The organism is Halorubrum sp. CGM5_25_10-8B (assembly GCF_005435095.1).
GTDB lineage: Archaea > Halobacteriota > Halobacteria > Halobacteriales > Haloferacaceae > Halorubrum > Halorubrum ezzemoulense.
The window spans coordinates 1-53,775 of the sequence record NZ_SGTY01000016.1 but is presented as its reverse complement, the minus strand read 5'-3'; the positions used below and the strand labels follow the sequence as shown (position 1 = coordinate 53,775).

Genomic DNA, 53,775 nt, shown 5'->3' with positions numbered 1-53,775 from the left:
GAGCTTCGCGTACAGCGCCGCGGTGATCCCGAGGCCGACGAGGAAGGCGACCGCCGCGATCCAGTACGCGGCGCTGACCGCGCCCGTCATCGCGCACCTCCGTCGGTCGTCGCTCGCGAGCGCGCCGTTCCGCCCCCGGTGGCCGGCCCGTCGGCGCCGGACGTCTCATCGACGGTGAACGCCGCGACCCGGTCTTGGAGCGTCGTCACGGCGTCGGTCTGGAACTCGCGCAGGGAGTCGGACACGTCCTCGACGACCGACTGGCCCTCCTGTATCTCCGTCGCCGTCTGCTCCGCCGTCTCCGCGGTCTCGGTACTGAGCTCCGTGATCTCGTCGACGGAGCCGGCCGTGTCCTGTACCGTGTCGGCCTGGTCGGCGGTCGTCCGACGGATCTCCCCGAGCGAGCCGCTGATCTCGTCGACGGAGTCGGCGATCGTCTCGATGTCGGAGAGCGTCGACTCGACGGTGTCGGTCCCGGTCTGGACGCGCTCCTGTGTCGACCGGATCGACACCGTCACTTCCTCGGTCTGGTCGGCGATGTCGTCTATCATCGTATCAATCTCGTTCGCGCGCGACTGCGTCTCCTCGGCGAGCTCCTTCACCTCCTCGGCGACGACGCTGAAGCCGTCGCCGGAGCCGTCCGCCCGGGCCGCCTCGATCGAGGCGTTGAGCGCGAGCATGTTGGTCTGTTCCGCTATCTCGCCGATGATGTCGACGATCTCGGTGATCTCGTCCATCCCGTCCTGAAGCTGTTCGACCCGGTCGACGGCCTGCTCCGCCTCCTCCTCGACCTCGGCCATCTCGGCCAGCGCGCTCTGGGAGGAGCTGCGGGCGTCGTCGCTCGTCGCCGCGACCGCCTCGCTCCGGTCCGACAGGTCGTCGACGGTCGCCGCGATCTCCTCGGCGGACGCGCTGATGGTCTCGATGTCGGTCGCGATGGACTCGAGCTCCGCGCGCTGGTCGCCCGCCTGTCCCCGGATCGTCGTCGCGCTCTCGGTCGCGCCGGCGACGCGCCGCTCGACCTCGTTGCTCATCTCCGCCATCTCGCCGGCGTCGGCCTCGATCCGGTCGGCCATCTCGCGGACCGTCTCCACCGTCCCCTGGAGGTCGTCCATCATCCGGTTGAACGACTCGCCCACGGTCGCGAGGCTCTCGTCGCTCTCGTCGACGTCGACGCGCCGCGTGAGGTCGCCGGTCGCCGCCTCCTCCATCACCTCGGCGTACCGGTCGGCCGTCCGCCGGTAGCGGTCGGCCATCTCGGTCGCTTCCGCCCGCGCGCTCTCCAGTTCGTCTTGTGTCCGTTCCATCTCCGTCAGTCGGTCCTTCAGCGAGACCCGCATCTGCTCGATGGATCCCGCGAGCTCCCCGAACTCGTCGGTCCGGGTGGACTGTACTTCCCTGTCGATGTCCCCGTTGGCGACGCGCCGCGTCTGCGCGCCGATCTCGGTGACGCTGGCGATCGTCTCGGCCGCGTTGATCGACCCGAGCGTCAGGAGACCGGCGACGGCCGCGACGACCGTCGCGTTCGCGTCGTCGGTGGCCAGCCCGACGGCGACGATGAACGCCCCCGTCGCCACGTATCCGACGCCAAGTTTCACCCCGTAGCTGTCTTTCACCGATGCGATCGGCATGTGATCCATCAGGGAAACCGACGTGTTAAACGGCGCCCCGATACTATCAGTTCTGATATCCGGGCGCCTCGCCGAGCCTCGATCCAGGTCCTCGCGCCGCCGGGCTCACTCCGCGCGCCGGCCGCCGTGTCCCGGGTAGTCGCGTTCGAACCGGGACCCGATCTCCTCGCGGTCGATCCGGATCACGACCGGACGCCCGTGCGGGCAGGCGTAGGGGTTGTCGCAGGCGTCGAGCCGGTCGAGGAGGTCGACGACCCGGCCCTCGGTCAGTGAGGTGTTCCCCGTCACCGAGGGGTAACAGGCGAGGTCGGCGAGCAGCTCGTCGACGGCGTCGACGACCGGTTCGTCGCCCTCGGCAGCGTCGTCGACCAGCGCGGACAGGGCGTCTCGCAGGAGGTCCGGGTCGAGCGCGGCGTCGAAGACGGCCGGGACCGCCGTCACCGCGACCTCGCGCTCGTCGGCGCGCTCCGCACGGAATCCGATCTCGGTGAGTTCGTCGACGAACTCCTCGAACAGCGCCGCCTCGCGGGCGGTCAACCCGACGCGGACCGGCTCCGCGAGGGCCTGCGCCTCCGCGCCGTCCGCGACGGTCGCCTTCAGCCGCTCGTAGTTCACGCGCTCGTCGGCCGCGTGCTGGTCGATCAGCACGAGCCCGTCCGGCGCCTCGGCGACGACGTACGTCTCATGAAGCTGACCGAGCACCCGCAGCGGAGGCAGCGAGTCGAACTCGCGCTCGGCCTCGGTCGCCTCGCCGTCCAGCGTCCGCTGCCGGGTCCGTGCCCGTGTTCGGGGTACCGACCGAGCCGCGTCCGCCCGGGCTCCCCTCCGGTCGCCCCCCGCCGCTCCGCTGCCATTCGCTGTCTCGTCGCCAGCCGTCGTTTCGTCTCCGACCGTCGTTCCGTCGCCGACCGTCGTTCCGTCGCCGACCGTCGTTCCGTCGCCGACCGTCGTTCCGTCCCCGACTTTCGTTTGGTCGCCGACTGCCGTCTCGTCGCTGGTTGCCGCTTCGCCTCGGCTCGGCTCGCACTCCGCGCCGTCGCTCTGCCGGCTCTGTGGACTGGGTCGATCGTCGCCGCTCGCGTTGTGATTCGCGTCGCCGTCCCGGGGCTCGCCCGCGGGCTCTGCCGTTGGTTCGGCCCGGGTCCTCTCCCCCTCGCCGAGGTCGTCGACGGCCCACGCCGCGTCGTCGGACGGGTCCAGTTCGGTCAGCGTCGCGGGGTCGTCGTCGCCCTGACCCGGGTCGGCGTCGGTCACCGAGTCCGGGGTTCGGCCGGGATCTTCAGTGTTCGCCGACGTTCCGGGGTCGCCTGGCGTCCCGGAGTCGGAGACTGCCGCGGACTCGCGCCCCTCGCGGGCGGCGCGCTCGTGGTCGGTGTCCGCGCCGCCCACGGCCTCGGTGTCGGGCGTCTCGGGGGCGACCGCCGTCTCGTCGGGCGCCGACTGGCCCCGGGGCGCCGTCGACCGGATCAGGCCGTGGTCGAGCAGCGCTCCCTCGACGGCCGCCTCGACCGCTTCCCGGACCGCAGGCTCCTCGTCGAAGCGGACCTCCAGCTTGCGGGGGTGGACGTTCACGTCCACGTCGCCGGCCGGGACCTCGACGAAGAGGACCGCGAACGGGTAGCGGTCGGGGGCCAACTGACCGCCGTACGCCTCCAACGTCGCCTCGCGCAGCGTGCTCGCGGTGACGTACCGCCCGTTGACGTACGTCGAAAGGTAGTCGCGTGTCGAGCGCGTCGTCTCCGGGTGCGAGACGAGCCCCGTCACCCGCCGGACCGGTGCGTCGGCGGAGTCGTCGCCCGCGTCGGTTCCCTCCGGCGTCCATTCCACGTCGATCATCGACTCGGCGACCTCGCGGCCGTAGACGGCGAGGACGGCCGAGCGGAGGTCGCCGTTCCCCTCGGTCGCGAACGTCTCGCGGCCGTCGTGTTCGAGCGACACTGCCACGTCGGGGTTCGCCAGCGCGTACCCGGTCACCACGGTGTTGACGTGATCGAACTCGGTCGCGGTCCGCTTGAGGAACTTCTCGCGCGCGGGAGTGTTATAAAACAGGTCGTCGACCTCGACGGTTGTTCCCGCGGGACAGCCCGCCGGGCGGGCCTCGCCCACGTCGCCGCCCGCGACGGTGATCTCCGCGCCGGCCTCGGCCTCCGGGGGGCGCGAACGGACGGTGAGCCGCGAGACCGCGCCGACCGTGTACAGCGCCTCGCCGCGGAAGCCGAGCGTGGCGACGCCGCGGTCGAGGTCCTCGATGTCGCCGATCTTCGAGGTGGCGTGCTCCGCGACGGCCGCCTCCAGTTGGTCCTCGGGGATTCCGACGCCGTCGTCGCGGACGCGGATCCCCTCCGTCCCGCCCGCCTCGACCGAGACGGCGACGCGGCTCGCGCCCGCGTCGAGGCTGTTCTCGACCAGCTCCTTCACGACGCTCGCGGGCCGCTCGACGACCTCGCCCGCCGCGATCCGCTGGACGGTCCGCTCGTCCAATCGCTCGATGTCTGGCGGCTCCATTCGTACGCTCCGTCGGACGAGCGCGCACTTCAAGCCGTTGTCGGCGGTGACGGCGTGAGGGGAGGCGCTCGCGTGGTACCGCTGTGTATACATGAACTGCGGCGGCGCGTGCCTGCGAGCGGCCGCCCTCGGCGGCCGCGAGACGGCACGCGCGAGGGAGTCGCCGGCTCCCGGAGCGAAGCGGAGGGTGCCAGCGACGAGGTTGGGGAGGGGTGAGGTGCGGTTGCGGTGCGGGGTGAGTCAAAGGGTCAGTCGCGAGGGCGAAGGCGCGCGACGCAAGCACCGCAAGGAGCGAGCAGCGCGACCGACTGAGAAGCGCAGCGAGCGTGCGCCCGCCACGCGACTGGGGCTTTACCGGTGTCTGTCGGGGTTCCACTGGCCTCAAATCACAGCGCGCAGGGAAAGTACGAACGAACGGTTCACAGGTCCGGACTGTCTCCGAAAATCGACCTTATTCAAGCGACCGCGGCCGCGATCTCCTCGTCGGTGAGGAACACATCCTCGCCGGTCTCGGGGTCGAACAGGTGGATGTGTTCCTCCGCGAAGGAGACACCGACCTCGTCGCCGGCCTCCGGCTTCACGTCGGCGGGCGAGCGGGCGAGGAAGTCCTCGGTCACGGTGAGGTGGACGTAGTTGTCGGAGCCGATCGGCTCGACGACCTCGACGGTCGAGCGCAGGTTCTCGTCGCCGCTCGGTGACTCGTCCAAGACGATGTTCTCCGGGCGGATGCCCAGCGTGTACCGGCCGTTCCGAAGGTCGTGGCCCCGGACGTACTCCGCAGAAAGATCGAGGTCCAGCCCCGCCTCCTCGTTCCGGATCGTCGCGCCGGCGCCGTCCGTCTCCACGTCGACGTCGACGAAGTTCATCGACGGCGAGCCGATGAAGCCGGCGACGAACTCGTTGACCGGGTTCTGGTACACCTCGGTGGGCTCGCCGACCTGCTGGAGTTCGCCGTCGTTCAGGATGGCGAGCCGGTCGCCCATCGTCATCGCCTCCTCCTGGTCATGAGTGACGTACATCGCGGTGACGCCGAACTCCTTCTGGAGCTTCTGGATCTCCGCGCGCATTTCCGTGCGGAGCTTCGCGTCGAGGTTCGAGAGCGGCTCGTCGAAAAGGAACACCTCGGGCTCGCGCGCGATGGCGCGGCCGAGCGCGACGCGCTGCTTCTGCCCGCCCGAGAGCTCGTCGGGCTTGTCGTCGAGGAGGTCCTCGATGCCCATCATCTCCGCCATCTCGCGGACGCGCTCGTGGCGCTCTTCCGTGGTCATCTCCGTGCTCATCTTGAGCCCGAACGCCATGTTCTCGCGGACCGTCTTGTGGGGGTACAGCGCGTAGTTCTGGAACACCATCGCGACCGGGCGCTCCTTCGCGTGGATGTCGGTCACGTCTTCGTCGTCGAAGTGGACGGTTCCGGACGTCGGCTCTTCGAGGCCCGCCACCATTCGCAGTGTGGTGGTCTTCCCACAGCCCGACGGTCCGACAACGGTCACGAACTCCCCGTCGTCGATCTCCAGATCGAGGTCGTCGACGGCGACGATGGTTCCCCGGTCGAACTCCTTTCGGAGCGTATCGAGCGTGACGCGTGCCATTTCCCTGATGGCGGGTCCGCTGGCATATGAGTTCTTTGCTGTTTTCTTGATATATGGTGAAGGATCTCTTCTCAAATATCGGCTTTTCGCGTCGGTCCAGTCGATCGTCGAGTCCTGAACTCGACGCAGATCGATCCGGATCGATCGGGACGTACCCCAAACACTAAATGTATGAAAATATAATTCATCATTTGTTCTAGTCACATGAACGAGAAACGTAGAACGCTGCTCAAGGCGGTGGGGGGATCGACTGCGCTCGCGGCGCTCGCGGGCTGTATCAGCACCGGCGGCGACGGCGGGGACGGCTCCGACGGCGGGGACGGATCGGACGGCAGCGACGGCTCCGACGGCGGCACCACCGGCTCCGCGCGGCTGTGGGCCGACCTGGCCGACGCGGAGGACGAGGCGCTGACCGACTACATCGACCAGTACGAGTCGGATACGGGCAACACCATCAACAAGGAGGCGCCCGGCGGCGAGCTCGACCAGCAGCTCGAAACCGCGATCCCGGCCGGCGACGGTCCCGACTCGTGGATCTGGGCTCACGACTGGGTCGGCCGGTTCGCGGTCCGCGAGGACCCCCCGTTCCTCTACGACGCGAGCGACGACGTCGACGTCTCGCTCGACAGCTACACGCAGGCGGCGCGGGAGGCGGCGCAGTTCAACGACGGCCTCTACGGGCTCCCGTTCGCCTCCGAGACCGTCGCGCTGTTCTACAACGAGGACATGGTCGACGAGCCGCCGGAGACCATGGAGGAGATGGTCTCGATCATGGAGGAGTACCACGACCCGGAGAACGGGGAGTACGGCCTCTCGTACCCCGTGACGAACCCCTACTTCGTCAGCGGGTTCATCCAGGCGTACGGCGGGAACATCTTCGACGAGGGGAACCTCGAAGTCGGCGTCGACAGCGACGCGTGTAAGCGGGGCATGGACGCCCTCGAAACGCTGTCCGACTACGTGCCGGCCGACCCCGGCTACGAGTCGCAGATCGTCGCGTTCGCCGACGGACTCGCGCCGTTCGCGATCAACGGACCGTGGGAGCTCGGCAACCTCAGCGGCGAGGTCGAGAACCTCGGCGTTACGACGCTGCCGACCGTCGACGGGAACCACCCGCGCTCGTACTCGGGCATCCAGCTGTTCTACTTCAGCTCGATGCTTGCCGACGCCGACCAGTCCACGGTCGACGCGGCGACCGGACTCGCCGAGTGGTACACCACGAACGAGGATATCATCCAGACCAACGCCGAAGAGCAGGGGTACATCCCCGTGCTGGCCGACGTCGTGGGCAACGACGACCTCTCCAGCGAGGTCCAGGCGTTCGCCCAGCAGGTCGACCACGGCGTCCCCATCCCGACGCACCCGGACATGGACAGCGTCTGGACGCCCGTGACGGAGGCGTTAGAGCGCGTCTTCAACGACGAGCAGGACAGCGACGCCGCGCTCGACCAGGCCGCCTCCGAGATCCGGGAGGCGCTGTAGGCACCCCTCGGAGCGATGGCCTCTTCGCAACCTGGAACCGGCGTGAGCGGGCTGGCGCGTCTCCGATCGGCGCTGCCGTTCTCCAGTCGCGACTGGGGGCTGCTCCTCGTCGCGCCCGGCGTGCTGCTCTTCTCGAGTTTCATGCTGTACCCGATCTTCTACCTCTTCTACATCTCGCTGACCGACGCGACGTTCGCGGGGTCCGTGATCGGCGGGGGCGCCGACCTGATCGGGCTGGCGAACTACGCCCAGCTGATCGGCGACTCGCAGTTCTGGACCTCGATGACGACGACGTGGCTGTTCGTCGCCGTCTCGCTCGTGATCAAGGTGTTCCTCGCCGTGGGGATCGCGCTGCTGCTCAACCACGTGCGCGTCGCCGGGAAGCGCTACATGCGCGCGGCGGTGATCGTCCCGCTGGGGTTCCCCGGCATCTTCACGATCACCGTCTGGCGCGGAATGTTCAGCGACGCGCGATACGGCGTGTTCAACACGATACTGGGGCGATACAACGAGCTCATGTCGTCGCTGTCGGCGCCACAGGCCCTGCTGTTCGACGTGCCGATCGGCTTCCTGAGCGGCCGCTGGGAGGCGTTCTTCGCGTACGTCACCACGGAGGTGTGGCTGGCGTACCCGTTCATGGTGATCATCATCGTGAGCGCCTTACAGGACGTGCCCCGGTCGCTCCACGAGGCCGCGATGGTCGACGGCGCGGGGGCGCTCCAGCGGTTCCGCACCGTGACGCTGCCCGCGATCAAGGGACCGGTGCTGTTCGCGTCGATCCTCACGGCCGCGACCTCGTTCCAGCAGTTCCTGATCCCGTGGGTGTTCAATCAGGGCGGGCCGTCGAGACAGAACGAGCTGATCATCGTGTACGGCTACCGCGAGGCGATCACGTTCAACCAGTTCGGCCTGTCGGCGGCCATCCTGATCGTCGGGATCGCGTTCGTCGGCATGTTCATGTACGTGGCCGTGCGCTACGGCGGCCTCGCCGAGGGGGTGGGTGACGAATGAGCCCCCTCGAGTCCGCGGTCGCGCTTGTCGGTTCCGCGGTCGCGCTGGTCCGCTCGAAGCTGGTCGCGTTTGCGACCGCACCGAAGCGGTTCTCCGTGATGATCCGGCGCGCGATCTACGACGTCCGCACGGGGAAGCGCAGCTCGTGGGACGTGACGAAGAGCGTCCTGATGACGTTGTTCGGGCTCGCGATGGTGCTCGTGCTGCTGTTCCCGCTGTTCTGGATCACGACCGCGTCGCTCGCGGAGGGCTCGCGGCTGTTCAACACGAGCGGCATCTTCCCGGACCCGTCGACGTACAACCTCGGCGCGTACCGGTGGGTGATCTTCGAGTCCGACTTCTTCTTCGTCGACGGCGACTGGGGGTACCCCCAGCTCGTCCTCGGCGGGAGCGGCGGGCTGGTCAGCTTCCGGTGGGCCGGGACCGACACCGGTCCGGGCGCGGTGTTCAACAGCCTCTACATCGTCAGCGTAACGCTCGCGGCCGGGTTCGGCATGATCGTCCCGGCGGCGTACGCGTTCTCGCGCCGACAGTTCGTGGGGCGCAAGCGCATCCTCTACGGCTACGTGCTGTTCACGCAGATCGGCGCCGGGCTGTCGATCGCGACGCTCGTGGCGCTGTACTCGCTGTTCAGCTCCTACGGGCTCACGAACAACCTGTTCATCCTCGGGTTGTTCTACGCGGCGTCCGCGATCCCGTTCAACACGTGGCTGCTGAAGACGTATATGGACAACATCCCCGTCTCCTACGAGGAGGCGGCGATGGTCGACGGCGCGAGCTTCTTGGAGACGATCCGGGAGGTGATCCTCCCGCTGACGAAGCCGGGACTCGCGGTCGTGCTCATCTTCGTCTGGCTCGCCGGGTGGAACGAGTTCATCATCGCGCAGACCCTGCTGCGCCCGGAGAACTACCCGCTCTCGGTCGAACTGTACAACATCGCGACCGAGGGCCGGTTCTCGACGCCGTGGACTCGGTTCGCGGCGTTCGCGAACCTGTTCGCGCTGCCGGTCGCGATCGTCTACTTCGCGGCGCAGCGCTCCGTCGAAGACGGCCTGTCGTTCGGCGGCATGGAAGGGTAGCCCGGCCTCCACGCGGACCGTTCTCGGTTCTCCCTTCGTTCTCGTCGTCTCCTCATTCTCGGCCGCCCCGTTGACCGACGGCGTCGCTCCGGGGCGAGTCGTCTGGTAACGGGGCCGGATTCACCCGGTCAAAGAACCAGATGTATCCGGTAACAGGCGGAGCCGCCCGGAACCGCTCTCGCTCAGTCGTCCGCCGTCGGCGCCGGCGGCGCGCCCGTGAGCCGGTCGCGGTCGTGGTCGGCCTCGAAGTCGAGGTCAGGGCCGCGCGCGATGATGCGCGTCGGGGTCACGTCGGGGTGGGTGGTGTAGTAGTGCTCCTTGATGTGGTCCATGTTCACCGTTTCGGCGACGCCCGGCGTCTGGTAGAGGTCGCGCAGGTACGGCCAGAGGTTGTCGTACTGGTGGATGAACTGCTGGTTACACATGAAGTGGGTGTGGTACACCTGATCGAAGCGGACCAACGTGGTGAACATACAGATGTCCGCCTCGGTGAGCGAATCGCCGACGAGGTAGCGCCGGTCCACGAGCCGGTCGTCGTAGCGGTCGAGCGCGCCGAACAGGTCGTCGATCGCGTCGTCGTAGGCCGCCTGCGAGGTGGCGAAGCCCGCGCGGTAGACGCCGTTGTTGATCGGCTCGTAGATGTCCGTGATCACCTCGTCGACCTCGGCGACGGTCGCGTCGTCGTCTTCGTCGGGGAGCAGCGAAACGTCGTTTCCGAGGTCCGCGAACGCGGTCGAGAGCATCCGGAGGATCTCCCGCGACTCGTTGTTGACGACGGTCTCCTCCTCGGTGTCCCACAGCACGGGCACGGTCACCCGACACGTGGCGTCCGGGTCGGCCGCGACGTACAGCTCGCGCAGGTAGTCGCTGTCGTGGAGACGGTCGGGCGTACAGCCGTCCTTCTCGGGGGTGAACTGCCAGCCGTCCTCGTCGCGGTACGGGTCGACGACCGAGACGCCGATCGCGTCTTCGAGCCCCAACAGCGACCGCGCGAGTAGCGTGCGGTGCGCCCACGGGCACGCGTACGACACGTACAGGTGATAGCGACCGGCCTCCGGCTGGAAGCGCTCGTCCGGCTCCGCGTCGACGTGGTCCGGCACGTCGCTGCCCGCGATCCAGTTCCGGAACGTCGTCTCGCCGCGCTGGAACGCGCCCTCCTCGTCGGTCGTCTCGTAGGTGTCTGTGCGCCACTCGCCGTTCACGAGCTGGTTCATACTACACGCGTGGGCTTCGACGCCTATAACGTGGCCGGGGACACGCGTGTCACCCGCTGTATGTGGTGTGTAGATTCATATCACGATCTTCCCATTCACGACCGAGAGGCGGTGGATCGACGGCGAACTCCTCCGAAGCCCCAGCCGCGAGGCGAACGCACGCCCGCTGCGCTCCTCGCTCGGTCGCTCACTCCGTTCGCTCTCTCGTTGCGGTGCTTACGTCGCCCGCGTTCGCCTCGCGACTGCCACTTCGAGTCCCACCTACCGCAACCGCACCGCAACCGCATCGCAGCCTCACCCCTCCCCAGCCTCGCGGTTCGCGCTCTCCGAGCGCTCACCGCTCCCTCGCGCGTGCCCCTCGCGGCCGCCGCTTCGCTCCGGCCGCTCGCAGGCACGCGCCGCCGCAGTCGATCTGTCCTCTCGCCGTCCCGGTGGCTTTTCCTCGTCGTTCGCGTGTCCTGACGCATGACCGACCCAGACGAGGTAGCGCCGACGGTCGCCGTCGTCGGCGGCGGCGCGGTCGGTGTCACGACCGCGCACGACCTCGCGGCGCGCGGCGCCGACGTGACCCTCTACGAGCGCGGGGAGCTCGCGGCCGAGAGCTCCGGGCGCGCGGCTGGCCTCCTCTACGACGCCTACGCCGAGGACGTCGACGCCGCGGTCGGCGCCCGGTCGATCGAGCGCTTCCGAGTACTCGACCGGTCGCTGCCCGGCTTCTCGTTTTCGCCCTGCCCGTACGTGATCGCCGTGCGCGAGGGCGACCCCGACGCCGACGCCGTTCCCGGGATGGTCGATCGCATGCGCGGCCACGGCCGCGACGTCTCGCTCGTCGACCCCGACGCGCTCGGCGAACGGTTCCCGCCGCTCCGCACCGACGACCTCACCGTCGCGGCGGTCGCCGAGGGGGCCGGCTGGACCGACCCGTCGAGCTACGTCCGCGCGCTCGGCGACCGGGCCGGTCGCGAGGGGGTCGCGATCGAGACGAACACCGCCGTCGCGCTCGGGCCGCGGCCCGGCGCGAAACGACATATCCGAGTCGGTGACGACGGAGCCGACGGCGATCCGGCGGCCGAGACGCGCGCCTTCGATGCCGTCGTCGTCACCGCCGGGGCACACGCTCGGTCGCTCCTCGCGGACGCGGGCGTCTCCGTCCCGGTCGTCCCCTACCGGGTCCAGGCGCTCGTGACCCAAACTGACTACGACGGGCCGATGGTCTACGACGCCACCGCGGACGCGTACCTCCGCCCGCACCCCGACGGCCTGCTTGCGGGCGACGGGACTGAGCCGGTCCCGGCCGACCCCGACGACTACCGCCGCGAGGCCGACGACTGGTTCCGCGAGGACCTCGCCGGCGCCCTCGACGAGCGCCTCGCCCGCGGGGACCGCCTCGACGGGGGCGAGGGATCCGACCGCGGCGAACGGGTCGACCGCGGGATCGACGACGCCCGGGCATGGGCCGGACTCTGTACCGCGACGCCGGACGGCGACCCGCTCGTCGGCCCGGTCGACTCGGAGGCGGGCGATCCGACGCTCTTCGTCGCCGCCGGCTGGCAGGGCCACGGGTTCATGCGCGCGCCGGCCGTCGGCGAAGTGGTGGCCGAGGGCGTGCTCGCGTCGCTCGCGGGCGCCGCCTTCGACGGGCCGGAATCGCCGTGGATCGGCGCGTTCGACCCGACGCGGTTCGGTTCGGATCGGTTCGACGGCGACGAGGCGTTCGAGATCGTCGAGGGCATGTCGCTGTCGAACCGGACGGAGGAGGAATAGCAGCGGCCGCAGAGCCGAAGCCGGGAGTCAGTCGTCTTCTTCGACGACGTCGACGTCGCTCGATCCGCCGCGTTTGGGGATCTCGACGTGGAGCGTCCCGTTGCGCGTGAGCGTCGCGTTCGCGCCCTCGGGCGTCACGTCGGCGTCGCGGGGGAGGTCGACGCTGCCGGACAGCGAGACGCCGCGGCCCGGAAACACGAGGTCGTAGCCGTCATAGAAGTCGCGGAAGCGTTCGAGCGAGACCTCGACGGTGCGGTCGAGGAAGGTGACGTCGACGTCCTCGCCGCGCACGCCGGGGGCGTCGAAGACCACGAGGTACGCGTCGTCGCTCTCGAGGAGGTCGTGCGAGAGCGGGCGGCGCTCCTGGACACGACCCCAGCCGCGGCCGACGCGTTCGAGGGCGTTACGGAGCGCGGAGCGACCGCTTTCGACGAGTCCGTCCACCGCTCACACCTCGATTTCGACGAGGTCGCTCCCGCCGCAGTACGGACACGAGAGGTCCTCGACCGCGTGGTCGTCGGGCACGTCGTACGTGTAGTGGTTCTCGAACATGTCGAGCTCGCAGTCGTCGCTGACGCACTTGACCTCCATCGTCGATGGCATACGCAGACGTAGTATCGGCGGCGGCTTAAACGGCGTGGCGGCGGCGAGCCGGGGGTGCGAACCGCGCGATGCGGCGCTCAGACCCCCGCACCGCGCATCCGGTCCGGCACGACGGTTCGCTCGGCGACAGCGACGACTGCGATACCCAACGCCGTGCCGGCGAGGAAGCCGGGACCGTACGGGCGAAACGGGATTTCGAACGCAAGCGCGACTCCCAGCCCGACGGAGATCGCGAGGATCGCGGCGCCGAAGGCGACGTAGGTCAGCATCTCGTAGCGATCCGGCGAGAGGTGGTCGCGGGCGAGCCACGCGATCGGGCCGACGGCGACTGCGGTCGCCGCGGCCCAGCCGGCGGCGAGTCCCCACGGTCTGGGATTGGTGCCGAGAAACTGCATCGCGGCGAGCGCGCAGAGCGCGGCGAACGAGACGTAGTTTCCGACTCGCTGCCAGCGAGCGGACCCGTCGGCGCGCGCTGGCGCGCCGTCGCCGGAGGTCGTCTCACCGTTCGGGGGCGTTTCAGAGGGCATGGTCGGGGTTTCCGCGCGTTCCGTCATAAGTAATCCGGCGCGGCTCGGGCGTTCCGCACGCTTTTCCCGTCTCGGTCGAGTACGGACGGTAACATGACCGATTCGCCCGCGTCGGCTCGGGGGTCGCTCCCGGCCGACCCGAACGACCTCTCCGTCACCATCGTCGACGGGTACGTCGACGAGCCGGCCCACTTCGGCGTCCCGCCGTACCTCTCGACGTACCCCCGATACACCGCCGGGGCGCTCGTCGACGCCGGCGTCCCCGAGTCGGCGATCACCTATCACACGATCGACGAGCTCCGCGAGGACCGGAGCAAGCACGCCGACGTCGCCGACGCCGACCTCATGATCTACGTCGGCGGGATGACGGTGCCCGGGAAGTACGTCGGCGGCACCCCCGCGGAGCCGGACGAGGTGCGAGAGCTCGGCTGGACCGCCGACGGCGTGACGCTGCTCGGCGGCCCGGTGCGCTTCGGCGTCGGCGAGGAGAACGCCGGCGCGCAGGAGACCCGACGCGACGACCTCGACTACGACTTCGTCGCGATGGGCGACGTGGAGGCCGCGGCCCACGACCTCGTCCGCGAGGGGCTGGAAGGGTACGGCAACCGGATGCGCACGAACGAGGAGGTCGACCGCTGGGCCCGGCAGGGGGCGTTCGTCGTCGAGCAGCACCCGAACCACCCCGACTACCTCATCTGCGAGATGGAGACCTCCCGCGGGTGCGCCTACCGCTGCTCGTTCTGTACGGAGCCGCTGTACGGCGACCCGGCGTTCCGCGCGGCGCGGTCGGTTGTCGACGAGGTCGACGCGCTCTCGGACCGCGGCGTGCGACACTTCCGGCTCGGACGGCAGGCCGACATCCTCGCGTTCGGCGGCGACGGCGAGGCGCCGAACCCCGACGCGCTCCGGGAGCTGTACGGCGGGATCCGCGAGGTCGCGCCCGACCTCCGGACGCTCCACCTCGACAACATGAACCCCGTGACGATCACGGACTACCCGGAGGCGTCCCGCGAGGCGATCCGCGTCATCGCCGAGCACAACACGCCCGGCGACACGGCCGCATTCGGGCTCGAATCGGCCGACCCGGTCGTTCAGGAAGAGAACAACCTCCTCGTCACCGCCGAGGAGTGCTTGGAGGCCGTCCGCGTCGTCAACGAGGAGGGCGGCTGGCGCCCGGGCGACGCCCCCGAGACGACGCCCGGCGACCCGGCCCGCGTCACCGGTCCCTCAACCGGACCGGACGCCTCGCCGCGGCTGCCGAAGCTCCTCCCCGGGATCAACCTCGTCCACGGGCTGACCGGCGAGCGCCCGGAGACGTACGAGCACAACAAGCGCTTCCTCCAGACGGTGTACGACGAGGGGCTGATGCTCCGCCGGATCAACATCCGGCAGGTGATGGCGTTCGCGGGCACAGAGATGGCCGAGACGGGGGCCGAGGTCGCACAGGAGCACAAAGACCAGTTCCAGGCGTACAAGCGCGAGGTGCGCGAGACCATCGACAACCCGATGCTCGACCGCGTTGTGCCGCCGGGAACCGTCCTCCCGGACGTGTACCTGGAGTACCACCAGGACGGCAAGACGTTCGGGCGCCAGCTCGGCACGTACGCGCTCCTCGTCGCGGTGCCGGGCGAGCGCGAGCTCGGAACGAGCATCGACGTGGCGATCACGGACCACGGCTACCGCTCCGTCACCGGCGTCCCGTACCCGCTCGATGTCAACGTGGCCTCGATGGACGAGCTCACCGCGATCCCCGGGATCAACCGGAGCACGGCTGGTGACATCGTCGTCGGCCGCCACTACGACTCGGTCGAAGCGGTCGACGCCGGGGTCGCCGACCTCGGGGCGTACGCGGTCGCCGGCGACACCGATGTGCCGATCCCCGGTCGCGAGCGTCCCGGCTCCGGCCCCGGTCCGGCCGCGCGGTCGTCGCTCGGTCGCGGGGACTGAGCGATGTCGGTCGACGATCCCGAAGACCCCGACCGCCTCGAAGGTCCCGCGGTTACCCGGGTCGAAGTCCCCGTCGACACGCGCGCGCCGGGCGGGACCACGAACGCGTACCTGTTGGACGGCCTCCTCGCCGACCCCGCCGCCCGGACCGACGCGCTCGACGCGGCGCTCGCGGAGCGCGGATCGGTAGACGCGGACGCCCCGTCCGTCGAAGCGATCGCCGTCACCCACGCCCACCCGGACCACGTCGGCGCGGTCGCTGACTACGCCGCCCTGACGGACGCGACGGTCGTCGCCCGCGATGACCACGCGGACCGGTTCGCCGCGGCCGCCGGGGTCGAGCCGGACGAGACGGTCGCGCCGGGCGAGACGGTCGCCGACACCGCGGTCCGCGCGGTCGACACGCCGGGACACGCGCCGGACCACCTCGCGTTCGCGGCCGGCGGTCCGGGGACCGAGTCGGGGCGGTCGGTGCTGTGTTGCGGCGACCTCGCCGTCGCCGAGGGGAGCGTCGCGGTCGCCGCGCCCGAGGGCGACCTCGCTGCCTACCTCGCGAGCCTCGAACGCGTGCGCGACGCCGGCTACGACCGACTCCTCCCCGGACACGGCCCGCCGATAGACGACCCGCCGGCGGCCTGCGAGCGGCTGATAGATCACAGGCTGGACCGCGAGCGAGACGTGATCGCCGCGCTCGACGGCGGCGCGTCGGACCTCGACGCGGTCGTCGACGGCGCCTACGAGAAGGACCTCTCCGGCGTGCGGGACCTCGCGCTGGCGACGGTCGCCGCGCACGTCGAGAAGCTGGTCGCCGAGGGACGGGCCGACGAGGCGTGGCGCGCGCGGCTCGCGGACCGCGGGTTCGACTGACTCCGCGGCTCCCGCCGTCCACCGAACGCCCCTACGGCTCCGCCTCTAACTCCGCGACGACCTCGGAGAGCGGCGTCTCGGTCACGTCGACGAAGCGGCCGCCGGCGGCGACGATCCCGCCGTCGGTCTCCGGGTCGTCGCCGACGTGGACGAGGCCGGTGGTGGCCGTTCCGAGCGCCTCCGCCGCGGCCTCGAACGCGGAGGGGTGCGGCTTCCGCCAGCCGCAGCCGACGCTCGTCGTGACCGCGTCGAACTCGCCCCGGAGCCCGGCCCGGATCAGCGTCCGCGGGACGAGCTCGGGGACGGCGCAGTTCGAGAGCAGCCCCACCGGGCCCCGGTCGGCCGCGCCCCGGACCGCGTCGAGCGCGCCGTCGCGCCGGGTCACGTCCGGGTCGAACGCCGCGATCACGGCGTGCCTGGCGACGTTCTGCTCCGCGTCGACGCCGCGGGAGTCCAGCGCCCGAGCGACGTGTGCGGGGAGAGGGACCTCCGCGCCGGCCGGCGCCTCGACGTGCTGCTCGCCGTACGCGACGTGCCAGTCGTCGGGGACCGTTACGCCGCGGGACTCCAGTTCGCGCGCGACCGTTTCCGCCGGGTCGGACGGGTATTCGACGTCGACGAGGGTCCCGAAGAGATCGAAGGTGACTGCCACGATACCACCGTTAGGGACAAACCCGGATTGAAGCTGTCGGTCGGGGGAACGCCTCTCGACGCCGACCGTTCGCGCCGCCGCCGTCAGAACAGCGAGCCGAAGTGGAGCGTGACGAGCCGGTAGAGTCCGGTCACCCACGCGCACAACCACAGGAGCATGAAGCCGGCGACGCCGGCGCGGAGCCGCTTCCGCCAGTGGCTCATGTCCTCGTGGAGCTCGTCGATGTCCACGCTGGGGTCCTCGTAGGCGTCGGCGTTCCGCTTCGCCTGGAAGATCCGCACGATCCCGGTGAGCGCGAACGCCAACAGGGCGTACGCCTGAACGCCGAAGAACGCGTGGAGGATCGCCATGCCGCTCACTTGGTCGAGGACGCGCGGGACCATCCACCCGGCTATCGGGACCGTCGTGAGCACCAGTCCGACGACGATGTACCGCAGGTGGCGCATCAGCACGTTCCACGACACCGTCTCTGCGTCGATCATGATCCAGGCGCCGTACAGGAGGAACGGGAGACTCGTCGTCACGGACATCCCGGCGAGGGCCGCGATGACCGACTCGTCGACCATACCGTCGATACGTACTCCGGCGCGTAAAGCCCCCCGATCCGCGTCGGGCGCCCGCGGTCCCGCCCTCTCGCCGTCGGGGCGCGGACGAAAACAGTTAGCGTCAGGAGCACGTACCCCGGGGCGATGGAGGACACCTCGACGCGGTCGGAGCCGGAGTCGCCGTCGGAGGAGTCGGCCGACCCGCCCGACGACCCGGAAGCCCCCGACACGGAGCCCGCGGAAGACGGATCCCGGGCGATCGACGGGACTCCGGAAGCGGAGCCCGCGTCGACCGACGCCGACGGCGCTCCCGGAGACGAGGACGACATCGAGGCCCTCCGCGAGCGCGTCGAGTCCGAGTACGACTTTGACGACTTCGGCCCGTCGGACATGGCCCAGATGAGCGCCGAGGAGTGGGACGCCGCCTTCGACCCCGACACGTGGATCACCGGCGACCGGCTCCTCGACCGGGTCGACGCCGAGCTGAAGTCCCGGATCGCGACCCGCGACGTGTTCGGCGTCTTGGAGCGCGTCCGCGAGGACGGCGAGGAGCGCATCCTCGTCTACTCCGACGAGGGATACGCGATCATCCGCCCCACGGGTGAGGTACGCGGCGAGGGAACCGTGCTTCGGGACATCGAACCGGTCGTCGCCTTGGCGGCGATGGACTCGTACGAGGTGCCCGAGCCGCCGGAGGACTGGTCGCTCCCGCACCCCGACAGCGTTCCGGAGGGTTCGGGCGAGTTCGGCAACCTCGTGATACAGGCGGTCGCCGGGATTCAGGTGCTCGCCGGCGTGGCGCTCCTCGTCGCGACCGCCGCAACGGACCTCGACACGATCGTCGCGCCGGCGATGGGCATCGTGTTCCTGCTCGTCGGGGTGTTCCTGTTCGCGATGGTGGCGAACGCGCGGCTCTCGGACCGGTTCCGATCGGAGGAGTACCGCGACCGTCTGCGAGCGCTCCGCGAGGCGAAGGAGCGGCCCGAGTTCGTCCCGGTTGAGGACGGCGTCGTGACCGGCGAGGACGGCGCTACGACCGACCCCGACCGAGACGAGTAATCCGCCGATTTCGACGGTCTCAGGCCCTACAGACACCTCCGCGTCGGCGGTATCAGTCGGTGGGTTTAAGCGCACCCCGTCCTGAGTGAAACTGTATGAAAAGGCGGGACTTCGTGCGGACGGCCGGCGGCGCGACCGCCGCCGTCGCGGCCTCCGCCGGGGCGACCGGAACGGCGGCTGCACAGGAGGTACAGCCCGATTGGCCGAGCGGGGCGGCCAGCGGAAACGTGGGCTCGTACACCGACGCCCGCGGCCAGGACTCGGTGACCATCTCGGTCGGGGCCGGCAGCAACGGCCTCGCGTTCGACCCGACCCTCGTGTGGGTCGACGAGGGAACGACGATCACCTGGGAGTGGACGGGCAACGGCGGCGACCACAACGTCCAGGCGGTCGATGGCGGCGGCCCGGCCAGCTTCGACAGCGGTGACCCCGTCGGCGAGGAGGGGTACACCTACGAGTACGAGACGTCGAGCGAGGACGCCGGGATCACCCACTACCACTGCGTGCCCCACACCGCGGTCGGCATGCACGGCGGCATCGCCGTCGGCGAGGACGTCGCGACCGTCGAGGTCGGCGGCGGCGCGAACACCGGGTGGCCCGAGGACATCGCCAAGGTCGGCGTTCCGCTCCACGCCCACTGGGTCGGCATCTCCGCGATCCTCGGCATCGGGCTGACGTTCGTGTTCACGTTCTACATGCTCAAGTACGGCGAGTCCGCCCACACGGGTCACGGGGGTGCGAGATGAGCTCCGGCAACTCCTCGTACGGCGACATTCACCGGTACGAACCGGCCCGTGAGAGCACCGCGGCCGCGATCGCGATCGTCCTCCTCACCGTCATCGAGGTCGTGTTCGTCGCGCTTTTCACCTACGGGCTGATGTCCGCGTGGGCGTCGACGGAGGCCGGCAACATGTTCGTCGGGGCGCTTCTCGCCCTCATCTTTATTGATCTCGCGTTCATCCTACTCCTGTACCGGAAAGAGTTCCTTCCGGACGTGATGATCGTGAAGAAACGCCGTCGCAAGTGGGAGGACCTGTACGTCCGCGAGGAGGACAAGGACGGCAAAAGCATCGACACCGGCGGGCTGGCGGACACGCTGAAACGGGCTGTGTACCCGTACTACAAGAAGTGATTCGACAATGAGTCTGAAAAAACAAGACGACATGGACCACAACGCGTGGCTCAAGAGTCAGGATCTCACAGCCATCGAGACGGCGTTCCTGACCACGCTCATCTGGCTGGACAAGCGGCTTCGCATCGTCGACTACCTCGAACTGCTGGAGACGATGTACTACCGCGCGAACCTCCAGATGCCGAAGAGCCACACCGAGCAGTACGACCTCGACAACAAGTTCTGGTACTGGTACCCGCTGTACTCGCTCGGGTCCCTCTCTATCATCGCATACCTGCTCGCGGCGGTCTCCGGCGCGCTGCTCGGGTTCTATTACGCACCGTCGACCGCCGGTGCGGCGGCGCAGGGCGACCCGACGGCGGCGTACGACTCGATGGTGATGATCATGACGGACGTCCAGTTCGGGTTCATGCTCCGGGCGATCCACCGCTGGGCGGCGCAGTTCATGGTGGCGGCGGTGTTCCTCCACATGCTGCGCGTCTACTTCACCGGCGCGTACAAGGAGCCGCGCGAGGTCAACTGGATCCTCGGCGTCGTGCTCATCGCCCTGACGCTGCTGTTCGGCTTCTCCGGGTACGTCCTCCCGTGGAAGCAGCTGTCCTTCTGGGCGGCGCAGATCGGCGTCGAACTGGCGCTCGCGACCCCGATCGTGGGCGAGTGGGCGGCCCAGTTGCTGTTCGGCGGCTTCACCCTCGGACAGGCGACGCTCGTGAGAATGTACATCCTGCACGTGTTCGTGCTGCCGTTCGTGGTCACCGCGCTCATCGCGGTCCACGTGGGCATCGTCTGGGTGCAGGGCATCGCGGAACCGCACTAATCCAATGACCGACGACACCACTCCCATGACGGACGGAGGCACCGACGACGAGGCGCGGACCGACGGCGGCCCCCCGGCGACCGTCCCGCCGGACGACGAGACGCCGACCTGGTCGGAGCGCAAGGAGCGCAGCCAGGGGCTCGCACAGCTCACCTACCAGTACTTTGAGCGGTCCCGCCGCGAGGACGAGGACCTCCGCGCGGAGTCCACGTACGTCGAGCGCGACGTGCTCGGCTTCCCGACGTGGCCCCACGAGACGATCCGGAACCTCGCTATCACGTCGTTCTTCCTCGGGATCATGCTGCTCGTGGCGTCGATCCTTCCGGGGCACTTCGGGGACCCGGCGAACCCCGGATCGACGCCGGCGATCATCCTGCCCGACTGGTACCTCTACTGGTCGTTCGGACTGCTGAAACTCAGCCCGATCAACCCCGAACTCGCAGTGTTGGGCGGCAACATCGTCATGTCCAACGAACTGTACGGGCTCGTTGCCCACGGCGCCATCTTCGGCGTCATCACGCTCGTCCCCTTCCTCAACAAGGGGAACGCGCGGCGTCCCGTCGAGGAGCCGGGCTGGGCGGCGCTCGGGATGACCGGCGTCGTGCTGGCGATCACGCTGGCGGTGCTCGCCATCCAGAACTTCTTCCCCGTCCCGCTCGAGCTGCTGTTCTCGCTCGTGTTCATGCTCCCCGTCGTCGCCGGCATCATCACCTACGCGGTGTTGAAGACGATGCGCGAGGGGTACATGTACGACCTCAACCGCCGGTACTTCATGCTCCGCCCGCCGAAGTAACCGGTCGAGCCCCGCCCGCTTCGCCCCCGTGACCGACGCGCGGTCGCGGTCCGGTCCAGCCGTTCAGACGCTCCGTATCACCCATGTCATCCTCAACAGACGGCGACTCCTCGCAGGCGTTCGACGAGACCGGCGATCCGATCGCGGCCGACGACGACGCCGAGCCCCGCACCGAGCCGACGGGCCCGCGGGAGGGCCCGAGCGGCCGAGAGATCGTCGTCCCGTTCCGGCTGTACAAGGCCGTCACCGTCTTCTCGACGCTCGCCGCGGTCGTCACCTACTTCGTCGGGTTCACCCTCATCGACGCCGCGACGCTCCAGATCAGCTTCGTCCGGACGACCATCGTCTATCTGCTCGACAACGCCGGACTCCTGCCCCCGGAAGACGTGCTGGTGGCGATACTGGCGATCACGGGCGTGGGATTCATTATCCTCGGAACCGCCGTGTACGTGCTCGGGACCCGGTTCCGCGGACAGGGGATGGGAAAGTCTCAAGACGACCCCAGCGAAACATGAGATAATGGCAGACGAGTTCATGAAGGGCTTCGCCCTGTTCGCGATCGGCGGTCTCGGCTGGATCACCTTCGGCGGCTGGTACCGGACGCCGTCGTACTACCAGGTGTCGCAGCTCGTGAACCCGGCGGAGGGCGTGAACACGGCGTACGGCGAGATCGGCGTGTTCGCGGGCGACATGTTCTTCTGGCTGATGGTGCTCGGTGCGGCGACGTTCTGGGTGCTCATCCCGGCCAGCCGCCAGCTCCGTGACGCTCTCAACGGCGGCGACGAAGACGCCGCTGCGAACTGAACGCGAAACGCTCGTCTCGTTTCTCCGCTCTTCCTCGCGCCGTTCACCGGCGACGCGACGGCGACCGCCGGCGAACCGAGGGATTTTCACCGCCGCTCGTCCCACCCACGGCCATGAGTGAGCCGACGCGCCCCTTCGCGGTTCTCGGCGTGGGCGACCCGGCGGCGGCGATCCGATCGGCGGCGACCGACGCGGGCGCCCCGCTCGTCGACCGCGCCGAGGCAGACGTGGTCGTCGCCGTCGGCGAGGCCGCGCTCCGCGAGGCGATGCGCGCGGCCGCGAGTACGGACACGCGCGGCCACCCGATCCTCCCGGTCGGAACGGGCCGTCACGCGGTCGACCCGAGTCTCGTGACCGACCTCGTCGTCGACGGGCCGGCTCCCGAGTTCGACGCGTTCTCCCGCGTCGCTCATCCGGTCGTCGCGGTCGAACGGCCGGATAGTCGCCGCCGGTTCGCGGCCGCCGACGTCGCGTTCGTGACGGCGGCGCCAGCCCGGATATCCGAGTACGAGATCGCGTTCTCCGACGGCGAGTCGGCGTCGGTGCGCGCGGACGGCGCCGTGGTCGCGACGCCGCTCGGGAGTGAGGGGTATGCGGCGGCGGCCGGCGGGCCGCTGGTATCGCCCGGGGCGGGCCTCGCGGTCGTCCCCGTCTCGCCGTTCACGACCGCTCCCGACACGTGGGTCGCGAGCGGCCGCCTCGGGGTCACCGTCGAGCGCGAGGAGGAGTCGGTCGCGCTGGTCGTTGACGGGGACCGCTGGGGGACTGTCGAGCCACATCGCGCGGTCAAGATCGAGGCCGCGACGACGGTCGATCTCCTCGCTCCGACGGCGGAGCAAGGGTGATCCCTCCCCCGGTGGCGGCGACGGCTCGTTCCGATCGCAGCGACGGACGGCTCGTTCCGATCGCAGCGACGGACGGCTCGTTCCGATCGCAGCGACGCCGCCCCTCCCCGCGGGCGCGCCGATCGGAAACACTCTAATACGTCGTGAACGGAAGTGGTGGATATGGACCCACTGCAGTTCCTCGTTCCCCTCGGCTGGCTGTCGGCCGTCGGGCCGGCGCTGCCGTACGCGATCTTCGTGATGACAGTCGCGAACCTCGCCACGCGGCACCTCGCGCACAGGCGGCACGTCGAACAGGGACAGGAGGCGGACAGCGTGGAGGCGTACACGCCGCACGTGTTTACTAACGTCGGGCTTGTCCTCCTCTCGTTCGTCTACATCCTCGGTTCGCCGGTGAGAGGGACGATCCTCTCCGTGCTCGTCCTCGCGATGTTCGTCGCCGACTTCTTCGAGCTGGAGGCCCGCAACGTCGAGGCCCGGAACGACATGACGATCGAGGCGCCGAAGAGCTCGATCGCCGCCTCGCTCGTCGTGTTGGTGTGGTCGTCGTACTTCGCGCTGTTCTTCCTCGTCGAAGGGATCTGGAACCAGTTCGTCGTCGCCTGACGAACCGCGGACCGCCGCTTTCTCGCTCGCCTCGCGTCAGAACGGCCAGTCGCCGGTGAGCTTCATCCCCGTCGCCTTCCCCTCGGCTTCGAGCGCCGCCGCGATCTCGTCGGTGTCGCGGCGGGGAACCGACGCGTCCGCCTCGGCGAGCTCGACGACCAGCTCGGTCAGGAGGATCGCCTGCTCGCGGAGGTTTCGCGACTCCAGCTTATCCAGCGTGTCGGCGTGGGTGTGGCCCCAGCCGCGGCCGCGCCCCTCGGTCTCGCCCGAGACCATGTACCCGGGGATCCCCCGCTTCACGAACGGCCAGTGGTCGCTGTGGGGGACCAGCTCGCTCCCCGTCGCGATCGGGTGGTCGAAGCGGTCGCTCACACGGTCGGCGGCCGCCGCCAGCGCGTCGAAGTCGTGGTGGTCGAGCCGCAGCGTCCGACCGAACACGTTGCTGTCGACGTTGACGACCGCGCGGACCGCCTCCCTGTCGGCCGCCTCGGCGGCCACGGACGAGCCGACGAGCCCGACCTCCTCGGCGCCGAACGCGGCGAATCGGACCCGCACGTCGAGCTCGCCCTCGCGCGCAGCGAGCGCCCGCGCGACCTCGACGATCGTCGCCGTCCCCGCCCCGTTGTCCATCGCGCCCTCCGCGATGTCGTGGGCGTCGACGTGCGAGGAGACGAGCAGGTGTTCGTCGGTGTCGGGGCCGAGTTCGGCGACCGCGTTGCCGCTCGTCGCCGTCGGCGTCTCGCAGTCGACCGCGACGGTCAGGTCGTCGCCCTCGCGTCGCCGCGCCAGCCGGGCGCCGGCCTCCTTCGAGACGCCGACCGCCGGGATCGCCCCCACGGGCGCCTCCGCGGTCCCGACACTCCCGGTCGGCGGGAGGGTCCCCTCGACGTGGTTGGCGAAGACGAAGGCGGCGGCGCCGGCGTCGACCGCGCGGTAGTACTTCTCCCGGCGATGGATGAATCGGTCGACGGCGTCGGGGGTGTCCGACGACACCATCACGACCTTCCCCTCGAGGTCGGCCTCGAAGTCCGCTGGAACGCCGTGACCGAGGTCGACGAACTCCCCGGTCACCTCGGCGCTCGGGCTGCGCGGTAGCGCGATACAGGCGTTCGGGCCGACGGCGACCGGCTCGTCCGTCGCGGCCTCGCGGACCGCGCTGTCGCCGCGCTCCCAGCCCTGTATCTCGAACTCCTCGACCGCGGCGTTCCGCGCGCCGGCCGCGGCGAACGCGTCGCGGGTCAGCTCAAGCGCCTCGCGCTCGCCCGCCGAGCCGGCCATGCGGTCGCCGACGTCGACGAGGTCGAGGAGGTGGTTCCAGCCCGCGTCGCTCGTGAACGTCTCGCCGATCCAGTCGGTCATGGGTGTGGGTGTCGCGGCCGCCGGTCAAGCGTTTCGGTGGCGGCGGGGGCGGCCGGGATCCCCCGGCGAGACGCCGGGGCCGAGGGGGAGGAGTTAGACCGGGACGGCCGGCAGGAGGACCGTCGCGGCCTCGGCGGCCGCGAACGTCGAGTCGTACAGGTGGTTCAAGAGGAGGTAGGTGACGACCCCGAGCGCGAGCGAGAGGATCCACGCGCTCGCGGCGATCCGACCGACGCGCCGGTGTGGCGTCTCCGTCCGGAGCTCCTGTTCGGTGTGGGTGAGCCCGAGGACGATCGCGTAGAGGACGACGGGGACCGAGACCACGGAGAGAATGATGTGGATCGCGAGCATGATCAGGTACGCGGGGTACACCCAGTCCCACAGCGGGACCCACGCGTACGACGAGTCGAGGACGAACTCCTTGGTGCCGCCCCCGGCGACCTTCGGGAGGTACATCCCGAGGAACAGGAGGATGAGGACGAACGACGTCGTCATCGCCGCCGCGTGCTTTTTCACCTCGTCGTTCCGGATCCAGTACCAGCCGAGCGAGAGGGAGATCACGGTGACCGTGTTGACGGCCGCGATGGCGTGCGCGAGCAGATTGACCGTTTCCTGCGTGAGCGTCGGGAACAGCGCTTGGAACTCTGGAACGAGGAACACGCCCCCTACGGCGCCGTAGCCGACGACGGTGAGGAGGACGGTTATCGCGGTGGCCCGCTCTTTGGCCCGGTCGCGAACGCTGGCGGTGGACATATCAGGTGTACTCCCGGGAGCGTTATTGGCCTTTCGAGGTCGGAATCGAGAGCCGGAGATCGGGGACGACGCGGGGCCGTTCGGCGGGGGCGACGTGGGGCCGTCCGGCGGCGTCCCGCGCGCCGAACCGGGATCACTCCTCGATGACGCCGGTCGCGGTCGCGACCCCTATCGCCGCCTCCTCGTTGATCCCGCCTTGGAGGATGGTGTAGCGGTCGCGGATCTCGTGGGCGCTCGTGAGCGCGGCGATGAGCTCCGCGTCGTCGATCCCCAGCTCGCCCGCGGTCGTCGGGGCGTCGAGCTCGGCGAGCGCGTCGCGGATCGCCGCCCACCGCCCGTTCTCGCCGCTGTGGAGGAACTCCGTCATGATCGACGCCACGCCGACCTGGTGGCCGTGGAGCGCCTTACCGGGCGCGATGCGGTCGAGCTGGTGGGAGATGAGGTGTTCCGCGCCCGAGGCGGGCCGCGAGGAGCCGGCGATCGACATCGCGACCCCGGAGGAGACGAGCGCCTTCACCACGACCCACGCCGACTCCTCTAGGCCCGGCCGGATCATGTCGGCGTTCTCGACGAGCAGCTCCGCGGTCATCTCCGAGAGCGCGCCCGCGTACTCGCTGTACTCGACGTTCCGCAGGCGGCGGGCGAGCCGCCAGTCCTTCACCGCGGTGTAGTTGGAGATGATGTCCGCACAACCCGCGGTGGTGAGCCGCCACGGGGCGTCCGCGAGCAGCGTCGTGTCCGCCACGACGGCGAGCGGCGGGTCGGCGGCGACCGAGTGGCGCGTGTCGCCCTCTGGGATCGACGAGCGCCCCGAGACGATACCGTCGTGGGAGGCGACCGTCGGGACGGAGACGAAGCCGACGTCGAGGTGGTCGGCTGCCATCTTCGCGATGTCGATCGGCTTGCCGCCGCCGAGCGCGATGAGGTAGCCCGGGTCGACCGCCTCCGCGGTCTCCTTCAGGTCCTCGACGGCCGCGAAGGAGGCGTTCTCCACGACCGCGGTCGCGGGGTCGTCGAACTGGGCTCTGACGCGGTCGCCGGCGATCTCGTTCGGCGTCGGGCTCGTCACGATCAGCGGCCGCCCGGTGAGATAGAGCTCGCCGACCGCCTCCCCGAGGTCGTCGAGGACGTCGTGTCCCACGAGGACGTTCCGCGGGAGCTTGATCCACGTCGTCTTCTCGAACATACGGGACGGTCGCGCCGACGGGTCAAAGCCGTTGTCCATGTACGGCGGGCGCGGCCGCCGCGGAGCGGCCGACGGGCGACGGCCGCCCCGGTTACGCCCCAAGCGCGGCCAGCGTCGTCGCCGCGTCGTAGAGGAAGTAGACGCCGAAGCCGGCGAGCACGAACGCCGACGCGACGGCGACGATCGGGGCGAACGCCTCGATCCTGCGCTCCGCGGCGACGAGTCCCGTGGGGAAGCCGAGGACCCAGACCAGCACGCCGAGGAAGAACCCGCCGATGAGCGCGGGCGAGCCGGTGGCGACCACGAGCGTCCCGGCGAGGTCGGCTCCGACCACCGGGAGCCGGGACAACACGTCGAGTTCGCCCGGCTGAAGCAGGCCGACGCCGATCGTCAGCCAGAACAGCACCTGGTACGGGTTCGTCAGGGCGAGCACCAGCGCCTTGCGGAACCCCTTCCCCTCGGCCGCGATCGGCTCCTCGCCGGAGGTCGGACGGAACGACGCCCGCGCGCCTTGGGCCGCGCCGACGGCGAAGTACAGCATAAGGACGCCGCCGACCGCGACCATGACGCCCTGTAACAGCGGGAACGACTCCACGACCGCGACGACGCCGACGTACGCGAGGACGAAGAAGATCGCGTCGGCGGTCGCCGCGCCGAGGCCGGCCCGGAAGCCGGCGAAGCGACCGCGGAGGACGGCCTCCTCGGCGATCACCGCGTTCATCGGACCGGGCGGCGCCGCGAGCGCCAGCCCGAAGACGACGCCCGCGCCGAGCGTGACGAGGGTACTCACACCGCTCGCAACGACCGGTCTCGTGAAAAACCCCGCGACAGCGACGCGGTCGGTAGTGGCCGCTTCCGGGCGCTGCGACCGAGATACGCACATCGGACGCCAGATCCGCACACGCCGGGCGGGGCCGGAAGCTACACGTCTTGGAGCTCCGCGTCCCGGAGCGCCTCGTTGAGGTCCTCGCGGACGCGCTCGCCGGTCTCGCGGTCCATCGCCGTGGTGACGATCCGGTTCTCCTGGACGCTAGAGCCGTCTCGCAGGAGTAGCCGGACGTTGCCGTTGGTCCCCGCGCGCGTCGCCTTCGCGCGGAGGCCGGTCCGCGACCCCGTCCCGCCGGCGTCGATGGGACCGGGAACGATCTTCTTCACGTGCGGGTGTTCCGCGACGGTCTGGACGGCCTTCCGCCCCTTGCGGTCGCCGATGAGCGTCGAGTGCGACCCGCCGATCTTCTCGCGCGGCGGGGTCTCGACCACCGCCAGCGACCGGTCGCCGCGACGGTCGAGCACCCACTCTACGAGGGGGCTCACGTCCGGCTTCCCGCCGTCGTCTGCGGGGTCGCTCGACGTTGTCCCGTCTCGGTCGCTCCCGCCGGCGCCGCCGTCGGGCACCCGGTAGAACTCGTGGTGGAGCTGCGCGCGCGTCTCGCGGAGCGGCTCGCGCTCGCCGGCGGCGTAGACGGTCTCCGGTCGCTTGCGTCGGATCTCGTCGGCGACGCGCCCCGCGAAGTTCCGCAGTTGGACCTCCGTCAGGCGCTCGGTGTCCTCCGGGCGCGTGGTGATCGTCGTCTCGCCGACGACGGCGTCCTCGTCCAACATCGTCAGGTGCGCGCGGTCGGCGTCGAACTCGGCGACGACCGCGTCGGCGTTGGCGGTGTTACAGGTCAAACAGTAGTCCCCCGGCTTCTCTAACGGGGTCCCACACCGCCGACAGTTCATACCGACAACACGGCCGTGGAAGGTAAAAGCGCGTCCGTTCGCCGCCGGTCTCGGGACCCGTTCGCCGCCGTACACCGTCGCGCCCACCGCTGATCCGGAGCGACAGCTTATAATCCTCCCCGGCCTCGGTACCGGACATGGACGGAGACCGACGCCGCGACGCCGAGACCGGCTCCGACGCGAGCGTCGGCGACGGGGAGTCCGGCGAAGAACTCGCCGGCACGCTGGGATCCGTCGAGGACAGACTCACGCAGCTGATCCGCGACGGCCGGCTCAACGCCCTCGTCGCGTGGGCGATGATCGCCGTCCTGGGCGGAGTCCTCGTCGAGAGCGCGCTCGACTACGACCTGCTGTCGGCGGCGATCGCGGTCGGACTCGGCGGCGTCTTGCTCGCGCCCACGGTCGCGGCTCGCGACTGGCGGACGATGCTCCCGGCCGAGCTGGTGGGCCTCGCGCTGCTCCCGGTCCTCGTGGGCGCGCTCCTCGGCGGCGAGTTAGGGACGTTCGCGGCGTACGTCGCCATCGCGGCGCTGGCGCTCGTGATCGCCGTCGACCTCCACATGTTCACGTCGCTGCGGCTCACCCACTGGTTCGCGGTCGCCTTCGTCGTGATGACGACGCTGGCGACGGCGGCGGTGTGGACGGTGCTGCGCTGGAACCTCGACCAGCGCGTCGGCACCGCGTACCTGACGACGAACGACGCGCTGATGACCGAGTACATGTACGTCACGCTGGCCGGGATCGCGGCCGGACTCCTCTTCGACGGCTACTTCCGCCGCCGGGGACGTCTCCTCCGTCGCGTCATCCGCCGGGTGGTGCGGCGATGACGCTGCTCCCTCGGCTGTCGCTCGCGTCGCAGCGTCGACTCACGGGCGCGATGCAGGTCCTGCTCGTCGGTATCGTCGCGTACGGCTTCCTCGCGGGCGAGCAGAAGGCAGTAAGCAACGGGGTCATTGCGCTCCTCGTCACGCTGGTCCCCGCGGCGCTCGAGCGCCGGTACGACCTCCCGCTCGACCCGTGGCTCGCCCTGTGGATCACGACGGCCGTGTTCCTCCACACGGTCGGCTCGGCCGGGTTCTACGCCCGCGTCGAGTGGTGGGACCACATGACGCACGCGCTGTCGGCCTCCCTGGTCGCCGCAGTCGGCTACACGACGCTCCGGGCGATCGACCTCCACAGCGACGGGATCCGGATCCCGTCGCGGTTCGCGTTCGTCTTCATCGTCCTCATCGTCCTCGCGTTCGGCGTGCTCTGGGAGCTGTTCGAGTTCGGCTTAGACATCGTCGCGACCGAGACCGGCATCGACATGCCGCTCGCGCAGCACGGGCTCGACGACACCGTGCTCGATCTCATGTACAACACCGCGGGCGCGGTGCTGGTCGGGCTGTTCGGACAGGCGCACCTCGCGGGCGTCGCGGAGCTGGTCCGGGACCGGATCTTCGGGAGCGCGACCGAGTAGCGCCGGACGCGAGCCGTAGTCGGACCGCTCAGTCCAGACAGGCCGCGACGACCCGCAGCGCGGCCTCACCCCGGACCTCGTTCGCGAGCAGCGGCACCCGCTTCACGTCCCGGGCGCGGAACAGGTCCGTCGCCTGGCGGAGCGCGCTCTGCTGGACCTCCCACCGGCGGGCGCAGAACTCGCAGGTGTCGGGGTTGGGCTCGACCACCCAGTCGGGGTCGATCCCGGCCCCGTTCCCGCCGGTCACGTCGCCGACGCCCTCCATCACACGGTTGACGACGAGCGTGTTCACCGGGATTCCGAACTCGTCGAGCCGCGCGACGAGCCGCTCGGACTCGACGACGCTCATCTCCTCGGGGATCATCACGACGCGGAAGTCCGTCTTCGCGGGGTCGCGCAGGACCGCTCGGAGTCGCTCGATGCGTTCGCGGAGCTCCTCGAGGTCCGCCGAGGGGTCGGGGTCGTCGTCGCCGCCGCCGAACATCCCCTTGATCCCGTCCATCATCCCGGAGAAGCGCTGCCGGAGCTTCATCACGCGCCCGAGCATCGAGTCCATGATCTCCGGCAGCTGGAGCAGGCGGAGCGTGTGACCGGTCGGCGCGGTGTCGACGACGACGCGGTCGAACCGCGGGTCGTCGAGGTACTCCAGCAGCTGGCGCATCGCCGCCGCCTCGTCGGCGCCGGGCATCGTGCCGCCGAGGAGTCCGCCGAGCCCCTCGCCGTCCTCGCCCTCGGCGCCGCCCATCGGCCCCTCGCCGCCCATGCCGCCCATCGCGTCGCCCATCTCGCCGAGCCCGCCGAGCGGGTCGCCGTCCGCCCCGAACATCCCCTCGTCGACCGCGGCGTCGGGGTCGATCTCGGCGGCGTACAGGGGCACGTCCTCGCGGATGCGCGCCGGCTCGGCGGGGATCTCGGTCTCGTAGGTGTCCGACAGCGAGTGCGCGGGGTCGGTCGAGACGACGAGCGTCCGGACGCCGCCCGCGGCCGAGGCGAGCCCCGTCGCGGCCGCCATCGTCGTCTTTCCGACGCCGCCCTTCCCGCCGTACAGCACGTAGTCGGGCGCGTCGACGCCCGCGGGCAGGTCGGCGAGCTCCTCGTCGACGGTCAGCTCCTCGTCCGTCTCCGCGGGCTCGACCGCGGTGTCGTCGTCGGCCTCGTCGACCCGGTCGACGGGCTCGACGTCGATGTCGTCCATACGCGTGTGTCGGTCCGGTGGGCTTGTGTAGCCGTCGGTCCGGATTCGGCGGCGACCGTCGCGCTTCGAGCGGTGACCGGATGACGCCGCGACCGCGGTCAGCCGAGTCGCTTCATCGAGATCAGCGCGGTCGGAATCATTATCGGGATCGTGAGAATGGCCCCAGTGATCACGACGAACGGCGCGACCCCGCCGACCGGGTACGCGAGCAGGTCGACGGCAAGCAGGTTGACCGTGGTCACAGTCACCGTGTACGCGATCACGGTGAGCACCACGATCGCCGAGAACACGACGCCGACGACGACCGCCGCGTTCGGTCCGTCCGCCGCTCCGTTCGACGCCGGATCACCGCTCATCTGCTGTCTGCCACCATATACTATTGTGTGTATTGCGAACGGCTATAACTATTCCCTTCCCCGCGCGTCCCCGCGCTCGACGGTCGCCCCGAGGTCGGCCATCGCGTCGAAGAAGCCGGGGAAGGAGACGTCGACGTGTTCGGCGCCGCGGACGGTCGTCGTCCCCTCGGCCGCCAGCGCGGCGACGGACAGCGCCATCACGATCCGGTGGTCGGCTCGGCCGTCGACGGTCGCCCCGACGAGATCGCTTTCGCCTCCGTGAATCGTGAGTACGTCCCGCCCTTCGGTCGTCTCGGCGCCGAGCTTTTCGAGTTCCTCGGCCATCGCGGACACCCGGTCGGTCTCCTTGTAGCGGACGTGCTCGCAGTTCTCGATCCGCGTCTCCCCGTCCGCGACCGCGCCGAGCGCGGCGATCGTCGGGAGCAGGTCGGGCGTTCCCCCCACGTCGACGGTGACGCCGGAGAGATCGCCGCGCTCGACCGCGATCGCGCCGGCCTCGCGGTCCCAGTCGACGGGCACGCCCATGCGCTCGACGATCTCGACGATCGCGGCGTCGCCCTGCGCGCTCGGCCGGGCGCCCTCGATCCGGAGCGGCTCGCCGGGCGCGGCCGCGACCGCGCCCGCGCCGAGGAGGTACGAGATAGAGGAGAAGTCGCCGGGGACCGCGTACGTCTCGTCGCTCGGCGCGTACGTCTGTCCGCCCGGGACCGAGAACCCCGCGGCGCCCGCGGCACCGTCGAGCGGATCGCCGTCCTCGTCGACCGGGGTCGCCTCGACGCCGAAGTCGGCGAGCAGTTCGAGCGTGATGTCGACGTACGGCGCCGACTTGAGGTCGGTCGTGAGCTCTACCTCGATCCCCTCCTCGGTGACGGCGCCCGCCATCAGCAGCGCGGTGACGTACTGCGAGGAGACGTCGCCGGGGATGGCGACCTCGCCGCCGGCGAGCGGGCCGGTCACGACGAGCGGGGCCTGCCCGTTCGACCGCGTCGACTCCGCGCGGACGTCGAGGTCGGCGAGCGCGTCGAGGAGCGGACCCTGCGGGCGCGAGCGGAGCGACTCGTCCCCGGTGAGGACGGTGGTGCCGTCCGCGAGCGCGGCCGCGGCGGTGACCAGCCGCATCGTCGTCCCAGAGTTCGCGCAGTCGATCACGTCGTCGGGGACGGCGGTGCGGCCGCCGAACCCCTCGACCGAGAGCGCGTCGGCGCCCGTCAGGCCGGGCTCGCCTTCGGCGGTCGAACTCCCGTCTCCGGCGCGCGCGACCGAACCGCCGAACGCCGCGACGGCGCGGGCGGTCGCTCGCGTGTCCGCGGACACCAGCGGCGACTCGACGGTCGCGCCGTCGCTGTAGCCGGCGGCGAGCAGCGCGCGGTGGGTGTAGCTCTTCGACGGCGGCGCGCGGGCGGTCCCTCGCAGGGTCGAGCGCGTGACGTGGACGTCCATACCAGTCCTGCCGGCCGCGGCGACAAGTCGGTACCGACAGCGGCACGATTGCGGTCGGGACCTCGCCGGCGTGACCCGCGCCCGGCGCCGCGGCACACCCTTTATACCATCGGGAGCGCTAGCGTCGCGTATGCCCCAGTGTGAGATGTGCGGCGCCGAGGAGGCCTCGCTGACGACGACGAAGGTCGAAGGCGCCGAGCTGGAGCTCTGTAGCTCGTGTACGGACTTCGGCACCGAGGTCCGCGACGAGTCGACGAGCTCCGGCGGCGGCAAGTACTCCACCAGCTCCAGCACCGGGAAGTCGTCTTCGTCGTCCGGATCGTCCGGCTCCGGCGGCTCGTCGGGGAGCTCGACTCGCCCCCGCGACATGTTCGACGACATGGACGAGATCGCCACCGACTACGACGAGCTGATCCGCGATGCGCGGGAGTCGCGCGGGCTGAGCCAGGAGGAGCTGGCCGACCAGCTCAACGAGAAGGCGAGCCTCATCCGCAAGCTCGAACGCGCCGACACGCTCCCGACCGACGAGGTCCAGCGCAAGCTCGAGCGCGCGCTCGACATCTCGCTGGTCGAGGGGCAGTCGACCGACGACGCCGACTGGGAGACGGACGACGCCGGCACGATGACGCTCGGCGACGTCGTCAAGCGGAAGGACTGAGCCGCGACGACGCTCCGGCCCCGCCGTACTCGTTATTCCCGGCCCTCAGACGGTCGCGCCGCCGCCGTCCGTCTGCTCCGATCCGCCGTACCGCTCGGTCAGGTAGTCGATGATGTAGTCGACCGTCTCGGGGTCGTAGCTCCAGAACCCGTAGAACTCGCCGGGCGCGCGCTCCTCGGCGAGCAGCGCGCACTTGGCGTCCTCGTAGCCGCCCCCGTCGTACGCGACGAACCACGTCTCGCGGATCTCGGCGGTCTCGCCGACGTGGACCGTGTAGGTGCCGACGTCGGGTGCGTCGCCCTCGGCGGCGGCGTACGCGTGGACGTCGAGCCGGTCCTTCTCGCCGAGCAGGTCGTAGGTGTCCGCCTCCCCGGTGAGGACGTCGAGGGTCTGGAACCCCGCGTGGAGCTCTCCGTCGCCGACCCGCCAGGCGCGGTCCTCGATCTCCCGCGACGCGGCGACCATGTCCTCGCGGGAGTAGGAGGTAAACATCGTCTCGTCGAGGTGATCCAACACCGGCTTCCCGACGTTGCCGGGCGTCTCACCTCGCTCCGCGGGTGTCTCCCCCTCGTCTCCGCCCCGCCCCGGCAGCAGCTCGTCCACGGTGACGCCCGTGACGAACTCGCCGTCCCGCGCCAGCACGGCGAACGCCTCCGGTCCGGAGGCGGTCTGATCGTCGACGATCCGGACGTTGCGGTCGGCGAAATACTCCCGGAGCTCCTCCGTAACCGCCGGTTCTGCGTTGAACACGGTCAGCGTGGCCTCGTGGGCTTCCACGCCGGCGATGAGCTCGATGAGGGACATCTCTTGTCGGACCCACAGCATCGGGGTATAAGGTCGTTTCTGCTCTCCGCCCCCCGGGTCGCCCGGTTCCCGGGGTTGTGAGGGGTCGAAACGACGGGACCCCGAGCGAGCGTCGCGAAGCACGAACCTATTTGCGCCGCGCTCCCCGAGTAGAGGTATGTTCATCCTGGTGAACCTCAAGGCGTACCCGTGCGATCCGATCGAGGTAGCGACCGCGGCCCGCGACGTCGCCGAGGCGTCCGGCGCGCGGATCGCCGTCTCGCCGCAGGCGGCCGACCTCGCCCGCGTCGCCGAGACGGGCGTTGAGACGTGGGCGCAGCACGTCTCGCCGAACGAGCACGGTTCGCACACGGGTTCGACGCTCGCCGAGGCCACCGCCGACAACGGCGCCGAGGGGACCCTGATCAACCACTCGGAGAAGCGACTGAAGCTCGCCGACATCGACGGTTCGGTCCGCGCGGCCGAGCGCGCTGACCTGGAGACGATCGTCTGCGCGAACAACCCCGCGCAGGTCGGCGCCGCCGCCGCGCTCGGCCCTGACGCCGTCGCGGTCGAGCCCCCGGAGCTCATCGGCGGCGACGTCTCCGTCGCCACCGCGGACCCGGGTATCGTCGAGGACGCGGTCGCGGCCGCCGAGGCCGTCGACCCCGCGGTTGACGTGTTCTGCGGCGCCGGTGTCTCCAACGGCGAGGACGTGTCGACCGCCGGCGACCTCGGGGCCGCCGGCGTCCTGCTGGCCTCCGGCGTCGCGAAGGCCGACGACCCCGAGGCGGTCCTCGAAGACCTCGTGAGCGGGATCTGAGCCGGCGAGTCCGGGCCGGTTCGCGTCCGCGAGCCCGAGACCGGCGCTGCGTTTGCGGATCGGTATAAAAACATCGATGTGAGCGACTCACACGATCGAGAAAACGCACGACGGCGGCGGCTTTCTTCTCCCGGGGAGATCGCGGCGTCTAGTAACCTTTAACCGAAACAAGCCGCTATCTGTGACCAAGATGGCGAGCAACAAAATTCTCGGTATCGACCTCGGTACCACCAACTCCGCGTTCGCGGTGATGGAGGGCGACGAGCCCGAGATCATCGCCAACGCCGAGGGCGACCGGACGACGCCCTCGGTCGTCGCATTCGCCGACGACGACGAGCGCCTCGTCGGCAAGCCGGCGAAGAACCAGGCCGTCCAGAACCCCGACCGCACGATCCAGTCGATCAAGCGGCACATGGGCGACGGCGACTACACCGTCGAGATCGGCGACGAGGAGTACACGCCGGAGCAGGTCTCGGCGATGATCCTCCAGAAGATCAAACGCGACGCCGAGGAGTACCTCGGCGACGACGTCGAGAAGGCGGTCATCACCGTCCCCGCGTACTTCAACGACAAGCAGCGGCAGGCGACGAAGGACGCCGGCGAGATCGCCGGCTTCGACGTCGAGCGCATCGTCAACGAGCCGACGGCCGCCTCCATGGCGTACGGGCTCGACGACGAGTCCGACCAGACCGTCCTCGTGTACGACCTCGGCGGCGGCACGTTCGACGTGTCGGTCCTCGACCTCGGCGGCGGCGTCTACGAGGTCGTCGCCACGAACGGGGACAACGACCTCGGTGGCGACGACTGGGACGAGGCGCTCATCGACCACCTCGCCGACGAGTTCCAGAACAACCACGGGATCGACCTCCGCGACGACCGGCAGGCGCTCCAGCGCCTGAAGGACGCCGCCGAGGAGGCGAAGATCGAGCTGTCGAACAAGAAGGAGACCACGGTCAACCTCCCGTTCATCACCGCGACCGACAGCGGGCCGGTCCACCTCGAACAGTCCGTCACCCGTGCGACGTTCGAGAGCCTCACCGCTGACCTCATCAACCGTACCGTCGAGCCGACCGAGCAGGCGCTCGCCGACGCCGACTACTCGAAGTCGGACATCGACGAGGTCATCCTCGTCGGCGGCTCGACACGGATGCCGCAGGTCCAGGAGAAGGTCGAAGAGCTCGTCGGCCAGGAGCCGAAGAAGAACGTCAACCCCGACGAGGCGGTCGCGCTCGGTGCGGCGGTCCAGGGCGGCGTGCTCTCCGGCGACGTCGACGACATCGTCCTCCTCGACGTGACTCCGCTCTCGCTCGGTATCGAGGTGAAGGGCGGCCTCTTCGAGCGGCTCATCGAGAAGAACACCACGATCCCGACCGAGGAGTCGAAGGTGTTCACCACGGCCGCGGACAACCAGACCTCCGTCAACGTCCGCGTCTTCCAGGGCGAACGCGAGATCGCCGAGGAGAACGAGCTGCTCGGCGCGTTCCAGCTCTCCGGCATCCCGCCGGCGCCGGCCGGAACCCCGCAGATCGAGGTCTCGTTCAACATCGACGAGAACGGGATCGTCAACGTGGAAGCAGAGGATCAGGGCTCCGGTAACGCCGAGTCGATCACCATCGAGGGCGGCGTCGGCCTCTCCGACGAGGAGATCGAGGAGATGCAAGAGGAGGCCGAGAAGCACGCCGAGGAGGACGAGGCTCGCCGCGAGCGGATCGAGGCCCGCAACGAGGCCGAGACGACGATCCAGCGCGCCGAGACCCTACTCGAAGAGAACGAGGAGGAGCTCGACGACGACGAGCTCGTCGCCGACATCGAGGCGGCCATCGAGGACGTCGAGGACGTGCTCGAAGACGAGGACGCCGAGACCGACGAGATCGAGTCCGTGACCGAGGCGCTCACCGAGGAGCTCCAGGAGATCGGCAAGCAGATGTACGAGGGACAGGCCGCGCAGGCCGGTCCGGGCGGCGCGGGCGGCGCCGGTCCCGGCGGGATGGGCGGCGCTGGCGGTCCGGGCGGTCCGGGCGGTGCGGCGGGCCCCGGCGGTGCCGGTCCCGGCGGCGACGCGGACGACGAGGAGTACGTCGACGCCGACTTCGAGGACGTAGACGACGACGAGGAGTAACGCCCTCTCACCCGACGCTCGACGCCTCGACCCCGCCGCTTAAATCGACCCGTCGATCAACACCAATTAACAAACGCAACGCATGACCGAAGATTTCTACGACGTCCTCGGCGTGTCGCGGGACGCCAGCGAGGAGGAGATCAAGAAGGCGTACCGCAAGCAGGCCGCCGAACACCACCCCGACGTCAGCGACGACGAGAACGCCGAGGAGCGGTTCAAGAAGATCCAGAAGGCTAAGGAGGTGCTCACCGACGAGCAGAAGCGCCAGCAGTACGACCAGATGGGCCACGATCGGTTCACCCAGGCCGACAAGCGCGGCGCGACCGGCGGCGGTGCCGGTCCGGGCGGCGCCGGCGGTCCCTTCGGCGGGGCCGGCGGCGCTGGCGGCGCCGGCGGGTTCGAGGACATCTTCAACCAGTTCTTCGGTGGCGGCGGTCGCGGCCGCGGCGGCGGTGGCGGCGGCAACCGCCCGCGGCAGGGGCGCGACCTCAAGACCGGACTGACGATCGACCTCGAAGAGGCGTTCAACGGGGCGACCAAGGAGGTCACGCTCACGCGACCGACCGAGTGCGACACCTGCGGCGGCGCGGGGCATCCCCCGGACGCCGACGTGGAGACCTGCCCGCAGTGTAACGGCCGCGGGCAGGTCCAGCAGGTCCAGCAGACGCCGCTCGGGCGCGTCCAGCAGACGTCGACGTGTCCCCGCTGCGAGGGCGAGGGCGAGCTGTACAGCGAGGACTGCGCCGACTGCGGCGGCGACGGCGTCGTCCGCGAGGAGGCGACGCTGTCGGTCGAGATCCCGGCCGGGATTCGCTCCGGGCAGAGCCTCCGGATGGAGCGCGAGGGCGCGCCCGGAGAGAACGGTGGCCCGAGAGGCGACCTGCTCATCGAGGTCGATGTCGACGTCGGCGACCGGTTCGAGCGCGACGGCGACGACCTCCGCGTCAACGAGGCGATATCCTTCCCGCAGGCCGTCTTCGGCGACACCGTCGAGGTGGAGACGGTCGACGGAACGGTCGAGATGGATGTCCCCGCGGGGACCCAGAGCGGCGAGACCTTCCGGCTTCAGGGCAAAGGGATGCCCCGCCTCCGTCGTCGCGGTCGCGGCGACCTCTACGTCCAGGTCGCCGTCGTCGTGCCCGAGTCGCTCAACGACGAGCAGCGCGAGGCGCTGGAGGCGTTCGCGGAGGCCGGCGGCGAGGACATCGACGTCGGCGGCGGCTTCTTCGAGAAGCTAAAAAGCTCCTTCTGAGTGCCGTTCGCGGCGCCGCGCCTCTTCCCTCGCGGCACGTAGCTTTTCCGTCCCTCGCGGCCCGTAGCTTTTCCGTCCCTCGCGGCGACGGTCAGCGCATGGGCTACGACACGACGGCCTACAACGACGTGGAACCGCGCGCGCCCGGGATGTTCTTCCTCCGAGAGGCGCTCGACTGCGAGCGGCTCGGCGTGACCGTCGTCGAGGCCGACGACGGCTGGGAGGGGATGGAACACGACCACGGCGACGCCGACCATGAGGAGGTGTACCTGCTGCTCCACGGCGAGGCGACGCTCACCGTCGACGGGGACGCCGTCGCCCTCGCGCCCGGCGACGCGGTCCGGGTCGACCCGGAGTCCACCCGCGACCTCGCCTTCTCGGCCGACGGCTCGAAGATGGTGATCGCCGGCGCGCCCTGACGCCGCCCCGACGCAGTCCGGTCGGGCCGCGGGGTCGCCTCCGGGACGCCGCAGCGTTAAGACGCGCGCGTTCCGAGAACCGAGTATGGAACTCGTCGGCGAACTCCTCGCGCGCGACCGACGCAGTCGCGACGTGGCGCTCGTGACGCCGGACGGCCGGGAACGGACCTCCCACGACCTGATCACGAACGGCTACAAGGCGGCGAACGTGCTCCGGTACCTCGGCGTCCGGACGGGCGCGACCGTGGCCGTCGAGCCGATTCCGGGATTCCACACGACGCTCGCGTTCCTCGGCGCGGCCGCCGTCGGGGCGCCGGTCCGGTTCGACCCGGCGGCGGGGATCGACGCCGGCGACCGCGTCGTCCTCGCACCGGTCGCGACCGCGGCCGCGCTCGATCCGGCGCCAGGAACGAACCTCGCCGCCTTCGGCGGCTCGCCCGAGCGTCCCGACACCACGCACTGGGAACAGGAGCTGTGGAGCGAGAACCCCGGGATGCCGCCGAGCGACATCGCCCCCGACGACGCCGTCGTCCGCGGGGCGGACCTGTCGGTCAGCCACCGCGACCTCTGTTCGCGCGCCGCGGCCGCGGTCGAGGCCGCCGGGATCGGAGACGAGACGCGAGTCGTCCTCAGAGCACCCTTCTCCGACCCCTCGGCGCTCGCCGCCGGCCTCGTCGCCCCGCTCTCCGCCGGCGGGACGGCGGTGCTCGCGGCGACGGGCGGCGGAGACGCGTCTGGCGACGAGTCTCGCGGCGACGTGGCGGTCGCTCCGGCGGGAAAACCAGTTCCGGAGCCGCGGCGGATCGACCCGGCGTCGCTCGCGTCGACGACCGAGTGAGCGGTCCCGGCTCGGTCGCGGCCGGGATCAGTCGTCCGCGGGGTTCGGCTCCGCGGCCGCCTGACCCTCGTGTCGGAGACAGGCGGACTCGTGGTCCGGCGTGTGGACCGTCCGTTCCGGCTCGGTCTCGGCGCACGGCGTCGTGATCGCGTTTCGCAAGACCTCTCCCGCCCGCTCGTCGTTCCCGTCGATCAGGAGATCCAGCGCCTCCGAGAGGGTCCGTTCGAGGTCGGGGTCGTCGACGGTCTCCCCGATGTCGAACTCCCGGCGGATCTCCGCCTGGACCTCCGCGTCGGTCGGGTCGGAGCCGCCGGCGGCGATGTTCTCGCGGACCTGTTCGACGTCGACCTCGCCCGCGCTGACCTTGTCGCGGAAATTCAACAGCCCGCGCCAGTCGGCCTGATCGACGTCGACGCCGTCCGGTTGGATCACCTTGTGACACCGGGTGTGGAACCGACACCCGCTCGGCGGGTTCGTCGGACTCGGCACGGTGCCCTTCAGCTCGATGCCGCCGACGCTCGCGCGCGGGTCCGGCGTCGGGATCGAGGACAGCAGCGCCTCGGTGTATGGGTGTTGCGGGTCGGTGAAGATCTCCTCCACCGGCCCGATCTCGACTATCTCGCCGAGGTACATCACGGCCACGCGGTCACAGATCTGGCGGATGACGGACATGTCGTGGCTGATGAACAGAAGCGACAGCCCGAACTCGTCTTGGAGGTCGTTGATCAGCGAGAGTATCTCCGCCTGGATGGAGACGTCGAGCGCGCTCACCGGCTCGTCGGCGATGATGAGGTCCGGGTTCAACACGAGCGCCCGGGCGAGCGCGATCCGCTGTTTCTGCCCGCCGGAGAACTCGTGCGGGTACCGGTCGAAGTCGCTCGCCGAGAGCCCGACGCGTTCGAGCAGGTCCTCGACGATGGCGCGACGCCGGTGGCGGTCGCTCATCCCGTGGACCTTGAGCAGCTCGCCGACGGCGTTCCCCACGGACACCCGCGGGTCGAAGCTCGACGACGGGTCTTGGAAGATCATCTGGGCGCCCCGCCGGAACGCCATCATCTCGTCGTCGTCGAACTGCGTCACGTCGTTGGGGTGGGTTCCGTCGGGGTCGCGCGTCGCGCCCCCGCGTCCGTTCCCGTTGAAGATGACCTCGCCCGAGGTCGGCTCCTCCAAGTGGATCACCGAACTCGCCGCGGTCGACTTCCCGCACCCTGACTCGCCGACGAGTCCGAGCGTTTCGCCCTCTTCGATGTCGAAGCTGATCCCGTCGACGGCGCGGGCGGCGCCGACCTTCCGGTTGAACAGCCCCTTCCGGATCGGGTAGTGTTTCTTCAGGTCGCGGACCGAGAGCAGCGGCTCAGTCATCGGCGGGACCCACCTCGCTGTCGCCGTCGGCCGCTCCGTCGCCCGGTCCGAGCCCGTCGCTCCTGACTACCGACGGGTTGCCGCCCGGCCCGTAGTGGACGCAGGAGACCTCCTGGCCCGGCGCCACCTCGACCTCGTCCGGCTGGTCGCCGGTGCGACACGCTTCCTCGGCGTACTCGCACCGTGGAGCGAACCGGCAGCCGTCCGGCGGGTCGTGCGGGTCCGGGAGCGTCCCCGGAATGCCGCCGCCGGATCCCCCGAACTCCGGCAAACACTCCAGCAGTTGCTGTGTGTACGGATGCCCGGGGTGATCGAAGATGTCGAGGACGCCGCCCCGCTCCATCACCTTCCCGGCGTACATCACGACGATCCGGTCGGCGATCTCCGCGACGACGCCGAGGTCGTGCGTGACGAACAGGATTCCCATCTCGAACTCCTCTTGGAGGTCGTCGAGGAGCCGCAGGATCTGCGCTTGGACGGTCACGTCGAGCGCGGTCGTGGGCTCGTCGGCGATGAGCAGGTCGGGGTCCCCGACGAGCGCCATCGCGATCATCACGCGCTGCTTCTGTCCGCCGGAGAACTCGTGCGGGTAGTCGTCGAACCGCGAGCTCGCGTTCGCGATCCCGACGCGGTCCATGAGGTCGACCGCCTTCGCGCGGGCCTCGTCGTCGGAGACGTCCTGGTGGATCTGGAGCGCCTCGGTGATCTGCCACCCGACCGTGTAGCAGTGGTTCATCGCCTCCTGCGGGTTCTGGAAGATGTGTGCGATCTCGTTGCCCCGGATGTTCTGAAGCTCCGATTCGGGGAGCGACAGCAGGTCGCGCCCGTCGTACCGGACGGTCCCCTCGATCTCTCCCGGCGGGGTGTTGATAATCCGCGTGATCGACTCCGTCGCGACCGTCTTTCCGGACCCCGACTCGCCGACGATACACACCGTCTCGCCGGTGTCGACGCTGAAGTCGATCCCGTCGACCGCGGTGAGCGTTCCGTTGTCGGTGCTGAACGTCGTCGTGAGGTTTTCGACCTCGAGTAGTGGCTGATCGTCGGCCATTATTCGTTCTCCGCCTCCGCTTCGGGGTTCAGCGCGTCCAACAGCGCGTCACCGAGGAAGTTGAACGCGAGGATAGTCAGGAACAGCACGATACCCGGCGCTAACACGATCCACGGGGCGAACGAGAGGTCGCTCCGCCCGGCGGAGATGAGCTGCCCCCACGAGGGCACCGTTGAGTCGCCGATCCCGAGGAACGCGAGCTGGGCCTCCGCGAGCAGGAAGCCGGGAATGAGCAGCGTGAGCTGGGTGATGATGCTGCTCGCCGCGTTCGGCACGACGTGTCCGCGGATCACCTGATACGTGCTCGCGCCGCTGATCCGGCTCGCCTTGATGAACTCCTCCTCGGAGATCGACAGCGACTTGCTCCGGATGTAGCGGGCGGTCCCGCCCCAGGCGAACAGCGAGAACACCACGATGAACATCCCCAGCCCGGCCCCGTAGATGTACAGGATGAGCAGGAACATCAGGAACGTCGGGAACGAGAGGATGATGTCGACGAACCGCATCATGATCTCGTCGACCCACCCGCCGGCGTACGCGCTGAGCGTCCCGAACGAGATCCCGATCGTGGCGACGATGGTCGTCGTGATGAAGGCGATCTGCATGCTGATCGTCATCCCGTAGACGATCATCGTGAACACGTCCTTCCCGCCCTGCGTGGTCCCGAGCGGGTGTTGCCAGGTGCCGTAGCACCGTCCGTTCATCACCTCGCCGACGCACGTCGCCGGCGTCGTGTCGACGACGGAGGTGAACACCGGCGGCTGGTAGGCGATGAACAGGTCCTGTTGCGGCGCGTTCATGACGAGCGGGCCGACGAGCCCGCCGACGAACACGATGCCGAGCCAGCCGAGGCTCACGACCGCGGGGCGGTTGCGCTTGAACTCCTTCCAGTAGTACCGCGTCATCCGCGGGTTCTGGTACAGCGGCAAGACGAGGTACCAGAACGCCAGGAACAGCGTGAAGATGAAGAAGAAGTCGAGGCTCTCCAAGTTCCGTTCGAGGCCGATGAACTCGAAGGTCGGGGTGCGCTGGCCGGTGAACCGCCAGTCGTACACGCCGAGCAGCGCGAGCGGCAGGGTCGTCAGCAGCATCCCGATCGAGTTGGTCGACAGATCGAACCGCCCCGACCGCGAGAGGTCGTTCCAGTCGACTTGATCGAACCGTTCGGAGTCTTCAGTTGCCATTGTTTTCGGTTATATTACCTGTCATCGTAGCTGATCCGCGGGTCGAGCACGGTGAACACGATGTCCTCGAGGAGGTTCCCGATGACGGCGACGAAGGTGAAGAACAGCGTCGTCCCCAACACGAGGTTCGTGTCCTGCGCGAGCAGCGCTTCGTAAGTCAACCGTCCCAGTCCGGGGATACCGAACACGACCTCGACGAGGAGTGACGACCCGAGGAACAGCGCGAGGAGCTGTCCCACGAGCGTCGTCGAGAGCGGGACGAGGGTCGGTCGCATGACGTGATACGCGTACGCACGAAGCGGGGAGACCCCCTTCGCCTTTGCCGTCTTCATGAAGTCGGCGTTCTGGAACTCCGCGGACTCGTTCCGGGAGACGCGCATGACGGCGCCGATCGACCCGGTGACCAACACGAACACCGGGACCGACAGCTGGATCGCGTTCTCCACGCTGAACACCGGTGCGCTCGTGTTGTAGATCACCGGTATCACCTCCAGCCACACGCCGAAGATCAACAGGAGGATGATCCCGAAGAAGAAGTTCGGGATGGCGTAGCCGAAGAAGGCGAACCCGGTCGCCGCGTGGTCCTTCCAACTGTACATGTTCGCGGCGGAGTAGACGCCGACGAGCGGCCCCAAGGTGATCGTGAGGATGGTCCACGGAATCGAGTACTGCGCGGTGTAGTACAGCGCCTGCGTGACCGCCTCCATCACGGGCTGGCTCCGGCTCACGGACCAGCCCCAGTCGAGCGTGTACACGCTCCGGATGAAGTCGAAATACCGGACGTGAAGCGGCTGGTCGAGCCCGCGCAGCTCGCGTACCCGCTCGGCCGCCTCCGCCGGATCGCCGCCTTGAAGCGCCGCCTGCGTCGCTGCCCGCTGGACGGCCGGGTTCGGCGCGGCCGAGAGCAGCAGGAACGTGATCGTGACGATAATGAGCGATACGACTGCTGCCCAGAGAACCCGAGCGGTGACGTACCTTCCAAATCCCATGTGATGTGTAAGTCGGTAGGGTGAGAACGGGGTGGCTCGCTCTTACTCGTCCGTCGACGGGTAGAACTCGGACCAGCGGGGCTGCCAGGTGAAGTGGGAGGAGGCGAGTCCGCGGTAGACCCCTTGGATCAGCTCCTCTTTGCCGATCGCCGCCGCCATCGCCTGGCGGAACGGAACGAGCTGGAACATGTTGCCCGGACCGGTGTTCCACCCGTTCGCGCGCTGGTTCACGGAGATGATCGTGTTGTACGGCGTGGGGACCTGCCGGACGGTCACGTTATCGTCTTCGCTGTACGACTCGTACTGCTCCGGCGGAATCGCCGCCGCGTCCGCCTCGCCCGTCTCGAGCGCACCGAGACGCGACGCCTGCTCTTGAACGACGCTGATCGACGCCTCCTCGAAGAGCGGCCCTTCGGAGAACAGGTCCGGCCCCTCGTCGATGTCCCGGAGGTAGTACTCGTCGTTCCGGACGTACTCGGTACCCGAGCCGCGGTTCCACTCTTCGAGCTCGAACGGCCCGAGGTTCCCCGAGAACTGGAGTTCGAGGAGCTCCTCGTCCTGCTGGAGCCCCTCCACGTCCTCCTCCTCGACGTACGGTTCGAGGAGGGCACGCGGAATCGGGTAGAGGTACGGGTCGTACGTCTGGGGCCACAGCACGTTCGACGTTTCCAGCGTCGCCTCGAACTCGAGTTCCCCGGTCTGCTCGACTTCGACGCCCTCCCAGCTGTCCGAGTCGGCGGTGTTCGCCCAATCGGCCTGTTGGACCTCCTGGATCTGATAGACGAAGTCCTCGGCGGTGACCTGCCCGTACGGCTCGCTGAACTGGAGGTTATCACGGAGTTCGAACGTCCACACCTCGCCGTCCTCCGTGGACATGTCGTACAAAAGCGGGAAGTACTCCTGGTTCTCGTCGAACGTGTAGCCGGGATCGATCGCGCGCTCGATGGCCGTTCCGGCCCCGGACTCGTTGTTGTACAGCGGGTTCAGCGTGTTGAAACTGGCTCCCGTGACCGTGTCGTACGAGCCCGACACGCTGGGGTCGTCGATGTGCCACGCCGGGAGGTCCCAGCCGTTCGAGAAGTTCTCGATCGGACCGGTGAGGTCGGGGTTGTACCCGATGATATCGTCGCCCAGAGTGAGCATGATGTAGGGCTGTTCGCGCGCGAGGTTCGCGAAGATGTCAACGAACGCCTGCCGGATCTCGTCCCGACTCGTCGCCTGCCTCGCCTGCTCGAACAGGGACTCGACGTCGAACTGCGGGTAGTAGCCGACCGGGTTGAAGTTCGCGTTCGCCCCGTCGAAGAACGTCTGGTTCGTGAGGGGGTTGAGCGGGTACGTGTTCAGCCCGAAGTTGACCGACATATCCCACGCCTCGTTGCTCGTGACGGAGCGCGGCCCCGGGTTCCGCGGTCCGGGGTTCGACCACTCCACCTCTTCGCCGTTAACCGTATCCGTCCCGCCTTTGGGGTCGCCCGAGTAGTACTCGTTACTGAACCGAGTCCCGTCGATCGCTTCGGGAGTGACGCTGATACCGAGGTTGTTCTCGAGTTCCTGTGCGATGAACTCCGCGAGGAGCTGGTTGGTCTCGGAGGCGGCGCTGTGATAGATGTCGATCTCGACCTGGTCTCCTTCGGGGTTGACCATGACGTCCCCGTCGAAGCCGTAGTCGTATTCCGACTCCTCGAACGCCTCCCGTGCCAGGTTGCGAGCGACCTCCGATCCGTAGAGGTCACCGACCCCGAACCGGGGGAAATCGGGAACCTCGACTTCGCCGCCCCCGCCGCCACCGCCGTCAGAGCCGTCCGACCCGTCACCGCCGTTTCCGGAACAGCCGGCGAGCGTTACGGCGCCGGCGAGGCCGAGCGCGGAGAGCCATTGCCGCCGGCCGATATGCCGGGAATCATCACGATTCTCAATGTTTCGCCGTGGCATACCAAGTAGTAAGATTGTGTGTATAAAAAACTTCAGACTTATGGATAGTTGTTAGGGACGATCATCTTACATCCGTGTTAGTGATCGCCGGTCTTAGGGATGTATTCATGATTGGAACGCACATTTTACCGGAAATATGGTTTTCTGTCCCTCTCCGAAGCGAAACGTAGACAGCGTCTCTCCCGTCATCGCGGCGTGCGAGTCGGCTTCGGTCGTCTGCCCTCGCGAGGCGGATCGTCGTCCGCCGCTCTCCGGTTCGGTGTTCGTCGGTCGTCCTCGCCCTCCCCAGCTTAACCGTCGCGTCGGTCTCGCTCGCCGACCGCGTCAGGCTCTCGCCGGGTCACCGCTCCGGTTCTCTCGCTTCGGGAGTTTCGTCCGGTCTGGAGGCATCCCCGCCGTCGCCGGCCGCCGCAGAGCCCCCTGTCGCTCCGCCGCCGACGGCCTGCTCGTAGCGTGCGATCTGCTCGCGGTGGAGGGTGTGGATCATGTCGGCGAGGAAGCCGAACACGAGCAGCTGGATCCCGAGGATCGTCGCGCCGACCGCGCCGACGGCGACCACCTCGTGACTGATCCCGAACGCGAGGTACCGGTACAGCACGAACGACGCCATCGCGATTCCCGCCGCGGTCGACGCCACGCCGACGCTCCCGAAGTAGAACAGCGGGTTGTTCGTCTTCGCCTTCCGGTACAGCTCTAGGAAGATCACCCCGCCGTCCCGGACAGGGTGGAGGTTCGTCGCGGAGCCGCCGGGCCGCTCTCGGTACGTGATCGGGACCACGGCGACCGGGACGCGGTTCTTCACGCACTCGACGGCCATCTCGGTCTCGATACCGAACCCGTCCGCGGTGAGGTGGAGCCGCAGGAACGACTCGCGGGTGAACGCGCGGTACCCCGAGAGGATATCGCCGTAGTCCTCGCGGTGGATCGCCCGGAACGCGAGGTTGATCAGGCGGTTGCCGACCCGGTTCAGGCGCGTCATCGCACCCGGGCGCATGTCCGCGAAGCGATCCCCGACGACGTGTTCGGCCTCGCCGTCGAAGAGCGGGTCGAGCATCGCCGCCGCGTCGTCCGCGTCGTACGTGGCGTCGGCGTCCGCCATCAGCACGTACGGGGCCTCGACGTGGTCGCGGACCGCCTCCCTGACCGCCTGCCCCTTCCCGCGGCCGGACTGTTCGACGACGCGCGCGCCGGAATCGCGGGCGATCGACTGCGTGTCGTCCGTCGAGCCGCCGTCGATAACCAAGACGTTCTCGAATCCGGCGTCCCGGAAGTCCGCGACGACGCGTGCGACCGTCTCGGCCTCGTTCATCGTCGGCAACAGGACGCAGACGCCGTCGTGATCGGTCATCAGACGAGCGATCACGGGGGAGTCGCTAAACTCTGTCCCTCCTCGCCGCCGCGACGGTCCCCTCCGGGCGTCGTCGCCTTCGCCGGCGCCGCGTCCGTGGGTGCCGCGACCACCCACACTCATGTATGTGAACACTGATCATGTGTGTATGTCTCAGCCCTCGGACGTACGCGTCGACGAACTGCTCAGCGCCGCTCGCACGGCGACGGGCGACGAACTGCGGAGCCTCACTTACTTCACGCACGACGACATCGACCAGCTGTACCTCCGCAGCGACCTGAGCCAGACCGCCGATCTCGTCGGCTTCGCCGAGAACGAGCGACAGGGGTTCCACGCGCAGTCGATGTACGCGGACACCCAACTCGGCGACTACCGGTTCACGGTTCGCGTGTTCGAGAACGGCTACCTCACGCGCGTGATCGCGAACGACCACGGCGTCTGGGCGACCACCGACTCGATGGAGATAGACCGGTTCGAGGAACTCGCGAGCGCGCTCGCAGCGATCCTCCGCTCGTTCGACCCCGCCTGACCGTCCCCGCGGGAGCACACCTCTCCTCGTCGAGACTCGACTCCGAAAGGGCGTTTACCCGAGGTGGCTCTCGAACTCGCCGACCAGTTCCGCAGCGTCGACCGGCTTCGTCACGTAGCCGTCGGCGCCCGCCTTCACCGCCTCCATCATCTTCTCCTGTTGGTCGACGCTCGTACACATCACGATCACCGCGTCGGGCCACCGGTCTTTGATCGCCGCGGTCGCCTCGATCCCGGTCATCTCCGGCATCACGACGTCCATGGACACCGCGTCCGGCTCGTACGCCTCGAACAGCTCGACCGCCTCAGCGCCGTTTTCCGCCTCGTCGACGACCTCGAACCGGTCTTCCAGCGCGTCGCGGACGACGGTCCGCTGGAAGGAGGAGTCGTCGACGACGAGTACCCGCTCGGTCATACCATCTCTCCCTTCCTGACCGACATAAACGCGCGGATCGAACGCGCTGTTGCGCGGTCGACGGACGCGGTCGACATCCGTCGGCCTTCGGCCCGGCTCGATCACCTTGTATATTCGATGCTGCGTATAATGAACATGGGAACAAGGTTAAGGTCTATCCCGCGATACGGTGGCGTATGGAAACGCGGAAGGTCCAACGGTTGGGGCCGTCGACGCTGGCGATGACCCTTCCGGCCGAGTGGGCGCAGGAACACGGCGTGAACAAAGGCGACGAGGTGTCGCTCCGAATGGGTGGGAAGGGGACCCTCACGGTGCTTCCCGAGTCTGTGAGCTCCGAGGAGTCCGAGGCGGTGATCAACGCCGACGCGCTCGACGCGCGCTCGCTTGAACGCGCGATCGTCGCGCAGTACGTGCTGGGGCGGCGCGTGATCCACGTCCGCAGCGAAGGCGCGCTCGACAGCGAACACATCAACGCCGTCTACAAGGCGGAGACCCAGCTGATGGGGCTCGGCGTCATCGAGGAGACGCCCGAGGACATCTCGATCCGCTGCTCCGTCGACCCCGAGGACTTCACCCTCGACAACCTCCTCGAACGGCTGGAGAACACCGGCTCCACCATGCGCGGCGAGGGCGTGAAGGCGCTCGCGCACGGCAACCCCGACCTCGCGCAGCGCGCGCTCAACCGCGAGCGGCAGGCGAACAAGATCTTCGTCCTCCTGTTGCGGCTCATCTTCACCGCCTACCAGAACCCGAACCTCGCGCGCGCCGTGGGCTTGGAAGAGGGGTTCCCGCTCATCGGCTACCGCTCCGTCGCGAAGAACCTCGAACTCACCGCCGACAACGCGGAGGACATCGCCGAGATCGTGATGGAGGCCGACGGGCACACCCTCGACGTCGACAGCGCGACGATGCGGCAGATCCGCGAGTTCACCGATCAGGTGGACGAGCTGACCGCGCTCGCGGTCCGCGCCGTCGTCGAGCGCGACTACGACCTCACCGTCGAGTGCCGCGACCTGTTCTCGCGGCTGGAGGACCGCGAACAGGAGATCCTCGACGAGCTGCCGAACGACCTGGACAACGAGACGCTGCTCATGACCCGCGAGGTGCTCGTCAGTCTCCAGCACACCGCCGAGTACGCCATGCGGAACGCCGAGATCGCCGCGAATCTCGCCCTCAACGAGGCGTCCGAACACGTCGAGATCATCTGAGGCGGGCGTGGCGCCCGCGTCACGGCTGCCTCCGGTGACTACCAGCCGTCGGCGTCACGCGGTTCGTATGAACTAAGTGGCCCCCCGCGAAGCGGTTCGTATGAGCGAGGCTTCCATCGAATCGGACAAAGAGGTCGGCGTCGCGCTCGCGCTCGGCGCCGTCGCGGCCGTCAGCGCCGTGGTGATGCTAGCGTACCCGGGGCAGCTCGGGAAAGCGTGGGGGTTCGCGGGCGCGTTCGTCTTCGCGACGCTCGCCGTCGGCGCGGTTCAGTTGTTCAGCTGACCGGGCGCTCCCCGCCGTCGACCGGCCGTCCGGTTCCAGAACGAGAAACCGTTAATAGCGTCAGACGCGTAGACGGGACAATGAGCGAGTACACCGAGGAGGAACAGCGGATCCTCGCGTACCTCACGGACAGCGTCACCCGTGGTGAGCGGTACGTTCGCTCGAAGACGATCGCCGACGCGATCGGACTCACCGCGAAACAGGTCGGTTCGCGGCTCCCCCGCCTCGCCGAGAAGTCGGACGACGTCGATATCGAGAAGTGGGGTCGCGCCAAGTCGACGACCTGGCGCGTGACGCCCGACGGGTGAGGCTCGCGCCGGCGATCCCCCGGAGCCCCGCCCCGTCCTTCGCGGTCGACTCCGTCGACGCGCAATTTTAACACCCGTAGCCCTAAACGGAGACGTATGACCGTTCGAGTCTCCCGGACGTTCGAGTTCGACGCGCCGCCAGCCGACGTGTGGGCGTTCATCTCGGACGCGGAGCAGCGCGCGGGCGCCATCAGCGTGGTCGACTCCTTCGAAGTTCACGACGACCGAACCGCGACCTGGCACGTCGCGCTCCCGATACCGATGATCCGCTCGACGATCGACGTCGAGACGGAGGAGGTCGCGCGCGACCCGCCGAACCGAGTGAAGTTCGTCGGGAAGTCGCGGGCGTTCCGCGTGACCGGAGAACACGAGATCACCGAGACCGACGACGGCGGCTGTCGGCTCGCCAACGAGTTCGTCGTCGACGGGAGCCTCCCGGGCGTCGAGTCCTTCTTCAAGCGCAACTTCGACGCCGAACTGGACAACTTGGAGGACGCGCTCCGGGCCTCGCTCGCCTCGCCGGCATGAGGCTCGCCGGCGTCCAGCTGGCGGTCGAGGGCGGCGACGTCGAGGCGAACGTCGCGCGGGCGCTCGACCGCGTCCGGGGGGCCGCCGCCGAGGGCGCGGACCTCGTCGTCCTCCCTGAGCTGTTCGACGTCGGGTACTTCGCGTTCGACTCGTACGGCCGCGCCGCGGAGAGCCTCGCCGGCGACCGCCTCGCCCGGTTCGCGGCCGCGGCCGACGCGAACGACGTGGCCGTGCTCGCCGGCACGGTCGTCGAGGACCTGTCGGCGTCGGCCGCGGACGGGTTGGCGGTCCCGGCTGAGTCCGGGCTCGCGAACGCCGCGGTGCTTTTCGACGCCGACGGCGAGCGCCGGCTCGTCTACCGGAAGCGGCACCTGTTCGGCTACGGCTCCGAGGAGACGGACCGGATGGTGCCCGGCGAGCGGACGCCGGTGGTCGACCTCGCGGGCGTCACGGTCGGGGTGACGACCTGCTACGACCTCCGATTCCCGGAGCAGTTCCGCGCGATGGCCGATCGGGGCGTCGAGTGCGTGCTGGTCCCGAGCGCGTGGCCGTATCCGCGGATCGAGCACTGGCGGACGCTCGGACGGGCGCGGGCCATCGAGAACCTGACGTACGTCGCCGCGGTCAACGGGAGCGGTCGGTTCGGCGACGACGAACTCTGCGGGCGGAGCGCGGTGTACGACCCGTGGGGGACCGCGCTCGCGTCGGTCGGCGACGAACCGGGCGTCGTCACCGCCGCCGTGGACCCCGAGCGGGTCGCGACGGTCCGCGAGGAGTTCCCCGCGCTCCGCGACCGTCGCTGAGCCGGCTCGCGGCGCGTCGTCTCCCGCGACGAACGCCCCCTCGACCGGATCCGGATCTCACACATTTATACGCGTGAGGCACGTACCCTATTTTGCCGAAGACCGACGCTTTTCTCGTTGGAATTCGGCGTTAATCGATCCGCGCGCCCGTCCCGACCGCTCGGGCGGCGACGCCGACGACAGCCCGGGGGTCCGCTGTCCGGCCGCCGCCCGCCGCCTCTCGCCGCCGCCTCGCCTTTCGCCCATCGCTCCTCGACTCCTCCCCTTTCGCCCACCGCTCCTCGACTCATCTCCTTCCGTCATCTCCAAGCCGTGAGCCTCCGCCACGGCTCATCGTCCGGTCCGCCAATGAAAATATCCGTGCTGATAACTCGGGCGATACGTTCTTACGTCGCTCGGCTGAGTAGGTAAATGCCGCGGACGAATCCGGCCGGCCCCATCCCGTTTCGGACGGGCCGGCCGGCCACTCGCTTCCACCGTCCGTCGTCCGTCGGCTTGGGTTCGGGTCCACCCGCTCCCACACCGAGCCCGAACCCGTTTCTGTGCGCCGCCGATTCCTCGATAGCGGTCGGTACCGTCGGCGCCCGCGGCCCGAAGCGCAAGGACGAAACCCTCGGCCGACGAAGCGACGGTCGAATGTTCCCCCGCGAGTACCGCGGCGTCGCCTTCGTGGTCGGGCTGTTCCTGGTCGTTCAGGTGGGCGCGCTGGCGCTGGTCCCGGAGTTCGCCGCGAGCGGTTATCAGGCGGTCGAGAACCCCGACAACCCCGCGAACAGCGTGCTGTACGTCGTCGCCATCGTCGCGATGACCGGAGTGATGCTGGCGGCGTTCCGGTACGACTTCGACGGGGCGATCCGGCTGCTGATCGTCGGCGTCTCGGCGTGGCTCTCGTGGTACGTGTTCTCCGCGCTCGTCCCGCCGCTCGCGGCGGCCGTCCCCGCGGTCGCGGTCGCAGTCGGCCTGCTCGTCCACCCCGAGTGGTACGTGATCGACACCGCGGGGGTGTTGATGGGCGCGGGCGCCGCCGGGCTGTTCGGTATCTCCTTCGGCCTGTTGCCCGCGCTGATCCTCCTCGCCGTCCTCGCCGTCTACGACGCGGTCTCCGTCTACGGCACCGAACACATGCTGTCGCTCGCGGAGGGCGTGATGGACCTGAACATCCCGGTCGTGCTGGTGATCCCGCTGTCGGTGTCGTACTCCCTGCTCGACGGAGAGGCGGCCAGCGACGAGGCCGCGGGGGTCGGCGCGGACGAGGAGGTCGATGCGGACAGCGAAACCGACGCGGAAGCGGAAGGCGATGTAGACGCGGCGGCTGACACGAGCCCGGACGCTGACGCGGCAGGCGAGGTTCCGGACTCGCCCGAGCCGGGCGACCGCGACGCCTTCTTCATCGGTCTCGGCGACGCCGTCATCCCGACGGTGCTGATCGCCAGCGCGGCGACGTTCTCGCCGGCCGCGAACCTCGCCGTCCCCCTCCTCGGCGTCAACCTCCCCGCGCTGCTCGCGATGGTCGGGACCCTCGGCGGGCTGCTCGTCCTCATGCGGTGGGTGATTCGGGGGCGAGCGCACGCGGGGCTCCCGCTGTTGAACGGCGGCGCGATCGGTGGGTATCTGATCGGTTCGATCGCCGCCGGGGTCCCGCTCCTCGAAGCGCTGGGGCTCGCGACGTTCTTTTAATTCGGCTCGGGTGTAGCGGTTCGTCCGTCCGCGTGAACGCCCGAAACCTCGACTTCTCGGCCGTCTGTTGGCCTCGTCTATTAGCGCCTATCTGGGGTGACCACCGCCGGAGCCCCAGCCGCGGGGCGGGCAGACGCTCGCTGTCGTTCGAGACGCCGAAGGCGTCTCGTGACGACGAGAGAGGTTCGCTCTCTCGAACCACGCTCCTCGTCGCTCGCTTCACTCGCCCCTGCGGCGCTTGCGTCGCCTCTGCCCGCCCCACGACTGCCTCTTCGAGTCCCGCCCCGCGGCTGCCCCTTCGAGTCCCGCCCGACCGCGACCGCCC

General features: G+C 69.3%; 56 protein-coding genes (1 of these 56 only partly in view). 30 read left to right on the top strand and 26 right to left on the bottom strand.

Annotated elements, in window-relative coordinates:
* The 4 genes from EXE51_RS14125 to EXE51_RS14110 form a co-directional block, all read right to left on the bottom strand.
* On the bottom strand, positions 1 to 90 hold the start of the coding sequence (locus EXE51_RS14125; protein WP_086216779.1) for a bacteriorhodopsin. It extends 654 nt beyond the left edge of the window; only the first 90 of its 744 coding nucleotides appear in the window; the start codon lies at positions 88 to 90; its stop codon lies beyond the left edge, outside the window.
* Positions 87 to 1,631, bottom strand: a complete 1,545-nt coding sequence (locus tag EXE51_RS14120) for a methyl-accepting chemotaxis protein (protein ID WP_049931314.1) — start codon at positions 1,629 to 1,631, stop codon at positions 87 to 89. Before EXE51_RS14120 ends, EXE51_RS14125 begins: the two co-directional genes overlap by 4 nt.
* Before the next feature lie 105 nt (positions 1,632 to 1,736).
* Positions 1,737 to 4,136 carry a DNA mismatch repair endonuclease MutL gene (mutL, locus tag EXE51_RS14115; protein WP_137692866.1) on the bottom strand — a complete coding sequence of 800 codons (2,400 nt, stop codon included), beginning with the start codon at positions 4,134 to 4,136 and terminating at the stop codon, positions 1,737 to 1,739.
* A 455-nt stretch (positions 4,137 to 4,591) separates the two neighbouring features.
* Complete coding sequence (locus tag EXE51_RS14110) at positions 4,592 to 5,725, bottom strand: ABC transporter ATP-binding protein (protein ID WP_094520025.1); 1,134 nt, start codon at positions 5,723 to 5,725, stop codon at positions 4,592 to 4,594.
* 204 nt (positions 5,726 to 5,929) lie between these two features.
* Between EXE51_RS14110 and EXE51_RS14105 the strand changes: the two genes are divergently transcribed.
* From EXE51_RS14105 to EXE51_RS14095, 3 genes are read left to right on the top strand one after another with little or no spacing between them, the layout of a single operon-like run.
* On the top strand, positions 5,930 to 7,207 hold the full coding sequence (locus EXE51_RS14105) for an extracellular solute-binding protein (RefSeq protein ID WP_176450630.1): 1,278 nt from the start codon (positions 5,930 to 5,932) through the stop codon (positions 7,205 to 7,207).
* A gap of 15 nt (positions 7,208 to 7,222) precedes the next feature.
* Positions 7,223 to 8,218, top strand: coding sequence for a carbohydrate ABC transporter permease (locus tag EXE51_RS14100; protein WP_086215843.1), 996 nt, complete (start codon positions 7,223 to 7,225; stop codon positions 8,216 to 8,218).
* Entirely contained in the window at positions 8,215 to 9,297 is a 1,083-nt protein-coding gene (locus EXE51_RS14095) for a sugar ABC transporter permease (RefSeq protein ID WP_049931310.1), read from the top strand. Before EXE51_RS14100 ends, EXE51_RS14095 begins: the two co-directional genes overlap by 4 nt.
* Positions 9,298 to 9,479: 182 nt before the next feature.
* Here EXE51_RS14095 and EXE51_RS14090 read toward each other — a convergent pair whose 3' ends face one another.
* Positions 9,480 to 10,511: a glutathione S-transferase family protein gene (locus EXE51_RS14090; protein WP_137692865.1), complete on the bottom strand. Its 1,032-nt coding sequence runs from the start codon at positions 10,509 to 10,511 to the stop codon at positions 9,480 to 9,482.
* Positions 10,512 to 10,976: 465 nt separating this feature from the next.
* On the opposite strand from EXE51_RS14090, the gene EXE51_RS14085 reads away from it, so the two are divergent.
* On the top strand, positions 10,977 to 12,275 hold the full coding sequence (locus EXE51_RS14085; RefSeq protein ID WP_137692864.1) for an FAD-binding oxidoreductase: 1,299 nt from the start codon (positions 10,977 to 10,979) through the stop codon (positions 12,273 to 12,275).
* A 27-nt stretch (positions 12,276 to 12,302) separates the two neighbouring features.
* Here EXE51_RS14085 and EXE51_RS14080 read toward each other — a convergent pair whose 3' ends face one another.
* The 3 genes from EXE51_RS14080 to EXE51_RS14075 form a co-directional block, all read right to left on the bottom strand.
* Positions 12,303 to 12,719, bottom strand: a complete 417-nt coding sequence (locus EXE51_RS14080; protein WP_049931306.1) for an Hsp20/alpha crystallin family protein — start codon at positions 12,717 to 12,719, stop codon at positions 12,303 to 12,305.
* 3 nt (positions 12,720 to 12,722) lie between these two features.
* A complete protein-coding gene (locus tag EXE51_RS17800) occupies positions 12,723 to 12,878 on the bottom strand; it encodes a hypothetical protein (RefSeq protein ID WP_017342671.1) in 156 nt (51 codons plus the stop codon).
* A 77-nt stretch (positions 12,879 to 12,955) separates the two neighbouring features.
* Complete coding sequence (locus EXE51_RS14075; protein WP_137692863.1) at positions 12,956 to 13,405, bottom strand: hypothetical protein; 450 nt, start codon at positions 13,403 to 13,405, stop codon at positions 12,956 to 12,958.
* A 93-nt stretch (positions 13,406 to 13,498) separates the two neighbouring features.
* Between EXE51_RS14075 and EXE51_RS14070 the strand changes: the two genes are divergently transcribed.
* Both EXE51_RS14070 and EXE51_RS14065 read left to right on the top strand, forming a co-directional pair.
* Positions 13,499 to 15,352, top strand: a complete 1,854-nt coding sequence (locus tag EXE51_RS14070) for a radical SAM protein (protein ID WP_086215847.1) — start codon at positions 13,499 to 13,501, stop codon at positions 15,350 to 15,352.
* Positions 15,353 to 15,355: 3 nt separating this feature from the next.
* Positions 15,356 to 16,219, top strand: a complete 864-nt coding sequence (locus EXE51_RS14065) for an MBL fold metallo-hydrolase (protein WP_089307920.1) — start codon at positions 15,356 to 15,358, stop codon at positions 16,217 to 16,219.
* Positions 16,220 to 16,250: 31 nt separating this feature from the next.
* Here EXE51_RS14065 and EXE51_RS14060 read toward each other — a convergent pair whose 3' ends face one another.
* Together EXE51_RS14060 and EXE51_RS14055 are read right to left on the bottom strand one after the other, a co-directional pair.
* The gene (locus EXE51_RS14060) at positions 16,251 to 16,871 is read right to left on the bottom strand and encodes an HAD family hydrolase (protein WP_049931300.1); all 621 of its coding nucleotides are present in this window, start codon (positions 16,869 to 16,871) and stop codon (positions 16,251 to 16,253) included.
* A gap of 83 nt (positions 16,872 to 16,954) precedes the next feature.
* Positions 16,955 to 17,437: a hypothetical protein gene (locus EXE51_RS14055; protein WP_049931299.1), complete on the bottom strand. Its 483-nt coding sequence runs from the start codon at positions 17,435 to 17,437 to the stop codon at positions 16,955 to 16,957.
* A gap of 123 nt (positions 17,438 to 17,560) precedes the next feature.
* Here EXE51_RS14055 and EXE51_RS14050 point away from each other — a divergent pair, with 123 nt between their 5' ends.
* The 9 genes from EXE51_RS14050 (at position 17,561) to EXE51_RS14010 (ending at position 23,472) form a co-directional block, all read left to right on the top strand.
* Entirely contained in the window at positions 17,561 to 18,475 is a 915-nt protein-coding gene (locus EXE51_RS14050; protein WP_137692862.1) for a hypothetical protein, read from the top strand.
* Positions 18,476 to 18,570: 95 nt separating this feature from the next.
* On the top strand, positions 18,571 to 19,221 hold the full coding sequence (locus EXE51_RS14045) for a halocyanin domain-containing protein (RefSeq protein WP_049931297.1): 651 nt from the start codon (positions 18,571 to 18,573) through the stop codon (positions 19,219 to 19,221).
* Entirely contained in the window at positions 19,218 to 19,607 is a 390-nt protein-coding gene (locus EXE51_RS14040; protein ID WP_049931296.1) for a hypothetical protein, read from the top strand. The genes EXE51_RS14045 and EXE51_RS14040 overlap by 4 nt, the downstream gene beginning before the upstream one ends.
* A 7-nt stretch (positions 19,608 to 19,614) precedes the next feature.
* Positions 19,615 to 20,424 (top strand): cytochrome bc complex cytochrome b subunit, encoded by an 810-nt coding sequence (locus EXE51_RS14035; protein WP_049931295.1) that lies wholly within the window; start codon positions 19,615 to 19,617, stop codon positions 20,422 to 20,424.
* 4 nt (positions 20,425 to 20,428) lie between these two features.
* Entirely contained in the window at positions 20,429 to 21,217 is a 789-nt protein-coding gene (locus EXE51_RS14030) for a cytochrome b (protein ID WP_049931294.1), read from the top strand.
* A gap of 83 nt (positions 21,218 to 21,300) precedes the next feature.
* Entirely contained in the window at positions 21,301 to 21,732 is a 432-nt protein-coding gene (locus tag EXE51_RS14025; RefSeq protein ID WP_049931292.1) for a hypothetical protein, read from the top strand.
* Positions 21,733 to 21,736: 4 nt separating this feature from the next.
* A complete protein-coding gene (locus EXE51_RS14020; protein WP_049931291.1) occupies positions 21,737 to 22,021 on the top strand; it encodes a hypothetical protein in 285 nt (94 codons plus the stop codon).
* Positions 22,022 to 22,134: 113 nt separating this feature from the next.
* A complete protein-coding gene (locus tag EXE51_RS14015) occupies positions 22,135 to 22,866 on the top strand; it encodes an NAD(+)/NADH kinase (protein WP_137692861.1) in 732 nt (243 codons plus the stop codon).
* Between the two features lie 162 nt (positions 22,867 to 23,028).
* Positions 23,029 to 23,472, top strand: coding sequence for a hypothetical protein (locus EXE51_RS14010; protein WP_049931289.1), 444 nt, complete (start codon positions 23,029 to 23,031; stop codon positions 23,470 to 23,472).
* Between the two features lie 36 nt (positions 23,473 to 23,508).
* Here EXE51_RS14010 and EXE51_RS14005 read toward each other — a convergent pair whose 3' ends face one another.
* The 5 genes from EXE51_RS14005 to EXE51_RS13985 all read right to left on the bottom strand — a co-directional run bounded on the left by EXE51_RS14005 (position 23,509) and on the right by EXE51_RS13985 (position 28,492).
* Positions 23,509 to 24,831: a M28 family peptidase gene (locus EXE51_RS14005; RefSeq protein ID WP_086215853.1), complete on the bottom strand. Its 1,323-nt coding sequence runs from the start codon at positions 24,829 to 24,831 to the stop codon at positions 23,509 to 23,511.
* Positions 24,832 to 24,924: 93 nt separating this feature from the next.
* Positions 24,925 to 25,584 (bottom strand): DUF420 domain-containing protein, encoded by a 660-nt coding sequence (locus EXE51_RS14000; protein ID WP_049931287.1) that lies wholly within the window; start codon positions 25,582 to 25,584, stop codon positions 24,925 to 24,927.
* Between the two features lie 133 nt (positions 25,585 to 25,717).
* On the bottom strand, positions 25,718 to 26,770 hold the full coding sequence (locus EXE51_RS13995) for an NAD(P)-dependent glycerol-1-phosphate dehydrogenase (RefSeq protein ID WP_049931286.1): 1,053 nt from the start codon (positions 26,768 to 26,770) through the stop codon (positions 25,718 to 25,720).
* 91 nt (positions 26,771 to 26,861) lie between these two features.
* Entirely contained in the window at positions 26,862 to 27,560 is a 699-nt protein-coding gene (locus tag EXE51_RS13990; protein WP_049931285.1) for a LysE family translocator, read from the bottom strand.
* Between the two features lie 131 nt (positions 27,561 to 27,691).
* A complete protein-coding gene (locus tag EXE51_RS13985; protein ID WP_089307916.1) occupies positions 27,692 to 28,492 on the bottom strand; it encodes a DUF2103 domain-containing protein in 801 nt (266 codons plus the stop codon).
* Positions 28,493 to 28,629: 137 nt separating this feature from the next.
* Between EXE51_RS13985 and EXE51_RS13980 the strand changes: the two genes are divergently transcribed.
* Positions 28,630 to 29,319, top strand: coding sequence for a hypothetical protein (locus tag EXE51_RS13980; protein ID WP_086219713.1), 690 nt, complete (start codon positions 28,630 to 28,632; stop codon positions 29,317 to 29,319).
* Positions 29,316 to 29,951, top strand: coding sequence for a hypothetical protein (locus EXE51_RS13975; protein ID WP_089307915.1), 636 nt, complete (start codon positions 29,316 to 29,318; stop codon positions 29,949 to 29,951). The genes EXE51_RS13980 and EXE51_RS13975 overlap by 4 nt, the downstream gene beginning before the upstream one ends.
* A 28-nt stretch (positions 29,952 to 29,979) precedes the next feature.
* Here the strand turns inward: EXE51_RS13975 and EXE51_RS13970 are convergent, their stop codons facing one another.
* The 3 genes from EXE51_RS13970 to aroA all read right to left on the bottom strand — a co-directional run bounded on the left by EXE51_RS13970 (position 29,980) and on the right by aroA (position 32,942).
* Positions 29,980 to 31,146 (bottom strand): TRC40/GET3/ArsA family transport-energizing ATPase, encoded by a 1,167-nt coding sequence (locus EXE51_RS13970; RefSeq protein WP_089307914.1) that lies wholly within the window; start codon positions 31,144 to 31,146, stop codon positions 29,980 to 29,982.
* 98 nt (positions 31,147 to 31,244) lie between these two features.
* A complete protein-coding gene (locus tag EXE51_RS13965) occupies positions 31,245 to 31,502 on the bottom strand; it encodes a hypothetical protein (RefSeq protein ID WP_049931278.1) in 258 nt (85 codons plus the stop codon).
* A gap of 48 nt (positions 31,503 to 31,550) precedes the next feature.
* Complete coding sequence (gene aroA, locus EXE51_RS13960) at positions 31,551 to 32,942, bottom strand: 3-phosphoshikimate 1-carboxyvinyltransferase (RefSeq protein WP_094495317.1); 1,392 nt, start codon at positions 32,940 to 32,942, stop codon at positions 31,551 to 31,553.
* Positions 32,943 to 33,072: 130 nt separating this feature from the next.
* On the opposite strand from aroA, the gene EXE51_RS13955 reads away from it, so the two are divergent.
* Entirely contained in the window at positions 33,073 to 33,600 is a 528-nt protein-coding gene (locus EXE51_RS13955; protein WP_049931276.1) for a multiprotein bridging factor aMBF1, read from the top strand.
* A gap of 45 nt (positions 33,601 to 33,645) precedes the next feature.
* On the opposite strand, the gene EXE51_RS13950 is transcribed toward EXE51_RS13955, so the two are convergent.
* Positions 33,646 to 34,404, bottom strand: a complete 759-nt coding sequence (locus EXE51_RS13950) for a DICT sensory domain-containing protein (RefSeq protein ID WP_086215858.1) — start codon at positions 34,402 to 34,404, stop codon at positions 33,646 to 33,648.
* Between the two features lie 157 nt (positions 34,405 to 34,561).
* Between EXE51_RS13950 and tpiA the strand changes: the two genes are divergently transcribed.
* From tpiA to EXE51_RS13925, 5 genes are all read left to right on the top strand, one after another.
* A complete protein-coding gene (tpiA, locus tag EXE51_RS13945) occupies positions 34,562 to 35,206 on the top strand; it encodes a triose-phosphate isomerase (protein WP_137692860.1) in 645 nt (214 codons plus the stop codon).
* Positions 35,207 to 35,396: 190 nt separating this feature from the next.
* Positions 35,397 to 37,325: a molecular chaperone DnaK gene (gene dnaK, locus EXE51_RS13940; RefSeq protein ID WP_176454986.1), complete on the top strand. Its 1,929-nt coding sequence runs from the start codon at positions 35,397 to 35,399 to the stop codon at positions 37,323 to 37,325.
* A gap of 82 nt (positions 37,326 to 37,407) precedes the next feature.
* Positions 37,408 to 38,577, top strand: coding sequence for a molecular chaperone DnaJ (gene dnaJ, locus EXE51_RS13935; protein WP_049931272.1), 1,170 nt, complete (start codon positions 37,408 to 37,410; stop codon positions 38,575 to 38,577).
* Between the two features lie 98 nt (positions 38,578 to 38,675).
* Positions 38,676 to 38,996, top strand: coding sequence for a cupin domain-containing protein (locus tag EXE51_RS13930; protein WP_137692859.1), 321 nt, complete (start codon positions 38,676 to 38,678; stop codon positions 38,994 to 38,996).
* Positions 38,997 to 39,081: 85 nt separating this feature from the next.
* Positions 39,082 to 39,834, top strand: coding sequence for a hypothetical protein (locus EXE51_RS13925; protein WP_049931270.1), 753 nt, complete (start codon positions 39,082 to 39,084; stop codon positions 39,832 to 39,834).
* A gap of 27 nt (positions 39,835 to 39,861) precedes the next feature.
* Here the strand turns inward: EXE51_RS13925 and EXE51_RS13920 are convergent, their stop codons facing one another.
* From EXE51_RS13920 to aglJ, 6 genes are all read right to left on the bottom strand, one after another.
* A complete protein-coding gene (locus tag EXE51_RS13920; RefSeq protein WP_094495365.1) occupies positions 39,862 to 41,196 on the bottom strand; it encodes an ABC transporter ATP-binding protein in 1,335 nt (444 codons plus the stop codon).
* Positions 41,189 to 42,247 (bottom strand): ABC transporter ATP-binding protein, encoded by a 1,059-nt coding sequence (locus tag EXE51_RS13915; protein WP_049931268.1) that lies wholly within the window; start codon positions 42,245 to 42,247, stop codon positions 41,189 to 41,191. Before EXE51_RS13915 ends, EXE51_RS13920 begins: the two co-directional genes overlap by 8 nt.
* Positions 42,247 to 43,431: an ABC transporter permease gene (locus EXE51_RS13910; RefSeq protein ID WP_049931267.1), complete on the bottom strand. Its 1,185-nt coding sequence runs from the start codon at positions 43,429 to 43,431 to the stop codon at positions 42,247 to 42,249. Before EXE51_RS13910 ends, EXE51_RS13915 begins: the two co-directional genes overlap by 1 nt.
* Before the next feature lie 14 nt (positions 43,432 to 43,445).
* On the bottom strand, positions 43,446 to 44,420 hold the full coding sequence (locus EXE51_RS13905) for an ABC transporter permease (protein WP_049931266.1): 975 nt from the start codon (positions 44,418 to 44,420) through the stop codon (positions 43,446 to 43,448).
* Between the two features lie 42 nt (positions 44,421 to 44,462).
* Positions 44,463 to 46,352 carry an ABC transporter substrate-binding protein gene (locus EXE51_RS13900; RefSeq protein WP_137692858.1) on the bottom strand — a complete coding sequence of 630 codons (1,890 nt, stop codon included), beginning with the start codon at positions 46,350 to 46,352 and terminating at the stop codon, positions 44,463 to 44,465.
* Between the two features lie 340 nt (positions 46,353 to 46,692).
* Positions 46,693 to 47,700 carry an S-layer glycoprotein N-glycosyltransferase AglJ gene (aglJ, locus tag EXE51_RS13895; RefSeq protein WP_086219706.1) on the bottom strand — a complete coding sequence of 336 codons (1,008 nt, stop codon included), beginning with the start codon at positions 47,698 to 47,700 and terminating at the stop codon, positions 46,693 to 46,695.
* A 148-nt stretch (positions 47,701 to 47,848) separates the two neighbouring features.
* On the opposite strand from aglJ, the gene EXE51_RS13890 reads away from it, so the two are divergent.
* A complete protein-coding gene (locus EXE51_RS13890) occupies positions 47,849 to 48,229 on the top strand; it encodes a hypothetical protein (RefSeq protein WP_094495367.1) in 381 nt (126 codons plus the stop codon).
* 54 nt (positions 48,230 to 48,283) lie between these two features.
* Here the strand turns inward: EXE51_RS13890 and EXE51_RS13885 are convergent, their stop codons facing one another.
* Positions 48,284 to 48,643 carry a response regulator gene (locus EXE51_RS13885; RefSeq protein ID WP_086215864.1) on the bottom strand — a complete coding sequence of 120 codons (360 nt, stop codon included), beginning with the start codon at positions 48,641 to 48,643 and terminating at the stop codon, positions 48,284 to 48,286.
* A gap of 176 nt (positions 48,644 to 48,819) precedes the next feature.
* On the opposite strand from EXE51_RS13885, the gene EXE51_RS13880 reads away from it, so the two are divergent.
* The 6 genes from EXE51_RS13880 (at position 48,820) to EXE51_RS13855 (ending at position 53,450) form a co-directional block, all read left to right on the top strand.
* The gene (locus EXE51_RS13880) at positions 48,820 to 49,851 is read left to right on the top strand and encodes a phosphate uptake regulator PhoU (RefSeq protein ID WP_049931258.1); all 1,032 of its coding nucleotides are present in this window, start codon (positions 48,820 to 48,822) and stop codon (positions 49,849 to 49,851) included.
* Positions 49,852 to 49,951: 100 nt separating this feature from the next.
* Positions 49,952 to 50,134 (top strand): hypothetical protein, encoded by a 183-nt coding sequence (locus EXE51_RS13875; RefSeq protein WP_049931257.1) that lies wholly within the window; start codon positions 49,952 to 49,954, stop codon positions 50,132 to 50,134.
* Positions 50,135 to 50,214: 80 nt separating this feature from the next.
* Positions 50,215 to 50,442, top strand: coding sequence for a hypothetical protein (locus EXE51_RS13870; RefSeq protein WP_004598402.1), 228 nt, complete (start codon positions 50,215 to 50,217; stop codon positions 50,440 to 50,442).
* A gap of 96 nt (positions 50,443 to 50,538) precedes the next feature.
* Positions 50,539 to 50,970 carry a CoxG family protein gene (locus tag EXE51_RS13865; RefSeq protein WP_049931256.1) on the top strand — a complete coding sequence of 144 codons (432 nt, stop codon included), beginning with the start codon at positions 50,539 to 50,541 and terminating at the stop codon, positions 50,968 to 50,970.
* A complete protein-coding gene (locus tag EXE51_RS13860; protein ID WP_049931255.1) occupies positions 50,967 to 51,773 on the top strand; it encodes a carbon-nitrogen family hydrolase in 807 nt (268 codons plus the stop codon). Before EXE51_RS13865 ends, EXE51_RS13860 begins: the two co-directional genes overlap by 4 nt.
* Before the next feature lie 636 nt (positions 51,774 to 52,409).
* Positions 52,410 to 53,450 carry a presenilin family intramembrane aspartyl protease PSH gene (locus EXE51_RS13855; RefSeq protein WP_049931254.1) on the top strand — a complete coding sequence of 347 codons (1,041 nt, stop codon included), beginning with the start codon at positions 52,410 to 52,412 and terminating at the stop codon, positions 53,448 to 53,450.
* Positions 53,451 to 53,775 lie beyond the last annotated feature (325 nt).

What these genes read in the sequence shown, in the direction of transcription:
- EXE51_RS14120 (WP_049931314.1), bottom strand. Translation starts at nt 1,631, where the DNA reads ATGCCGATCGCATCGGTGAAAGACAGCTACGGGGTGAAACTTGGCGTC.
- mutL (WP_137692866.1), bottom strand. Translation starts at nt 4,136, where the DNA reads ATGGAGCCGCCAGACATCGAGCGATTGGACGAGCGGACCGTCCAGCGG.
- EXE51_RS14110 (WP_094520025.1), bottom strand. Translation starts at nt 5,725, where the DNA reads ATGGCACGCGTCACGCTCGATACGCTCCGAAAGGAGTTCGACCGGGGA.
- EXE51_RS14105 (WP_176450630.1), top strand. Translation starts at nt 5,930, where the DNA reads ATGAACGAGAAACGTAGAACGCTGCTCAAGGCGGTGGGGGGATCGACT.
- EXE51_RS14100 (WP_086215843.1), top strand. Translation starts at nt 7,223, where the DNA reads ATGGCCTCTTCGCAACCTGGAACCGGCGTGAGCGGGCTGGCGCGTCTC.
- EXE51_RS14095 (WP_049931310.1), top strand. Translation starts at nt 8,215, where the DNA reads ATGAGCCCCCTCGAGTCCGCGGTCGCGCTTGTCGGTTCCGCGGTCGCG.
- EXE51_RS14090 (WP_137692865.1), bottom strand. Translation starts at nt 10,511, where the DNA reads ATGAACCAGCTCGTGAACGGCGAGTGGCGCACAGACACCTACGAGACG.
- EXE51_RS14085 (WP_137692864.1), top strand. Translation starts at nt 10,977, where the DNA reads ATGACCGACCCAGACGAGGTAGCGCCGACGGTCGCCGTCGTCGGCGGC.
- EXE51_RS17800 (WP_017342671.1), bottom strand. Translation starts at nt 12,878, where the DNA reads ATGCCATCGACGATGGAGGTCAAGTGCGTCAGCGACGACTGCGAGCTC.
- EXE51_RS14075 (WP_137692863.1), bottom strand. Translation starts at nt 13,405, where the DNA reads ATGCCCTCTGAAACGCCCCCGAACGGTGAGACGACCTCCGGCGACGGC.
- EXE51_RS14070 (WP_086215847.1), top strand. Translation starts at nt 13,499, where the DNA reads ATGACCGATTCGCCCGCGTCGGCTCGGGGGTCGCTCCCGGCCGACCCG.
- EXE51_RS14065 (WP_089307920.1), top strand. Translation starts at nt 15,356, where the DNA reads ATGTCGGTCGACGATCCCGAAGACCCCGACCGCCTCGAAGGTCCCGCG.
- EXE51_RS14055 (WP_049931299.1), bottom strand. Translation starts at nt 17,437, where the DNA reads ATGGTCGACGAGTCGGTCATCGCGGCCCTCGCCGGGATGTCCGTGACG.
- EXE51_RS14050 (WP_137692862.1), top strand. Translation starts at nt 17,561, where the DNA reads ATGGAGGACACCTCGACGCGGTCGGAGCCGGAGTCGCCGTCGGAGGAG.
- EXE51_RS14045 (WP_049931297.1), top strand. Translation starts at nt 18,571, where the DNA reads ATGAAAAGGCGGGACTTCGTGCGGACGGCCGGCGGCGCGACCGCCGCC.
- EXE51_RS14040 (WP_049931296.1), top strand. Translation starts at nt 19,218, where the DNA reads ATGAGCTCCGGCAACTCCTCGTACGGCGACATTCACCGGTACGAACCG.
- EXE51_RS14035 (WP_049931295.1), top strand. Translation starts at nt 19,615, where the DNA reads ATGAGTCTGAAAAAACAAGACGACATGGACCACAACGCGTGGCTCAAG.
- EXE51_RS14030 (WP_049931294.1), top strand. Translation starts at nt 20,429, where the DNA reads ATGACCGACGACACCACTCCCATGACGGACGGAGGCACCGACGACGAG.
- EXE51_RS14025 (WP_049931292.1), top strand. Translation starts at nt 21,301, where the DNA reads ATGTCATCCTCAACAGACGGCGACTCCTCGCAGGCGTTCGACGAGACC.
- EXE51_RS14020 (WP_049931291.1), top strand. Translation starts at nt 21,737, where the DNA reads ATGGCAGACGAGTTCATGAAGGGCTTCGCCCTGTTCGCGATCGGCGGT.
- EXE51_RS14015 (WP_137692861.1), top strand. Translation starts at nt 22,135, where the DNA reads ATGAGTGAGCCGACGCGCCCCTTCGCGGTTCTCGGCGTGGGCGACCCG.
- EXE51_RS14010 (WP_049931289.1), top strand. Translation starts at nt 23,029, where the DNA reads ATGGACCCACTGCAGTTCCTCGTTCCCCTCGGCTGGCTGTCGGCCGTC.
- EXE51_RS14005 (WP_086215853.1), bottom strand. Translation starts at nt 24,831, where the DNA reads ATGACCGACTGGATCGGCGAGACGTTCACGAGCGACGCGGGCTGGAAC.
- EXE51_RS14000 (WP_049931287.1), bottom strand. Translation starts at nt 25,584, where the DNA reads ATGTCCACCGCCAGCGTTCGCGACCGGGCCAAAGAGCGGGCCACCGCG.
- EXE51_RS13995 (WP_049931286.1), bottom strand. Translation starts at nt 26,770, where the DNA reads ATGTTCGAGAAGACGACGTGGATCAAGCTCCCGCGGAACGTCCTCGTG.
- EXE51_RS13985 (WP_089307916.1), bottom strand. Translation starts at nt 28,492, where the DNA reads ATGAACTGTCGGCGGTGTGGGACCCCGTTAGAGAAGCCGGGGGACTAC.
- EXE51_RS13980 (WP_086219713.1), top strand. Translation starts at nt 28,630, where the DNA reads ATGGACGGAGACCGACGCCGCGACGCCGAGACCGGCTCCGACGCGAGC.
- EXE51_RS13975 (WP_089307915.1), top strand. Translation starts at nt 29,316, where the DNA reads ATGACGCTGCTCCCTCGGCTGTCGCTCGCGTCGCAGCGTCGACTCACG.
- EXE51_RS13970 (WP_089307914.1), bottom strand. Translation starts at nt 31,146, where the DNA reads ATGGACGACATCGACGTCGAGCCCGTCGACCGGGTCGACGAGGCCGAC.
- EXE51_RS13965 (WP_049931278.1), bottom strand. Translation starts at nt 31,502, where the DNA reads ATGAGCGGTGATCCGGCGTCGAACGGAGCGGCGGACGGACCGAACGCG.
- aroA (WP_094495317.1), bottom strand. Translation starts at nt 32,942, where the DNA reads ATGGACGTCCACGTCACGCGCTCGACCCTGCGAGGGACCGCCCGCGCG.
- EXE51_RS13955 (WP_049931276.1), top strand. Translation starts at nt 33,073, where the DNA reads ATGCCCCAGTGTGAGATGTGCGGCGCCGAGGAGGCCTCGCTGACGACG.
- EXE51_RS13950 (WP_086215858.1), bottom strand. Translation starts at nt 34,404, where the DNA reads ATGTCCCTCATCGAGCTCATCGCCGGCGTGGAAGCCCACGAGGCCACG.
- tpiA (WP_137692860.1), top strand. Translation starts at nt 34,562, where the DNA reads ATGTTCATCCTGGTGAACCTCAAGGCGTACCCGTGCGATCCGATCGAG.
- dnaK (WP_176454986.1), top strand. Translation starts at nt 35,397, where the DNA reads ATGGCGAGCAACAAAATTCTCGGTATCGACCTCGGTACCACCAACTCC.
- dnaJ (WP_049931272.1), top strand. Translation starts at nt 37,408, where the DNA reads ATGACCGAAGATTTCTACGACGTCCTCGGCGTGTCGCGGGACGCCAGC.
- EXE51_RS13930 (WP_137692859.1), top strand. Translation starts at nt 38,676, where the DNA reads ATGGGCTACGACACGACGGCCTACAACGACGTGGAACCGCGCGCGCCC.
- EXE51_RS13925 (WP_049931270.1), top strand. Translation starts at nt 39,082, where the DNA reads ATGGAACTCGTCGGCGAACTCCTCGCGCGCGACCGACGCAGTCGCGAC.
- EXE51_RS13920 (WP_094495365.1), bottom strand. Translation starts at nt 41,196, where the DNA reads ATGACTGAGCCGCTGCTCTCGGTCCGCGACCTGAAGAAACACTACCCG.
- EXE51_RS13915 (WP_049931268.1), bottom strand. Translation starts at nt 42,247, where the DNA reads ATGGCCGACGATCAGCCACTACTCGAGGTCGAAAACCTCACGACGACG.
- EXE51_RS13910 (WP_049931267.1), bottom strand. Translation starts at nt 43,431, where the DNA reads ATGGCAACTGAAGACTCCGAACGGTTCGATCAAGTCGACTGGAACGAC.
- EXE51_RS13905 (WP_049931266.1), bottom strand. Translation starts at nt 44,420, where the DNA reads ATGGGATTTGGAAGGTACGTCACCGCTCGGGTTCTCTGGGCAGCAGTC.
- EXE51_RS13900 (WP_137692858.1), bottom strand. Translation starts at nt 46,352, where the DNA reads ATGCCACGGCGAAACATTGAGAATCGTGATGATTCCCGGCATATCGGC.
- aglJ (WP_086219706.1), bottom strand. Translation starts at nt 47,700, where the DNA reads ATGACCGATCACGACGGCGTCTGCGTCCTGTTGCCGACGATGAACGAG.
- EXE51_RS13890 (WP_094495367.1), top strand. Translation starts at nt 47,849, where the DNA reads ATGTCTCAGCCCTCGGACGTACGCGTCGACGAACTGCTCAGCGCCGCT.
- EXE51_RS13885 (WP_086215864.1), bottom strand. Translation starts at nt 48,643, where the DNA reads ATGACCGAGCGGGTACTCGTCGTCGACGACTCCTCCTTCCAGCGGACC.
- EXE51_RS13880 (WP_049931258.1), top strand. Translation starts at nt 48,820, where the DNA reads ATGGAAACGCGGAAGGTCCAACGGTTGGGGCCGTCGACGCTGGCGATG.
- EXE51_RS13875 (WP_049931257.1), top strand. Translation starts at nt 49,952, where the DNA reads ATGAGCGAGGCTTCCATCGAATCGGACAAAGAGGTCGGCGTCGCGCTC.
- EXE51_RS13870 (WP_004598402.1), top strand. Translation starts at nt 50,215, where the DNA reads ATGAGCGAGTACACCGAGGAGGAACAGCGGATCCTCGCGTACCTCACG.
- EXE51_RS13865 (WP_049931256.1), top strand. Translation starts at nt 50,539, where the DNA reads ATGACCGTTCGAGTCTCCCGGACGTTCGAGTTCGACGCGCCGCCAGCC.
- EXE51_RS13860 (WP_049931255.1), top strand. Translation starts at nt 50,967, where the DNA reads ATGAGGCTCGCCGGCGTCCAGCTGGCGGTCGAGGGCGGCGACGTCGAG.
- EXE51_RS13855 (WP_049931254.1), top strand. Translation starts at nt 52,410, where the DNA reads ATGTTCCCCCGCGAGTACCGCGGCGTCGCCTTCGTGGTCGGGCTGTTC.